The sequence below is a fragment of the Croceimicrobium hydrocarbonivorans genome (genome assembly GCF_014524565.1).
In the GTDB taxonomy this organism is placed as follows: Bacteria; Bacteroidota; Bacteroidia; order Flavobacteriales; family Schleiferiaceae; genus Croceimicrobium; species Croceimicrobium hydrocarbonivorans.
This window is the reverse complement of record NZ_CP060139.1, coordinates 3,697,065-3,754,735: the sequence shown is the minus strand read 5'-3', so window position 1 is coordinate 3,754,735 and position 57,671 is coordinate 3,697,065. Positions and strand designations below refer to the sequence as shown.

General features: G+C 43.0%; 43 protein-coding genes and 1 other RNA gene (2 of these 44 cut by a window edge). 20 read left to right on the top strand and 24 right to left on the bottom strand.

What is annotated here, in order from left to right; translation table 11 throughout:
- The 9 genes from H4K34_RS16835 to H4K34_RS16795 form a co-directional block, all read right to left on the bottom strand.
- Positions 1–1,514 carry the 5' portion of a peptidylprolyl isomerase gene (locus H4K34_RS16835; protein WP_210758550.1) on the bottom strand. Its footprint begins 466 nt before the window's first position, so only the first 1,514 of its 1,980 coding nucleotides appear in the window; it begins with the start codon at positions 1,512–1,514; its stop codon lies off the left edge, out of view.
- A 9-nt stretch (positions 1,515–1,523) separates the two neighbouring features.
- Entirely contained in the window at positions 1,524–2,999 is a 1,476-nt protein-coding gene (gene guaB / locus H4K34_RS16830; protein WP_210758549.1) for an IMP dehydrogenase, read from the bottom strand.
- 150 nt (positions 3,000–3,149) lie between these two features.
- The gene (locus H4K34_RS16825) at positions 3,150–6,554 is read right to left on the bottom strand and encodes a T9SS type B sorting domain-containing protein (RefSeq protein WP_210758548.1); all 3,405 of its coding nucleotides are present in this window, start codon (positions 6,552–6,554) and stop codon (positions 3,150–3,152) included.
- A gap of 170 nt (positions 6,555–6,724) precedes the next feature.
- The gene (locus H4K34_RS16820; protein WP_210758547.1) at positions 6,725–10,129 is read right to left on the bottom strand and encodes a T9SS type B sorting domain-containing protein; all 3,405 of its coding nucleotides are present in this window, start codon (positions 10,127–10,129) and stop codon (positions 6,725–6,727) included.
- Between the two features lie 166 nt (positions 10,130–10,295).
- Complete coding sequence (locus H4K34_RS16815) at positions 10,296–13,697, bottom strand: T9SS type B sorting domain-containing protein (protein WP_210758546.1); 3,402 nt, start codon at positions 13,695–13,697, stop codon at positions 10,296–10,298.
- A 98-nt stretch (positions 13,698–13,795) separates the two neighbouring features.
- A complete protein-coding gene (locus tag H4K34_RS16810; RefSeq protein WP_210758545.1) occupies positions 13,796–14,740 on the bottom strand; it encodes an NAD(P)H-dependent flavin oxidoreductase in 945 nt (314 codons plus the stop codon).
- On the bottom strand, positions 14,737–16,308 hold the full coding sequence (locus H4K34_RS16805) for a S8/S53 family peptidase (protein ID WP_210758544.1): 1,572 nt from the start codon (positions 16,306–16,308) through the stop codon (positions 14,737–14,739). Before H4K34_RS16805 ends, H4K34_RS16810 begins: the two co-directional genes overlap by 4 nt.
- A gap of 3 nt (positions 16,309–16,311) precedes the next feature.
- Positions 16,312–17,496, bottom strand: coding sequence for a tRNA 2-thiouridine(34) synthase MnmA (gene mnmA / locus H4K34_RS16800; protein ID WP_210758543.1), 1,185 nt, complete (start codon positions 17,494–17,496; stop codon positions 16,312–16,314).
- Entirely contained in the window at positions 17,497–18,210 is a 714-nt protein-coding gene (locus H4K34_RS16795) for a toxin-antitoxin system YwqK family antitoxin (protein ID WP_210758542.1), read from the bottom strand. It lies immediately after the preceding gene.
- An 84-nt stretch (positions 18,211–18,294) separates the two neighbouring features.
- Between H4K34_RS16795 and H4K34_RS16790 the strand changes: the two genes are divergently transcribed.
- Positions 18,295–19,755 (top strand): ArnT family glycosyltransferase, encoded by a 1,461-nt coding sequence (locus H4K34_RS16790; protein ID WP_210758541.1) that lies wholly within the window; start codon positions 18,295–18,297, stop codon positions 19,753–19,755.
- Here H4K34_RS16790 and H4K34_RS16785 read toward each other — a convergent pair.
- From H4K34_RS16785 to H4K34_RS16775, 3 genes are read right to left on the bottom strand one after another with little or no spacing between them, the layout of a single operon-like run.
- Entirely contained in the window at positions 19,746–20,741 is a 996-nt protein-coding gene (locus H4K34_RS16785; protein WP_210758540.1) for a glycosyltransferase, read from the bottom strand. The two genes, H4K34_RS16790 and H4K34_RS16785, sit on opposite strands and share 10 nt — an antisense overlap.
- On the bottom strand, positions 20,731–21,690 hold the full coding sequence (locus H4K34_RS16780; RefSeq protein WP_210758539.1) for a glycosyltransferase family 2 protein: 960 nt from the start codon (positions 21,688–21,690) through the stop codon (positions 20,731–20,733). The genes H4K34_RS16785 and H4K34_RS16780 overlap by 11 nt, the downstream gene beginning before the upstream one ends.
- 2 nt (positions 21,691–21,692) lie before the next feature.
- Complete coding sequence (locus H4K34_RS16775; protein WP_210758538.1) at positions 21,693–22,238, bottom strand: DUF4199 domain-containing protein; 546 nt, start codon at positions 22,236–22,238, stop codon at positions 21,693–21,695.
- Positions 22,239–22,335: 97 nt separating this feature from the next.
- Here H4K34_RS16775 and ffs point away from each other — a divergent pair.
- The 5 genes from ffs (at position 22,336) to H4K34_RS16750 (ending at position 27,655) form a co-directional block, all read left to right on the top strand.
- Positions 22,336–22,435, top strand: an RNA gene (gene ffs / locus H4K34_RS16770) — signal recognition particle sRNA small type.
- Between the two features lie 63 nt (positions 22,436–22,498).
- Positions 22,499–24,901 carry an ATP-binding protein gene (locus tag H4K34_RS16765; protein WP_210758537.1) on the top strand — a complete coding sequence of 801 codons (2,403 nt, stop codon included), beginning with the start codon at positions 22,499–22,501 and terminating at the stop codon, positions 24,899–24,901.
- 28 nt (positions 24,902–24,929) lie between these two features.
- Positions 24,930–25,586 (top strand): fructose-6-phosphate aldolase, encoded by a 657-nt coding sequence (gene fsa / locus H4K34_RS16760; RefSeq protein WP_210758536.1) that lies wholly within the window; start codon positions 24,930–24,932, stop codon positions 25,584–25,586.
- Positions 25,587–25,591: 5 nt separating this feature from the next.
- A complete protein-coding gene (locus H4K34_RS16755) occupies positions 25,592–26,215 on the top strand; it encodes an L-threonylcarbamoyladenylate synthase (RefSeq protein ID WP_210758535.1) in 624 nt (207 codons plus the stop codon).
- Complete coding sequence (locus H4K34_RS16750) at positions 26,216–27,655, top strand: hypothetical protein (protein ID WP_210758534.1); 1,440 nt, start codon at positions 26,216–26,218, stop codon at positions 27,653–27,655.
- On the opposite strand, the gene H4K34_RS16745 is transcribed toward H4K34_RS16750, so the two are convergent.
- From H4K34_RS16745 to H4K34_RS16715, 7 genes are all read right to left on the bottom strand, one after another.
- Positions 27,645–29,129: an NAD(P)H-hydrate dehydratase gene (locus H4K34_RS16745; RefSeq protein WP_210758533.1), complete on the bottom strand. Its 1,485-nt coding sequence runs from the start codon at positions 29,127–29,129 to the stop codon at positions 27,645–27,647. The two genes, H4K34_RS16750 and H4K34_RS16745, sit on opposite strands and share 11 nt — an antisense overlap.
- Positions 29,092–29,685: a dephospho-CoA kinase gene (gene coaE / locus H4K34_RS16740; RefSeq protein WP_210758532.1), complete on the bottom strand. Its 594-nt coding sequence runs from the start codon at positions 29,683–29,685 to the stop codon at positions 29,092–29,094. Before coaE ends, H4K34_RS16745 begins: the two co-directional genes overlap by 38 nt.
- On the bottom strand, positions 29,682–30,680 hold the full coding sequence (locus H4K34_RS16735) for a YbbR-like domain-containing protein (RefSeq protein ID WP_210758531.1): 999 nt from the start codon (positions 30,678–30,680) through the stop codon (positions 29,682–29,684). The genes coaE and H4K34_RS16735 overlap by 4 nt, the downstream gene beginning before the upstream one ends.
- A 69-nt stretch (positions 30,681–30,749) precedes the next feature.
- The gene (gene yajC, locus H4K34_RS16730) at positions 30,750–31,109 is read right to left on the bottom strand and encodes a preprotein translocase subunit YajC (RefSeq protein ID WP_246452146.1); all 360 of its coding nucleotides are present in this window, start codon (positions 31,107–31,109) and stop codon (positions 30,750–30,752) included.
- 1 nt (position 31,110) lies between these two features.
- Complete coding sequence (locus tag H4K34_RS16725; RefSeq protein ID WP_210758530.1) at positions 31,111–31,647, bottom strand: DUF1573 domain-containing protein; 537 nt, start codon at positions 31,645–31,647, stop codon at positions 31,111–31,113.
- Between the two features lie 48 nt (positions 31,648–31,695).
- Positions 31,696–32,637, bottom strand: a complete 942-nt coding sequence (nusB, locus tag H4K34_RS16720; RefSeq protein ID WP_210758529.1) for a transcription antitermination factor NusB — start codon at positions 32,635–32,637, stop codon at positions 31,696–31,698.
- Between the two features lie 3 nt (positions 32,638–32,640).
- Positions 32,641–33,735: a Glu/Leu/Phe/Val family dehydrogenase gene (locus H4K34_RS16715; protein ID WP_210758528.1), complete on the bottom strand. Its 1,095-nt coding sequence runs from the start codon at positions 33,733–33,735 to the stop codon at positions 32,641–32,643.
- Positions 33,736–33,842: 107 nt separating this feature from the next.
- Between H4K34_RS16715 and H4K34_RS16710 the strand changes: the two genes are divergently transcribed.
- Positions 33,843–35,615 (top strand): ABC transporter ATP-binding protein, encoded by a 1,773-nt coding sequence (locus H4K34_RS16710; protein WP_210758527.1) that lies wholly within the window; start codon positions 33,843–33,845, stop codon positions 35,613–35,615.
- Between the two features lie 152 nt (positions 35,616–35,767).
- The gene (locus H4K34_RS16705; RefSeq protein WP_210758526.1) at positions 35,768–36,163 is read left to right on the top strand and encodes a PUR family DNA/RNA-binding protein; all 396 of its coding nucleotides are present in this window, start codon (positions 35,768–35,770) and stop codon (positions 36,161–36,163) included.
- A gap of 50 nt (positions 36,164–36,213) precedes the next feature.
- On the opposite strand, the gene H4K34_RS16700 is transcribed toward H4K34_RS16705, so the two are convergent.
- Positions 36,214–36,735 (bottom strand): NADPH-dependent FMN reductase, encoded by a 522-nt coding sequence (locus tag H4K34_RS16700; RefSeq protein WP_210758525.1) that lies wholly within the window; start codon positions 36,733–36,735, stop codon positions 36,214–36,216.
- A 156-nt stretch (positions 36,736–36,891) separates the two neighbouring features.
- Here H4K34_RS16700 and H4K34_RS16695 point away from each other — a divergent pair, with 156 nt between their 5' ends.
- From H4K34_RS16695 to H4K34_RS16650, 10 genes are all read left to right on the top strand, one after another.
- The gene (locus tag H4K34_RS16695; RefSeq protein WP_210758524.1) at positions 36,892–37,674 is read left to right on the top strand and encodes a ParA family protein; all 783 of its coding nucleotides are present in this window, start codon (positions 36,892–36,894) and stop codon (positions 37,672–37,674) included.
- A 23-nt stretch (positions 37,675–37,697) separates the two neighbouring features.
- Positions 37,698–38,597 (top strand): ParB/RepB/Spo0J family partition protein, encoded by a 900-nt coding sequence (locus tag H4K34_RS16690; protein WP_210758523.1) that lies wholly within the window; start codon positions 37,698–37,700, stop codon positions 38,595–38,597.
- Between the two features lie 37 nt (positions 38,598–38,634).
- Positions 38,635–39,165, top strand: coding sequence for a DUF5683 domain-containing protein (locus tag H4K34_RS16685; protein WP_210758522.1), 531 nt, complete (start codon positions 38,635–38,637; stop codon positions 39,163–39,165).
- Positions 39,162–39,878, top strand: a complete 717-nt coding sequence (gene dapB, locus H4K34_RS16680) for a 4-hydroxy-tetrahydrodipicolinate reductase (protein WP_210758521.1) — start codon at positions 39,162–39,164, stop codon at positions 39,876–39,878. Before H4K34_RS16685 ends, dapB begins: the two co-directional genes overlap by 4 nt.
- The gene (gene lepB / locus H4K34_RS16675; RefSeq protein ID WP_210758520.1) at positions 39,875–41,530 is read left to right on the top strand and encodes a signal peptidase I; all 1,656 of its coding nucleotides are present in this window, start codon (positions 39,875–39,877) and stop codon (positions 41,528–41,530) included. Before dapB ends, lepB begins: the two co-directional genes overlap by 4 nt.
- Complete coding sequence (locus H4K34_RS16670) at positions 41,527–42,132, top strand: WbqC family protein (protein ID WP_210758519.1); 606 nt, start codon at positions 41,527–41,529, stop codon at positions 42,130–42,132. Before lepB ends, H4K34_RS16670 begins: the two co-directional genes overlap by 4 nt.
- 15 nt (positions 42,133–42,147) lie before the next feature.
- Positions 42,148–43,239: an SH3 domain-containing protein gene (locus tag H4K34_RS16665; RefSeq protein ID WP_210758518.1), complete on the top strand. Its 1,092-nt coding sequence runs from the start codon at positions 42,148–42,150 to the stop codon at positions 43,237–43,239.
- Positions 43,239–44,864: an acyl-CoA carboxylase subunit beta gene (locus H4K34_RS16660; protein WP_210758517.1), complete on the top strand. Its 1,626-nt coding sequence runs from the start codon at positions 43,239–43,241 to the stop codon at positions 44,862–44,864. The genes H4K34_RS16665 and H4K34_RS16660 overlap by 1 nt, the downstream gene beginning before the upstream one ends.
- A 79-nt stretch (positions 44,865–44,943) precedes the next feature.
- Positions 44,944–47,634, top strand: a complete 2,691-nt coding sequence (locus tag H4K34_RS16655; protein WP_210758516.1) for a response regulator — start codon at positions 44,944–44,946, stop codon at positions 47,632–47,634.
- Positions 47,635–47,843: 209 nt separating this feature from the next.
- Positions 47,844–49,028: a T9SS type A sorting domain-containing protein gene (locus H4K34_RS16650; protein ID WP_210758515.1), complete on the top strand. Its 1,185-nt coding sequence runs from the start codon at positions 47,844–47,846 to the stop codon at positions 49,026–49,028.
- Positions 49,029–49,219: 191 nt separating this feature from the next.
- On the opposite strand, the gene H4K34_RS16645 is transcribed toward H4K34_RS16650, so the two are convergent.
- The 4 genes from H4K34_RS16645 to H4K34_RS16630 all read right to left on the bottom strand — a co-directional run bounded on the left by H4K34_RS16645 (position 49,220) and on the right by H4K34_RS16630 (position 53,272).
- On the bottom strand, positions 49,220–49,903 hold the full coding sequence (locus H4K34_RS16645; RefSeq protein ID WP_210758514.1) for an outer membrane beta-barrel protein: 684 nt from the start codon (positions 49,901–49,903) through the stop codon (positions 49,220–49,222).
- Positions 49,904–50,664: 761 nt separating this feature from the next.
- Positions 50,665–51,540, bottom strand: a complete 876-nt coding sequence (locus H4K34_RS16640; protein ID WP_210758513.1) for a hypothetical protein — start codon at positions 51,538–51,540, stop codon at positions 50,665–50,667.
- Between the two features lie 11 nt (positions 51,541–51,551).
- Positions 51,552–52,349: a HipA family kinase gene (locus H4K34_RS16635; protein ID WP_210758512.1), complete on the bottom strand. Its 798-nt coding sequence runs from the start codon at positions 52,347–52,349 to the stop codon at positions 51,552–51,554.
- Positions 52,350–52,891: 542 nt separating this feature from the next.
- Positions 52,892–53,272 (bottom strand): hypothetical protein, encoded by a 381-nt coding sequence (locus H4K34_RS16630; protein WP_210758511.1) that lies wholly within the window; start codon positions 53,270–53,272, stop codon positions 52,892–52,894.
- 314 nt (positions 53,273–53,586) lie between these two features.
- Between H4K34_RS16630 and H4K34_RS16625 the strand changes: the two genes are divergently transcribed.
- Complete coding sequence (locus tag H4K34_RS16625) at positions 53,587–54,465, top strand: HNH endonuclease (protein ID WP_210758510.1); 879 nt, start codon at positions 53,587–53,589, stop codon at positions 54,463–54,465.
- Between the two features lie 218 nt (positions 54,466–54,683).
- A protein-coding gene (cas9, locus tag H4K34_RS16620; protein WP_210758509.1) for a type II CRISPR RNA-guided endonuclease Cas9 crosses the window boundary here: on the top strand, positions 54,684–57,671 show its 5' portion. The gene runs 1,104 nt beyond the window's last position; 2,988 of the gene's 4,092 nt are visible here — the first part of the coding sequence; it begins with the start codon at positions 54,684–54,686; the stop codon falls past the right edge of the window.

Here is a 57,671-nt window from a genome sequence, read left to right as displayed (position 1 = left end):
TCTAAACCTGTAGTATCGGTCATGGCACGACGCCATACTTTTTCCTCGGTTAAGTCAAAAAGCAAAATACCCTCATAGTATTCACGCTCCAGCATTCTGAAGTCGGCATACTTCTCTGAAAGACGGCTCTTTTCGTAGTTCAATAATTCTTCTTCCTGATAATCTTTGATGAGCTTATAAACCTGTGAACGCAGATTTCCACCGCGACCATAACGACTTTGACGCTCCTTCACCAAGTTCAGGATATCTTTTACGGAGTATTTGAAATTGGCAAACTCAAATACAGTTTGATCTGCATGATTAAGCTTACTTGGTACTTGATAGCCACGCTCCATAAATGACTCGTCTACCTGCTGATACACCCAATTAAAGGCCTTAGGATACTCCTTGAACTTATAATCCTGCTTAATGCGCTTCATTACCGAAACCTGACTCTGTTGGGCACGGGCATCACGCTCTACTTTATTGCGGATTTGTCCTTCAGCTTCTTCAAAATCAGGCACACCAATATGGTCTACCAGCATAATTATATGCCAACCTACCGGAGTTTTAATAGGCTCTGAATAAGCACCACTATCTTGTAAAGCAAAGGCTGCATCCTCAAATTCAGGATACATTTTATTGATTCCGAAGGCTTCTAAGATTCCATCTTGTGGAACGGAAGTTTTATCTTCAGAGTATTGTTTTACCAGAGTTACGAAGTCCTCTCCTGCTTGAAGCTTGGCGTAGATCTCATCAATCTTTTTCTTCACATCTTCTTTCTGCTGTGAAGTGCTTTTATCATTATCGATCAACATCAAGTGAGCTACGCGAACTTTACCACGAGCATCACGCTTATCCGTTGTTTTAACGATATGGTATCCAAACTGACTGCGTACCGGATCCGAAATTTTTCCGATGCGAGTGTTGTAGGCAGCATTCTCGAATGGATAAACCATATCAAAAACGGTGAAATAGCCTAAATCACCACCCTTACGAGCGCTATAGGTATCATCGGAATTGGTTTGAGCTACTTCTTCGAACAAAGCACCATCCTCGATCTTCTTCTTTAAGCTCATAATCTTGTTATAAGCAGCCAAAGTATCTTCGGGAGTAGGGTTCTTAGGCAAGCCCACCATAATATGCGATGCACGCACATCGAACTTCATCCGGCTATAAGCCTCACGAATCAGTTCCTTGGTAACATCTTTATCCGATAAATAAGGCTTGGTTAATTGCTCACGATAATTGCGGAATTCGCGTAAAAAAGCCGGCATGGTATCCTTCCCCATTTCTTTGGCCTCATGCACCTTCAATTTAAAATTGAGGTATAAATCCAAATACTCGGAAGGAGATTTAGGATCGATTTCCTGACCAATGTCGCGATTCTTATTGTACACCGCCATATACTCTTCGGCGGTTACGGTATCATTTTCTACCGTGAAAAGAACTTTTTTGTTCAGCTCTGACTGAGCTTTAAGACCGCCGCAAAGCAGCGCAAGACTTAGGATTACTAAGGACTTGTTTTTCATCATAAACAGAGTTTATTTTCGGCTATAGTTTGGTGATTCGCGGGTAATGTGCACATCATGTGGATGGCTTTCATGTACGCCTGCGGCCGTAATTCGCACGAAGGTGCCATTTTTTTGTAAAGTAGCAATGTCTGCAGCGCCACAATATCCCATTCCGGCACGCAAACCACCAATAAATTGGTACATCACTTCACCTACTTCACCTTTATAAGCAACTCGGCCAACAATACCTTCCGGAACTAATTTCTTGATATCGTCTTCCACATCCTGGAAATAACGATCCTTGGAACCTTGTTGCATGGCCTCGATAGATCCCATTCCGCGATAAGTCTTATATCGACGACCTTCGTAGATAATAGTTTCACCCGGAGCTTCTTTAGTTCCTGCCAACAGTGATCCCAACATTACGGTATCGGCACCAGCGGCGATGGCCTTTACGATATCTCCAGTAAAGCGAATACCACCATCAGCGATAAGGGGAACATCTGTTCCTTCAAGGCCTTTACGAGCCTCCATTACCGCGGTAAGTTGAGGCACCCCTACTCCTGCTACCACACGAGTAGTACAGATAGAACCAGGGCCAATTCCAACTTTAATAGCATCGGCACCGGCATCCGCCAAATAACGCGCTGCTGAAGCCGTAGCCACATTACCTACTACCACATCCAGTTTAGGGAATTTAGCTTTAACCGCTTCTAAGGCTTTTACTACCCCGGCACTGTGGCCATGGGCTGTATCAATTATAATGGCATCCACATTAGACTCTACTAAAGCCGTTACGCGATCCAAAACATCCGGGGTAACTCCTACTGCTGCTGCAACCCGCAAACGACCATAATCGTCTTTATTGGCATTAGGCTTAATATGAGATTTGGTAATATCACGATAAGTAATCAAACCAATCAGATGATTATCCTTATCTACTACCGGTAATTTTTCAATTTTATGCTTTTGCAGAATTACTTCTGCTTCTGCGAGGCTGGTATTCTCAAAGGTGGTTACCAAACCCTCTTTAGTCATGATTTCTGCCAAGGGGCGTAGATCATTCTTTTCGAAACGCAAATCGCGGTTGGTAATAATACCAATCAGTTTCTTCTGATCATTAACAATAGGAATACCTCCAATGCGGTAATCGGCCATCATTTTCTTGGCATCGCTAACCAGTGCATTTTCATGTAAGGTTACCGGATCGAGGATCATTCCACTTTCGGCACGCTTTACATTGCGTACTTCCACCGCTTGTTGCTCGATGGTCATGTTTTTATGCAATACTCCGATACCTCCATCTTGCGCAACTGCGATTGCCATAGTGGCTTCGGTTACGGTGTCCATCGCCGCAGAGATAATGGGCGTTTTAAGACTGATATTACGCGTGAATTTGCTGGAAAGATCAACTTCGCGTGGTAACACTTGAGAATAGGCCGGTACGAGAAGTACATCATCATAGGTTAAACCTTCACCCATGATTTTATCACTGAAAGTTGACATAGAGCGGTGCAATTAGAATTAAATTGCGCGCAAATTTAGCAATTAAAAGCAGACCTAGCGCTAGCAAAATGAGCTTATTGTTTAAGCTTATCTTAAAATAAAAAAGCCCCTCCCTTTCGGGAGAGGCTACTTGAAATCGCCTTAACCTTTCTAGCGGATAAGGGTAAAAGACTGACGTTCCTCAACTTCCTGATCACCTATGGTTTGGAACTTTAAATAGCTCACATAAACCCCTTGAGGAACCTGGTTGCCTTCATAGGTTCCATCCCAGCGATCATCAGGATCATTGGTTTCAAAAACTTTCTTTCCCCAACGATTCATAATGTAGAAGTGATAGTTATCCACATCATTTAGGCGCATCGATGGACCATAAGTTTGATTTTCGGCAATACTACTACCCGGACGGAAAGCTGTTGCCATATATATTTTGGCATTTTGCTGTGCACAGGCCTGGTTGGAAAATGCACTCATCGGGTTACCTTGATTATCTACTATCCCCTGAGGGTTTCCACCTTCAATGGCTTTAATATAATAGCAATAGGCTCCTGCTTCAATTGGATTGGCTTCTACCAAATCAGCAATCTCATAGTCAATCCAAGTGGTGTCTTCACGGCCATCAACCGTAATGTTCTCACCCACTTTCTTCCAATTAAAGCCATCTGCGGGTCTGCGGTAGATCTCATAGCGTTCCACATAACCATCCCAGCCGATATAGGTATTCCAGCTTAGGCGATTCGTTACATCCTCCGCAGCACTTACATTCAATCTAAGGTTAGTGGAGATATTACTAATGGTATCGTAACCACCACAGCTATCTATAGCTGTTAAACGGTAGTAATAATTGAACTGATTGGGCTCAACTCCAAAATCCTGAAAGGACAGAATATAAGGTGGTGCTTGTGGCTTAGCCATGGTAGCAATGGTTTGATAAGGACCATAGAACTGAGGTGCTCTTTGTACCTGGAAGCTGCGAACATCCGCATCTCCATCAACATAAACGCTCACATCTAAGGCATTGCGGCTGAAGTCATTCGTTACTTTAGAGATATACAATTGCTCTGACTGCTGAGGTACAGCCGCTTCTACACAAACCGAATTTGAGGTGGAGCTCAGATCTGCAATTGTATCTCTGGCTTCAATCACATAACAATAGATATAATCCTTCTTCAATTCATTTTGTTGGAAGCTGGTATCCGTTGGACTGGCAGTGAAATAGATTGTAGGTGGCAATTGGGTACCATCATCCTCGGTAATTTGCACCCATACGCGGTATTCATGTACTCCATTAGGGAACTCTTTGTAGGCATTCCAGCTAATACGAGAATAACCCTCACATTTATTCAGATAATTGCGTGCATATACCGTATTGAAAGTGCTCACCGCCAAATCATCGCTGGCATTTTCACAGCTATCTACCGATAGGATTTTAAATTGCTCAAAGCGGGTATCCGCCATAGAGGCATCCCAAACATAGGGCATTGGCTCATCGGCAGGAATGGTATCTACGATTACCCAACCATTTAATGGATCATTAAAGATTAAGTAGAATTCAACAATATCTTTAATGGAATCCGAATCAAATTCAACTGCTGCCTTATTATCCTCATTCACAAAGACCCGAACCAAATCCACATCTTCCACATTGGTTAAATCCTGGAATCGACCGGTATCCTGGCTAGAGCCGGAATAGCAATCTACAACGGTATCGGGAACTCTAATTTGATAGTTCACCAGCATATCACATACACTAACGGTATCAATGTAATCGAGACTGGTTGTCGAATCTACTTTAATCCAATCCCCACTGCCGGCGGGTGCTTCTTTCCAAATTTGATAGATATTTCCGCGTAAGGGGTTTAGACCCGAGCCATTATGTGCGGTCCAATTCAATTGGGCATACTCCGGGCTATTCGGTGGAATAGGAGTAAGCGTTAATTGCATTGGACTGATGATATCGCTAGGTTTCGAGATAAAATCACATGGACCGGTACTCATCTCCATAAAGAAGTAACTGCTATTTCCCTGGGAGGGAACAGTGGTAGTAAGAGTATCAAAATGGGGAATGCTATCTATCACCGTATAGGGTCCGCCAGGTGATGATGCACCATAGATACGATAGTAATTAAACTCGAGTACACTATCCAATTCCGGTTGCTTCCAACTAAGTTTTATGGAACCATCCACTTGCACATCGGAGCAACTTAAATCCGGCGGCGTGGGATCACCCGCGATTACATCAACAATGATCGTCGCCAAACCAACTTTAGGAGCAGCACAACCATCATCCTCCATTCGTACGGTGAAGTAATAGGTATTCGAAGCGGTACCGCAGCCTCCAAAGTTTAAGTGCACACAATCAGGTACCCAGAAAAACTCCACCGTATTTTGAATAACGCTGCAATAGGTTCCGGAGCTATTAAATGAGGTTAAGGTTGCACAGGGTGCTGCACCATTACAGCCCGTTTGGGAAGCATAATTATTACTGTTCAATTGCAGTCCTCCTGCTTTCATACAAATCTGCTGGAAAGAACCATTGGCAAACTGATCTAAATCTCGGGCTACTACCCTAAACTGAACCGTATCTTTGGGGTAAGTTCGAATTCGATAAATATTACCACTGCGACTTACATTGGGATAAACCGATGTATCAATTTCAGCAGAAGGGGTACTTGGGTTTACAGGACAATCTTCATCCTTTAAATAATAAACAGGCACATCCCGATATACCTCTCCAATCAGCTGATTACAACGGTATTCGCGTATTACCACACAAGAGGCATACCAGCCATCACTAGGATTATTTGCTAAAGTGGTTATCTCTCCAGAAAAACGATCTAAAGTATTAGGTCCATTGTTAGGATCCTCACTTCCATCAGGGAAAGGTGCCGTAGGACTGTAGCCATTATTAAATGCTATATTTTGATTTGCTCCCAATTTAGGCATGGCCCAATCAAATACCAGGCTATCAATATCTTTATCCGCAGGAAGGTGGTTAAACTCGAACAAGAAGTTAGGGCAAGTTACCGCATTGGCATCCTGAGCAAATACCGGACTGTTATCGTAACAAGTACTGGTATTCAAAGTCCCTAAATTGGGATCGGTATAAGGGAACATTTTTGAGCGCAGGTAATAACCGGTATTTCCCCCGGCATTTTCTAAAAATGGACGAGCAAAGCCTGTCCAGCTGAATTCCCAACCTGTAGCAGGCGGTATTCCATTTAAAGATACCTGACCACTACGAAAAACATACTTTTCTATTGAACCTGGATCTCCATCGGCACAATTTAAATCCAGTGCAGTATTCGGACATTGAGGAGATACATCACCGGATAAACTGGCTACATAATTACAGACAATATTTACAGGTCCAACGATGGTTTTTGGGTTAGTTAAAATAGTAGAACCTGTACAATCACGATACAAAGTTAAAGTGAATATATACTGACCATTAGGGGTGCATTCCCAATATATTTCTCCCCCTAAATAATGAGACGCGGAAAGCGGACTTATTATAAAAGTCAGAAATAAAATTAGGCTAATCTTCAGGTGTTTCATAGGGAATAATTTTCCTTAAAAGTATTAGGCCTATGTTGATTATCATAAGCCCAATGAGTGTAACACCCATTTGAAGTTGTTAAAGATCAAAGCATTTTACAGCTCCGTTAAAAAAGAAAAAGCCCGCACAAAGGCGAGCCATTTCAGTATTTATTCGCACTAAATAAATATTATCTAACTAAGGATAAATTCCCTCGTTCTTCTTGTTCGGATCCACCAGGAGTTTGGAACTTAATATAGTAGATATACACACCTTGAGGTGCATCATTACCTTCATAACTTCCATCCCATCTTTCCTCAGGGTTATTGGTCTCAAATACCTTCTTACCCCAACGGTTCATGATATAGAAGTGGTAGTTCTCTACCTCATTCAAGCGCATGGAGGGTCCATAAGTTTGGTTCTCTCCTATCGAGCTTCCTGGGCGGAAGGCCGTAGCTAAGTATACCTTCGCTTCTTGCTGAGCACAGGACTGATTGGAGATGGCTGTCATCGGGTTACCCTGATTGTCAACAATACCTTGTGGGTTCCCTCCTTCTACAGCTTTCACATAATAGCAGTACTCACCAGCAGTAGGATCAGCCTTCACTAAATCGGCAATATCATAATCGATCCAAGTGGTATCCTGACGACCATTAATGGTTACGTTCTCACCTACCTTCTCCCAGTTAAAGCCATCTGCAGGACGACGGTAAATCTCATATCGATCTACATAGCCTCCCCAGCCGAAGTAGGCGTTCCAGCGTAAACGATTGGTTACATCCTCTGCTGCTCTTACCTCCAACTTCATGTTAGAGCTGATATTACTAATGGTATCATAGCCACCACAGCTATCCGTTGCCGTTACACGGTAGAAGTAATTAAACTTACTGGGCTCTACGCCAAAGTCTTGGAAAGAGATGATATAAGGAGGAGCTGTTGGCTTACCTACTGTTGCTATCGTACGATAAGGTCCATAGTACTCGGGCGCTCTTTGGATCTGGAAGCTGCGGACATCCGCCTGACCATCAATGTAAATACTAATGTCTAAGGAGTTACGACTTGGATCATTGGTCACCTTAGCGATGTACAGCTGCTCCGATTGCTGTGGCACTGCCGCTTCTACACATACTGTGTTCGAAGTAGAGCTTAAGTTCGCGATCGTATCTCGAGCTTCTATCACATAGCAATACTCATAATCCTTCCTAATCACATTCTGACGGAAGCTCGTATCCGTTGGACTGGCTGTAAATAAGATAGTCGGAGGAATCACTGTGCCATCGGGCTCGGTAATTTGTACCCATACGCGGTACTCATGCACCCCATTAGGGAACTCTTTATAGGCATTCCAGCTAATGCGGGAATAACCCTCACATTTGTTCAGATAGTTACGCAGGTAAATTGTATTGTAAGGACTTACCGCTAAATCATCACTCTGGTTCCCACAGCTATCTACCGATACGATCTTAAACTGCTCCGAATGGCTACCCGCATCCGAGTCTGCCCATTCGTAAGGCATGGCTGTTCCCGCATCGATCGTATCTACAATCACCCAGCCATTTTGCGGATCATTATAGAATAAGTAGAACTCTACGATATCTTCAAACTGGGTAGACTCAAACTCTACCATCGCTTTGTTGTTCTGATTTACCAGTACGCGACCCAGGCTAACATTTGACACATTCGTGCGATCCTGGAAGCGGCCCGTATCTTGACTAGAGCCAGAATAACAACCCACTACTGTATCTGGTACGCGTACTTGATAGGACACCAACATATCACAAACACTTACGGTATCCGTAAAGCTGGTATTGGCAGTCTCTCCTATCTTTTGCCAGTTGCCACTACCCTCCGGGGCTTCTACCCATACTTCGTAGATATTACCGCGGATCGGATTTAAGCCCGTACCATTTAAAGGCGTCCAACTTAGTTGAGCGATCTCTGGGCTGTTGGGTGGTATCGCCGTCATGGTCATCGTCATCGTTGATACTACCTGACTCGGTAATGAGATAAAGTCACATGGACCCGTACTCATCTCCATATAGAAGTAGCTCACATTCCCTTGAGACGCAACGACGGTGCTCAAGGTATCATAATGAGGAATACTGTCTACAACTGTCCAGGGGCCTCCAGGAGAGGAGGATCCATAAATACGATAATAGTTGAACTCTAAAACACTATCCAGTTCTGGCTGACTCCAACCCAAGCGGATCGAGCCATCTTGCTGAACATCCGTACAACTTAGTCCCGGAGGGGTCGGATCACCCGCAATTACTTCTACAATGATCGTAGCCAGACCTACCTTAGGAGCAGCACAACCATCATCCTCCATTCGTACGGTAAAGAAATAGGTATTCGATGCCGTTCCACAACCACCAAAGTTCAAGTGCACACAATCAGGTACCCAGAAGAACTCAACGGTGTTCTGGATTACACTACAATAGGTTCCGGTAGAGTTGAAAGAGGTTAAAGTCGCACAAGGTGCCGCACCATTACAGCCCGTTTGGGAAGCATAATTATTACTGTTCAATTGCAGTCCACCCGCTTTCATACAAATCTGCTGGAAAGAACCATTGGCAAACTGATCTAAATCTCGGGCTACTACCCTAAACTGAACCGTATCCTGAGGATAGGTACGAATGCGATACACATTACCGCTACGCTGCACGTTCTGATAAATCGACGTATCGATCTCCGCAGAAGGAGTACTCGGGTTGGTTGGGCAATCCACGGCATCCAGATAATAAATAGGTACATCTCGATATACCTCACCAATCAGTTGATTACAACGGTATTCCTTAATTACCACACAGGAAGCATACCAGCCTTCATTAGGGTTATTAGCCAAGGCAGTGATCTCTCCAGAAGAAGGGTCCAAGGTATTAGGTCCATTATTAGGGTCTTCACTTCCGTCAGGGAAGGGTGCCGTGTATTGATAGCCAGTCCCAAAAGTAATATTTTGATTTGCCGCATCCCAAGGATGTCCCCAGTCAAAAACCAAGCTATCAATATCCTTATCCGCAGGAAGGTGATTAAACTCAAATAAGAAGTTAGGACAAGTTACTGCATTGGCATCCTGAGCAAATACTGGGCTATTGTCATAACAGGTACTCGTATTTAAAGGTTGGCTCGAACCCGGAGGAGTATAAGGATACATTTTAGAACGTAGATAATAACCAGAGGCATTGGTATTCTCCAAAGAAGGACGACAACAGGAAGTCCAAGCAAACTCCCAGCCCCCTGCAGGTGGGATACCATTTAAACTTACCGGTGCACTACGGTATACCCCTTTCTCAATCGCACCATCATCACCGGAAGAACATTGTAAGTCCAAAGCAGTGTTCGGGCAATCGGGAGACACATCACCAGAAAGTGCGGGTATATAATTACAAATAATATTAGCAGGGCCTGATAGAGACTGCGGAGTAGTAGGAATGTTAGCTCCCGTACAGTCTCTGTATAGAGTTAGCGTAAATATGTATTGTCCACTGGGCGTACATTCCCAGTAAATTTCCCCTCCTAAAAGGTGCGATGCTTGCAAGTTACCCGCAAACAAAATTGCTAGTACAGAAAAGAGGATAGATTTGATCCAGTTCATGCCCATGAAAAATTTCCTCGAAAATAGTTTTCAAATAATTAATATGGAAGGGTGGATTAGTAAAGGTGCCCTTCTAAACATTTAAAGCGCATAAATTGACTAATTCCTTAAAAGCAAGAAAGGCTCCTGAATTAGGAGCCTTTCTTGTTTCAAATATTTTGGATCACTATCGAACCAGGGTTAGATTCCCTCGTTCTTCTTGTTCGGATCCACCAGGAGTTTGGAACTTAATATAGTAGATATACACACCTTGAGGTGCATCATTACCTTCATAACTTCCATCCCATCTTTCCTCAGGATTATTGGTCTCAAATACCTTCTTTCCCCAACGGTTCATGATATAGAAGTGGTAGTTCTCTACCTCATTCAAGCGCATGGATGGTCCATAGGTTTGGTTCTCTCCTATCGAGCTTCCTGGGCGGAAAGCCGTGGCTAAGTATACCTTCGCTTCTTGCTGAGCACAGGACTGATTGGAGATCGCTGTCATCGGGTTACCCTGATTATCAACAATACCTTGTGGGTTCCCTCCTTCTACAGCTTTCACATAATAACAGTATTCACCGGCAGTAGGATCAGCCTTCACTAAATCGGCAATATCATAATCGATCCAAGTGGTATCCTGACGACCATTAATGGTTACGTTCTCACCTACCTTTTCCCAGTTAAAGCCATCTGCAGGACGACGGTAAATCTCATATCGATCTACATAGCCTCCCCAGCCGAAGTAGGCGTTCCAGCGTAAACGATTGGTTACATCCTCTGCTGCTCTTACCTCCAACTTCATGTTTGAGCTGATATTACTAATGGTATCATAGCCTCCACAGCTATCGGTTGCCGTTACACGGTAGAAGTAATTAAACTTACTGGGCTCTACGCCAAAGTCTTGGAAAGAGATGATATAAGGAGGAGCCGTTGGCTTACCTACTGTTGCTATCGTACGATAAGGTCCATAGTACTCGGGCGCTCTTTGGATCTGGAAGCTGCGGACATCCGCCTGACCATCAATGTAAATACTAATGTCTAAGGAGTTACGACTTGGATCATTGGTCACCTTAGCGATGTACAACTGCTCCGATTGCTGTGGCACTGCCGCTTCTACACATACTGTGTTCGAAGTAGAGCTTAAGTTCGCGATCGTATCTCGAGCTTCTATCACATAGCAATACTCATAATCCTTCCTAATCACATTCTGACGGAAGCTCGTATCCGTTGGACTGGCAGTAAATAAGATAGTCGGAGGAATCACTGTGCCATCGGGCTCGGTAATTTGTACCCATACGCGGTACTCATGCACCCCATTAGGGAACTCTTTATAGGCATTCCAGCTGATGCGGGAATAACCCTCACATTTGTTCAGATAGTTACGCAGGTAAATTGTATTGTAAGGACTTACCGCTAAATCATCACTCTGGTTCCCACAACTGTCTACCGATACGATCTTAAACTGCTCTGAATGGCTACCCGCATCCGAGTCTGCCCATTCGTAAGGCATAGCTGTTCCCGCATCGATCGTATCTACTATCACCCAGCCATTTTGCGGATCATTATAGAATAAATAGAACTCTACGATATCTTCAAACTGGGTAGACTCAAACTCTACCATCGCTTTGTTGTTCTGATTTACCAATACGCGACCCAGGCTAACATTTGACACATTCGTGCGATCCTGGAAGCGGCCCGTATCTTGACTAGAGCCGGAATAACAACCCACTACTGTATCTGGTACACGCACTTGATAGGACACCAACATATCACAAACACTTACGGTATCCGTAAAGCTGGTATTGGTAGTCTCTCCTATCTTTTGCCAGTTGCCACTACCCTCCGGGGCTTCTACCCATACTTCGTAGATATTACCGCGGATCGGGTTTAAGCCCGTACCATTTAAGGGTGTCCAACTCAGTTGAGCGATCTCTGGGCTGTTGGGTGGTATCGCCGTCATGGTCATCGTCATCGTTGATACTACCTGACTCGGTAATGAGATAAAGTCACATGGACCCGTACTCATCTCCATATAGAAGTAGCTCACATTCCCTTGAGACGCAACGACGGTGCTCAAGGTATCATAATGAGGAATACTGTCTACTACTGTCCAGGGGCCTCCAGGAGAGGAGGATCCATAAATACGATAATAGTTGAACTCTAAAACACTATCCAGTTCTGGCTGACTCCAACCCAAGCGGATCGAGCCATCTTGCTGAACATCCGTACAACTTAGTCCCGGAGGGGTCGGATCACCCGCAATTACTTCTACGATAATCGTCGCAAGACCTACTTTCGGTGCGGCACAACCATCATCCTCCATTCGTACGGTAAAGAAATAGGTATTCGATGCCGTTCCACAACCACCAAAGTTCAAGTGCACACAATCAGGTACCCAAAAGAACTCAACCGTGTTCTGGATTACACTACAATAGGTTCCGGTAGAGTTGAAAGAGGTTAAGGTTGCACAAGGTGCTGCTCCATTACAGCCAGAGTTACTGGCGTAGTTATCACTGTTCAATTGCAGTCCGCCCGCTTTCATACAAATCTGCTGGAAAGAACCATTGGCAAACTGATCTAAATCTCGGGCTACTACTCTAAACTGAACCGTATCCTGAGGATAGGTACGAATGCGATACACATTACCGCTACGCTGCACGTTCTGATAAATCGACGTATCGATCTCCGCAGAAGGAGTACTCGGGTTGGTTGGGCAATCCACGGCATCCAGATAATACAAAGGCACATCTCGATATACCTCACCAATCAACTGATTACAACGGTATTCCTTAATTACCACACAGGAAGCATACCAACCATCATTGGGGTTATTAGCCAAGGCAGTGATCTCTCCAGAAGAAGGGTCCAAGGTATTAGGTCCATTATTAGGGTCTTCAGTTCCATCAGGGAATGGGGCAACATGAGAATATCCAGTACTGAAAATAATATTACTGTTAGCCGCATCCCAAGGATGCCCCCAATCAAACACCAAGCTATCAATATCCTTATCCGCAGGAAGGTGGTTAAACTCAAATAAGAAGTTAGGACAGGTTACCGCATTGGCATCCTGTGCAAATACTGGGCTATTGTCATAACAGGTACTCGTGTTTAAGGGTTGGCTGGAACCCGGAGGAGTATAAGGATACATTTTAGAACGTAGATAATAACCTGAAGCATTGGTATTCTCCAAAGTAGGGCGACAACAGGAGGTCCAAGCAAACTCCCATCCACCTGCAGGTGGGATACCATTTAAACTTACGGGTGAACTGCGGTACACCCCTTTTTCAATCGCACCATCATCACCGGAAGAACATTGTAAGTCCAAAGCAGTGTTCGGGCAATCCGGCGACACATCACCAGAAAGTGCAGGGATATAAGTACAAGAAATAGTAGCTGGCCCCGTTAAGGTTTGAGTACCAGTAGGAATTGCAATACCAGTACAGTCTCTATACAGAGTTAGCGTAAATATGTATTGTCCACTGGGCGTACATTCCCAGTAAATCTCTCCACCTAATAAATGCGAAGCTTGACTGGTAAATGATGCGGTTGCCAATAAGGCTATAAACCACAATTTAAACTTAGACATCCGAAAATATTTGTTTCAAATATATTCTATAACGGATGGCTTGGCAAGAATAACTTATTAAATGCCTGATTTACCTTAGTCTCTGCTATTTAGGAGTTTCAGATTTCGCGAAGTGCTTGTTTATGATTTTCGAAATCTTGCCAGAGTTCTTCTACGATTTCTCGTGCTGGTTTTAGATTCTTAATCATACCACTTACCTGGCCAATCTCAAGCTCTCCCTCAATTAAATCACCTTCGAACATTCCTCTTTTTGCTCGGGCTCTTCCCAAGATTTGTTGAAGTTCATCTTTAGTTGTTCCCTTGATATAGGCCTGTTGCACCTGTTGAAAAAATTCATTTTTAATCAAACGAACGGGAGCAAGTTCCTTTAAGGTAAGCATAGTGTCCCCTTCCTCGGCATCAATTACAGCTTGCTTGAAAGCCTGATGGGCAGAACTTTCTTCACTGGCCACAAAACGTGAACCTATTTGAACTGCCTCTGCTCCTAAAGCAAAAGCAGCTAATATTTGCTGTCCACTTGCTATGCCACCGGCAGCAATCATAGGAATTTGCAAGGCTTGACTTACCATAGGCCACAAAACAAGACTGGTCGTTTCATCGCGACCATTATGTCCTCCTGCTTCAAAGCCTTCGGCAACAACGGCATCCACACCCGCTGCTTCAGCTTTTAAGGCAAATTTCAGTGAGCTCACTACATGCACCACCTTAATGCCCTTCTCCTTTAAATGAGCGGTCCAAGTTTTAGGATTACCCGCAGAAGTAAATACTATCGGTACTTGCTCCTCTATAATGATAGCCATTAATTCCTCAATCTGAGGATAAAGCATAGGCACATTCACCGCGAAGGGCTTTCCTCCTACTGCTGCTTTACATTTTTGAATATGCGTTCTCAGAATATTCGGATACATGGATCCCGCTCCTATAATGCCCAAGGCACCGGAATTGGATACCGCACTGGCTAATTCCCAACCGCTGCACCAAATCATTCCAGCTTGAATGATAGGGATTTCAATGCCGAATAATTCCTTTATTCTATTCTTCATTTCTTCACAAGCTTAAGCTGATGTGACATGGAATCAGAATGGATATTCAAGAAATAGATTCCAGGACTTAATTGCGCAAGATCCAGCATTTCCAATTGATTCTGCCAATTTCGCTCCACCGCCATTAACTGTTGGCCGGCTTGATTGTAAATAGCTATTTGAATTTTCTGACCACGATTAAAATCACCCTGGATATATACCTTATCATTAACAGGATTAGGGTATACCTCGGCTTTTAAAGCCATCGGGTCCTCTTCCAGACCAATGTTTAAAGCAAATTCAAAATCTGGAATACCATATCCCAGTGTATTATTCGGAGTCGAAAATAAATGGCCACTGCGGCGAATTTTCCAAGCTATTTCCTCCCCATGCACATTGGGCTTCGCTTGCACTAAACAGGCCGCCATACCCGCAATACAGGGGGATGAAAAACTAGTTCCAAATCCACTGGAAACCTGACCCACAATATTTATCAATGTGGTTCCTGCTCCCATAGCCGATACATCGGGCTTTACGCGCCAATCATAAGAAGGACCGCGGCTGCTAAAGTTGGCATAATTCCCCATGCCATCAGTAGCTCCTACTGCCAAAACACTATCCCCATCGGCAGGGGCTCCAATTCGTTGCCAGGAACCTGCACCTTCGTTACCTGCACTGGCAACTACTACAATTCCTTTAGATGCGGCCCAATCCGCAGCACGAGTAACCACCGTTGTGTTACCATCCATATCACTGTAATCGAAATTATCGGTAGTATCATCAAAGGTGGTATAACCTAAGGAGGTATTAATAACATGCGCACCAACGCTATCTGCAAATTCAGCGGCCATCAGCCAATGATCCATTTCTACCGGAGTTTCTGAACTTACGTTCTCTGAGGTCAGCAACCAATAGTTGGCGTGGGGAGCAGTTCCAACAAATACACCGGTGTCCAAGGCTGCCATTACTGATAAAACAGAGGCTCCATGACCACCCTGACCAGAATAAACATTGGTATCACCATTAATAAAACTCCAGGAGCCCATTAAACGACCGCTTTGCCTCAAACTATCTAAAACTGCTGCCTGCAGGGCCCCCGTAAAACCGGCATCAATAACGGCAATCGTAACTCCTCTTCCTGTATATCCGGCCTGATGAAGAGCATCTCCATTTAAAAGCTCCACCTGAGTGGTTCCTAAACCATAGTCGAACTGGGCTTGTGTGCCTGCCAAATAACTTTGATGTTTCTTGGGGTATTCTAAGCGTTTTACAAAGGGCAAGGCTTCTAAATCTTGAGCACTTAAGCCTTCTACAAAAGCATAATTAAGCCAACGAGAATGAGCTTTAAGCTCTCCTCCCATTCTTTGAATCTGCTTAAGGTATTCTGGAGCCACTGGCAAGTCGCTGTGATCAATTGCAATGCCTTGCATACTCCTACGCAGCAAAGCTGCTTCGCTCAATAGCAATTCGGGATGCTCCAATAAATGCTCACTGGATCCTTTATCGGTAAAAAACACTCTGTAGGACTGAGCCTCGGCTATTGGGCTTAGGCTTACTATCGCCAGTAGCAGGAATAAATTTCGAATCATTCTTTAAAATTGTATTACACCGGAACCCACTAATTCTTCACCTTGATACCAGGCTACAAATTGTCCGGGAGTTACCGCCTTTTGGGCTTCTTCAAATAAAACATACAGTCCCTTATCCGTGGCATGCAAGGTCACGGGAAAAAGTGATTGACGGTAGCGAATTCTTGCCATGTAGCTAGACTGTTCCCCTGATTTTAAGCTTAAATCTTCCCTTAACCAGTGTACATCATCGGCCGCTACAAATAAGGCTTCTTTGCGCAGACCAGGATGCGACTCACCTTGACCCGCGTAAATTAAATTATGCTCAGTATCGGTACCTATTACAAATAAGGGCTCCGGAGTTCCTCCTATCGCCAATCCTTTGCGTTGACCAATAGTAAAATAATGAGCTCCGCTATGTTCGCCTTTAACCGACCCCAAATCAGCACTAAAGGCAAAAGGTGCCGCTTTTTCCGACCATTCATTCTGTTCGGGTAAGCGGCTAAAATCTTTAGGGATTTCGGTTCCCGCAGCAATCTCAATTACCTGGCCTTTTTTAGGGGCTAGCTGTTGCTGAAGAAATTCCGGTAGGCGTACCTTACCAATGAAACAAAGTCCTTGTGAATCCTTTTTATCGGCCGTTACCAAATCCAGTTCTGTGGCAATTCTGCGCACTTCACTTTTCTGTAAATGACCAATTGGGAATAATGCTTTGCTTAATTGTTCCTGGTTAAGCTGACAAAGGAAATAGCTCTGATCTTTGTTGTTATCCAGTCCGGATAAAAGTCGATAGACCGTTTTCCCATCTACTTCAATTTCATCACGCCGGCAATAATGACCGGTTGCAACATAATCAGCGCCTAAGCTTAGCGCTTTCTCTAGGAATACATCAAACTTGATTTCCCGGTTGCACAATACATCCGGATTAGGAGTACGGCCCTGCTCATATTCGGAGAACATATAATCAACTATGCGCTCCTTATATTCTTCACTTAAATCAATAACCTGAAAAGGAATACCCAATTTTTCTGCCACCAACATGGCATCATTACTATCTTCTATCCAGGGGCATTCATCATGAATGGTAACCGTTTCGTCATGCCAATTACGCATAAACAGGGCGATTACCTCATGCCCTTCTTCTTGCAGTAAATGAGCCGCTACGCTGCTATCTACTCCACCACTTAATCCTACTACTACTCGAGCCATTTAATTTGCTCCTCCTTCTTTATTTTTCTCTTTAGGACCTTCCACTTTTCGGCCATTTTTCCAGACCTCCTTGTAATCCAACTTTAAATCTTCGGTAAAGAAATACCAGGTTCCAACCATTAATCCTCCCTTATAATGCCCTCGCGATCGGGGCTTACCATTAGAGTAGAAATAAGTAACCTCACCTTCAAGATTATCATCTACATATTGGCCCTGCGACATCATATGACCACTTTCATAATATTGCACCCAAGGACCTGATTTCTTGCCATTCTTATAATCAACGCTTTCCGCTGGCTTACCGTTGGTGTGATATTTTATCGCTGGACCATTCTGCACTCCATTCTTAAAAGTGATTCGTGCAATCACATCTCCTTCTTGATTGAAATAAGTCCAAACACTGTCTTTCTGTTTGTTGGCATATAATCCCTGAGCCGCCAAGATCTTTCCTTCACCATATTGAAAACTCATGCAATTACCGCTCTTCCCTCTAAAGACGTTGAGAGTTTGCAATTGTCCATTTTCAAAATAGTATTTGAAGGTATCTACAGGCGTACCATGATCAAAACTACCTACATATCTAATCTTCCCATTATCGTGAAGTTTTTGCCAAAGTCCATGTCTACGCCCTTGAGCGTCAGTAGGACTAAGATTCTCTTGCCCTGGCATAATCAGGGGGAAAAGGATAAGGCAGAGCAGTGCTATTTTCTTCATAGGACAAAAATACTAGCTTTAATTGGGATGCTTCAAAGCATAAACGATGCTTATCGATAAATTTGCGCTGTCTAAATTTAATTCATGGGGAAACAGATTCGCAAGCCTTATGTTCTTTGGCTCATGTTTGCTGTGGGTGCTGTATTTTTTAGCATCGTCATTTTCAGAGCCTTATGGGTTCCTATCACACACGATGAAGCCTATACCTATTTACATTATGTACGCCAACCTTGGGCCGGAATCATTCTTTACAAACCTCCCCACATTCCAAATAATCATATTTTAAACACCCTGTTGGCCAAGTTGAGTGTTCAAATTTTTGGTTTAAGTGATTTTAGTCTGCGCTTGCCCAATGTTATTGCAGCTATAATTTACTTCCGATATGCTGCTTTACTAGCCCGTAAATTTCGATTCCCCGGAATTCAAATTTTAGCCTTCCTCCTCCTTTGCTTTCAACTCTATTTTATCGATTTCTTCGCCATGGCGCGGGGCTATGGTATGGGAATGGCTTTAAGCTTGGCTTCTATCTATCATTTATACTGTTACCGGGATTTAAATAATGGTCATCATATCTGGCGTACCCTTCTCTTTGCCGCCTTCGCCGTATATGCCAACTTTACCTTCCTATATTCCTATGTTGCACTGGTGGGATTGATTCTTATCCTTTACTGGTCTGAAGGAAAAAATCAAACCAAGAGCCTGGGAGTTTTATGGCGCCCAGTAGGAATAGTTACAGCCGTTCTGGCTCTATTGATAGTAATTCCATTGCGTAATATTTCGGGTGATTTATTTGGCAGCGATTCCAATTTCTGGGAAAGCAGCATGCATAGCTTAGCCTGGATATTTACCTATAAACAGCATTTCGATATCGGCCTTTGGATCAGTGGTTTTACCGCTATAACGCTTATTGCTGGTGCAGCATTCTTTGCCTGGGATCATTTCCGTAAGGAAAGTCAAATTGGCTGGTATTTCTATTCCGAACTCCTCATCTGGTTGTTGTTTACCGCCGGAGCTCAAATTGCCCAGCATTTTATTTTGGGTACCGAATACCTCATTGGACGTACCGTAATGGTTTACGCTCCTTTGCTTCTCACCTATTTTATCTTCCTTTTTCAGCGCTTAAATCGATATCGCCATGGTGAGCATTATCAATTGGCTTTAAGCCTGATTTTGGTAATTGGCGCTGCCCTGAATTTCCGGTACCTCAATTTTAAGGAAGCGGTGGAATGGACCTATGATGCCTCGCACAAAGAAGCTATTGCTGATTTAGAAGAAAGCAAAGCCATAGATGTTGAATCCTTCCAATTAGGAATCAATTGGCTTTTTGAACCGGCCTTGAACTTCTATCGTGAAAGTGAGGAATTAAGCTGGCTCGCACCTTTAAGCCGAGAGGGATATCAGGATAAGGAATACGATGCCTATTACCTTTGGAAGGAAAAAGATGCAGATTTCATCCAAAAACTAGAACAGGAAAACTCCGGATATAGCCTAATTGCAACCTATGATAATGGAGCGGTTCTCTTTATCCGAGAGGATTATTTGTAGAAATTCTTTTCGAAAGCCGCGAATTCACCTCTACCTAAAATCAATCGACGGTATACGGCTTTCATAAAGCCTAAGCCATAAGAAAAGAGCTGGATAAAGGAAGCCAGCATAGCCAGGATAGCTACGAAGATGCTCTTATTTTGACGAAGGGCATCCAAAAATATCAAGAGGAAATAGAAGCCTAAAAAGCTTAGCGGGAATAAAGTCCAGGGCATTAGCAAAAGACTAAAAATCACAAAAAGGCTAAAGCTGGCTGGAAAGAAATGTAAGAGCTTCAGGCTTTCTGGATGGCGCTTATATAGGTTAATACGAGCGATCCCCGAATTATGCACCTGCTTATAAAACTGCCTGAAAGTGCTGCGTCGCTTATGGTAAACATAGGCATCCGGAATTAAGGCAGTGCTAAAGCCTTCCTTCATCATGCGGATGCTCATATCAATATCCTCACCGAAGCGCATCGGCGCGAAGCCTCCGGTTCTTTCAAAAACTTCTTTGGTATAGCCCATATTGAAACTGCGAGGATGAAATTTCTCTACGCTATGTTTGCCACCACGAATGCCACCAGTGGTAAAGAGGGCGGTCATAGAATAGTTTATCGCCTTCTGAATAGGACTAAAACTGGCATCTGCCCGATCGGGCCCACCAAAAGCATCTACGGGCTTTGCCGCTAGAAAGCTTTTTACCGATTGGATATAATCTGCGGGAATAATACAATCCGAATCCAGGAAAATAAAGTAGTTCCCTTGGGCCCTTTCAGCCCCATAATTTCGAGACTGACCCGGTCCACTGTTTGGCTTAAAATAATAAGCCAATTTCAATCGATCTTTGAATGAATCGACAATAGCATCGCTCTTCAGGCTGGAGCCATCTTCAACAATAATCACCTCAAATGCCGAATCACTCTGCAAGCAAAGGCTTTCAAGTAATTCGCGGATTTCATCCGGACGATTGTAGAGAGGAATAATTAAGCTTAGCTCAAGATTCAAAATTGATACGCTCTTCGATAGTGTATTCTACCGGTTTATTGCTGTTGCGAATTACCAATTCCGCTAAAAAGCCCGCCAAAAATAATTGTACGCCAATTACCATGGTGGCTAAAGCCAAATAGAAAAATGGATTTTCGGTTACCAAACGGGCCTTTTCCCCCATTTGCAAGGCCACTAATTTCTCTACCCCAATGAATAAGGCCGCTAAAAAACCAAAGATCATCATTAAGGTTCCGTAGAGCCCAAAAAAGTGCATAGGGCGCTTAGAGAATTTGGAAACAAAGGCCAGGGTTAATAGATCCAGAGGACCATTTATAAAGCGGCTCAAGCCAAATTTGGTTGTACCATATTTACGCGCTTGATGCTGAACCACCTTCTCACCTATCTTGGTAAAGCCGGCATTCTTAGCTAAAACGGGAATATAGCGATGCATCTCACCTTGAACATTCACCGCTTTTACTACCTCATTGCGATAGGCTTTTAAGCCGCAATTGAAATCATGTAAGTGAATCTTACTGATACGTCGCGTAGCCCAGTTATAGAATTTGGTAGGAATGGTTTTGGAAATTGGATCATAGCGTTTCTTCTTCCAACCACTAACCAGGTCAAAACCTTCTTCCCGGATCATTTTCATTAAGCCTGGAATTTCATCCGGACTATCCTGAAGATCGGCATCCATGGTAATTACCACATCGCCACTGGCGGCGGCAAAGCCTACATTAAGGCCGGCTGACTTACCATGATTACGACGGAAAGAAATTAAACGAACGCGCTTGTCTTTAGCAGCAAGCTCATGAATAACTTCCAAACTTTTATCGGTAGAGCCATCATTGACAAAGATGATCTCAAAATCCAGCTTTTCGGACTCTCCTACTCGGCAAATCCAGCTGTATAATTCTTTAAGTGATTCATCCTCATTAAACAGAGGAATGACAAGAGATAAATCCATTATTATCCTTCTGAAGCAATATCTAATTCCTCTGATTTCTTTTTAACGATCGCCGCCACGATTAGTCCAAATAGGGACACCCCAATAAAGCGGTACAAAAGTGACTTAGTGATAGATGTCAGGGAAAATTGGTCTTGTTTAAGTGCCTCTTCAACAGCTATATCAATCTGTTCTTGCGGAGTATTAAATTTCTCAAGCAGTGAAATGGTTGCTTCAATAGAGCGTTCCTTTACCAATTCAGTTATCTCAGGATCTATAAAATTGAACAGCACATAAGTTAAAAGGCTCGTAGGAATTACGGCAATTAAAAAAACTAAAATTACTGATGTAAAAGCATCTTTAAAACTAAGAATACCGCCATTATCCTTCCTTACTTTCAAAGAGGCAAGGACCTCCATAATTGCTGTTGCTAGCATCAAAAGTAAGCCTCCAAAAAAACTTGTTAATAGATCAAGTGAAACGGTATACCCAATTATTATATATAGGAGGTTGATAATGAGCATATAAATGCCAAAATCTCGAGCGCCTCGAAAATTAGCTCTATTCATGACTATTTTAGGTTTTAAGTCGAAAAGCAAATATAATTGAATAATGCGCCCTCAAGGCTTTTTCCTTCGCCGGATTTAGCTTAATTTTGTCGCCATAAGGCAAGTCCCATACAACCAGCTCCCGATGAACTCCCCCAGGGCGGGAACGCAGCAAGGGTAATTGGTCGTAGCGGTGTGATATGGATCGCTTGCCTTATTTTCTTCCCTTCTTTTTGTTTTCCATTTTTCTGTACTTTAGAGGAACCCCCAATCAAAACAACTTGAAGGCTCTTAGCATTCTCTTTTTTAGTACCCTTTCCTTTTCTCTACTGAGTTCCGGTTCTACTTTCTATCAGCAAGCTAGCTTGATTGAATTGCGCCAGGAATGCGATAGTCTCAAATGTCCCGAACGCTATACTTATGCCTATCGACTTTTAGCCGAGGACCTTCAACTCCCATTAAAAGACCGCTTTAAATACTTGGAGATCTCAGAGAAAATCTCTTTGGAATTAACAGATTTCCATGAGATTCTCTCCATCTACGCCCAAGCCGGACGTATGTATCGAGATCAAGGTCAATTTGCGGCATCCATGGAAGCCTTTAGCAAAGGCATCCACTACTTAGGCTATAAGAACAATACGGATTGGCTCCACAATGAAGGGTGGTTTTTAGTAGGCTATGGGAATTTACTTTTTCAAGTAAAGCTCTTTGAAGATGCTCAGGACATCTTTCGAAACTGCGCTCTCGTGATGGAGAAAAATCGCGATGACTACGGAGAAGCAGTGGCTTATAATAATATTGGACTCTGTTATTCTCAGCTCGGAAGGCCCGACTCTGCCCTATTCTATTTCAATAAAGCCTACGAATTGCGCTTAGGTCTCAATGATAAATTCCTCCTTACGCACTCTCTTCTGTATATCTCTCAGATGTATCGCGAATTAGGAAATGGCGCTCGCGCAGACTCCGCGCTGGAAAAAGCCGCTTTTTACAATGACTTGTCCACAGAGTTTGAATTTATTGGCGACATCCATTGTCAATGGGCAGAAATCGCATTTGACCATGACGATCTTATCAGTGCATCCTATCATTTAAGTAAAGCCAAAGAAATGAGCAGTCCTTTCAAGGACTTCAACTGGCTAAATCTTAAAATAAGGCTCTTTACCGAATTGCGCCTGGAAGACAGTCTGCTCGTTTATATAGATTCTGCCATATCTACTGCACAAAAATTTGGTAATCTAGATCGCGAACTCAGCCTACTTTATCAAAAAGAAAACCTCTATCGTAAAAAAGGCCAAATCAAAAAAGCCGACAGCATTTTAGTACGCATTGCGGCCTTAAGTCAAAAGCTCCTCATTATAAAGGATACGGTTCAAAAGGATTTGATGGAAGTTCAAGGGGAATTTATCGTCAATCGAAGCCGACTTCAAAACCTAGAAGCCTCCAACAAGGAGAAGGAGCGGATAATTGCTTCGCAGAACACCACCATCATTCTGGTTACCATAATGGCCTTAATCCTGCTAAGTGCCTTTATCCTCTATTACCGTATCAATAATCGGGTACGAAAGCTGAGTAAAAACCTTCGAATTATTAATGAGCGTTCGCGACTAGCTGCCGAACAAATGACTTCCGGCATTATTGCTTTGGACGCTAATGGAGATTTGATTTTCAGCAATCAAGCGGCTCGAGATCACTTTCGATATTTCGGGAATTTCGATTTGGAAGAAAGTAAAAATTTCCTCTCCCAAATCAATCAGGAGGCCATGCTGGAGGATTGGCAATTGCGAATACAGGAAGTTCAGCAAAAGAAGAGTTTCCAAAATATGAGCTCTCGTTTAAAAGACGAGCGCAAGTTTTACCATTTAGTCTCCCTGCGAGAAATGATCAGCGAAGGTCAAATGGTAGGCACGGTAGCGGTGATTACCGATGTAACCAATAGTCAGGAACGAAGCCTTGAACTCAGTCGGAAAACACAGGCATTGGAAATTGCTAATTCGGCCAAAGAAAAAATGCTCTCCTTACTTGCCCATGACCTTAAAGAAGGGGTAGTAAGCAGTTTAGAGTTAGCCAAGCTTTCGCTGGATGGAGATCCAAAAGAACATAATAGCAATTTGCAGTTGATTTATGAAAGCTTAGCTCGCACCAAAACTTTACTCTTTAAAACCTTAGACTGGGTTAAGCATCAAAGTAATGGCCTGGAACTGCAACGAAACAAATTTTTCATCGCTCGATTAGTAAATGATGTCATCAAGGAAAAGGAGGATATCATAAAACAGAAATCGGTAGAATGTCTCAATCAGGTGGATCAGGATTTGCAAGCCGTAGCCGATCCTAATGCCTTGCGGGTAATTCTGCGAAACTTGATTGGCAATGCCATCAAATTTGTAGAACCAAAGGTTGGTAGAGTGCAAATTCAAAGCCGTAGAATTAATTCAGCGAAAATTGAAATTGCGATTGTAGACAATGGCCGGGGAATGACACCGGTTCAGATTGCCAATTTACTGGGCGGTGAAAAACTAAATAGCACCAAAGGAACCATTGGCGAAGAGGGCACCGGTATGGGTTTACACTTCTGTCAGGATCTACTTTTTAAAATGGGCAGTACCTTACAGGTAGAGAGTAGCTTAAATTTAGGAACGGTCTTTTACTTTAGTCTGGATTGTCCGCAAGGAGCTGCTAAACAATAGTTACTTTTGCCAAAATTTTACATTAAGCATGAAGTTTTTCATCGACACTGCAAACCTGGAGCAAATTAAAGAAGCACAGGAACTGGGCGTTTTAGACGGGGTTACTACTAACCCATCCCTTATGGCCAAGGAAGGTATCACTGGAGCAGAGAATATCACTGCTCACTACAAAGCAATTTGCGATATCGTAGATGGCGATGTTAGTGCCGAGGTAATTAGCACCGACTTCGAAGGTATGGTACGTGAAGGCGAAGCTTTGGCAGCCCTTCATCCACAAATCGTGGTGAAAATCCCTATGATTCGTGATGGCGTTAAAGCGCTTAAATACTTCTCTGATCAAGGAATTAAAACCAATTGCACTTTAGTATTCAGCGCTGGTCAAGCTTTATTAGCGGCCAAAGCAGGTGCTACTTATGTATCTCCATTTATCGGTCGTTTAGATGATATCTCTACCGATGGATTACAATTGATCGAAGAAATTCGCTTGATTTATGATAACTACGATTTCGAAACTGAAATCTTAGCCGCCTCTGTACGTCATACCATGCACGTATTAGAATGCGCGAAAATTGGCGCTGATGTGATCACCGGACCATTGTCTAGCATCACTGGATTATTAAATCACCCTTTAACCGATATTGGCTTAGAGAAATTCTTAGCTGATTACCGTAAAGGAAACGGATAAGAAAAATGGCTGAGATCGTTCGGATCTATCCAGAAAACCCTAACCCCCGCGAAATAGCCCGTGTAGTCGAGGTATTAGATCGCGGGGGTGTTATTGTTTATCCTACCGATACTGTTTACTCTTTCGGTTGCGATATCAGTAAGCCGAAGGCCATAGAAAGGGTAGCGCGTTTAAAAGGCTTAAAGCCTGAAAAAGCAGAGTTCGCCCTGGTTTTCCCCGATCTCAGCATTTTAAGTTCCTATACCAAATCGGTAGACACTCCTACCTATAAAATCCTTAATCGCTGCTTGCCCGGCCCCTATACCTTTATTCTTAAGGCCGGAAGTTCCATCCCGAAGATTTTCCAAAAGAAAAAGAAAACGGTAGGAATTCGGATTCCTGATAATAGCATTCCCAGGGAAATAGTAAAGGAATTAGGTCGCCCGATTATCGCGTCTTCCGTTCACGATGAAGATGAAATAATCGACTATACTACTGATCCTGAATTAATCGCGGAGAAATTCGATAAGCAGGTAGATTTGGTGGTAGATGGCGGCATGGGCGATCTCTTCGCCTCTACTGTAGTTGACCTCACAGAAGGATATCCGGAAATAATTCGCGAAGGCAAAGGTTCCCTCGACTTGCTGTAAATGCCCAAAATATATTATTGGATACACGGCCTCATCTTTGGAATATTAGCCATTCTGGCTATCCAGAGTCCGGCGGTTGGTGGTGAGGGCGATACCCTTATGCATTTCTTTTGGGCGCAGCATGTGTGGACAGATCCCGCTGCCTTATTTAACTCTTGGGCCAAACCTTTTTTCACCCTATTCGCTAGCCCCTTCTCCTATTTTGGCTTTACCGGCATAAAAATCTTTAATATACTCTGCGGGGTAGCCACCTCACTTTTCGCAAGTCTTTATGCCGCTCGCAAAGGCTGGCAGGCCTTATGGCTTATTCCCATCTTAGCTTTCTTAAGTCCGGCATTCAGCTCCTACCTCAATAGCGGCTTAACCGAACCCTTTGCCGCCTTGTGTCTCATACTCTGTCTCTATTTTTTGGAATTGGCTAAGACGAATAAGACGTACTTAATTGCTGCCTATAGCCTAGTTTCCTTTCTCCCTTTCTGCAGAGGCGAAGCACAGGTTCTGATTCCGGTCTTTTTAGTGTATGGCTTGCTTAATAAGCAGTATCGCTATCTGCCATTAATCTTAGTTGGATCCTTAATTTATGGTTTCTTAGGCTCCTTCTACCATCAAGGCGATTGGCTGTGGTTCTACCAAAAAGCCTATGTAGCCGGGGCCAGTGTGTATGGCAAAGGCGATTGGACGCATTATTTTGAACGCATGGGAATAATGATGGGCGCCCTCTATTTCCTGCTTATACTAGCCGGTTCCATCATCAGCATTTACTGGCTTTTTAAAAAGAAAGACTGGTGGCGCCAAGACTTTCTCTTGCTTTTTGGCAGTGCTTGGGGATTCTTTGCCGCGCACACCATGGTTTGGGCCTTAGGTTTATATGCTTCCGCCGGTTTAGAGCGAGTACTTATCATGGTCTTCCCTCTCTTTTGGTTAATGGCCCTTCTACCCTTCCAACTATTTTGGTCTAAAATAAAAGCAAGGCAAGGCTATGCTATTTTAGGACTCATTGCGATCCTTGGTGTCCTTACTATGGTCACAGATAGTCGGGCCAAGCCTTATCGTAAGACTGCCTGGGATTTAGGGCCCTATCAAACCTATATTCTTAATGAAGTATATCCATTTTTAAAGGAGCGCTATCCCGATTTAGAATCACGCCATTTGGTAAATGATTTGCCTTACCTAGCCATGCTGAGCGGCCATAATCCTCTTAATATTAAGGAACAGTCGAATTGGCAAAGAGTACAAAAGGAAATTTGGCAGCAGATGCATCGTTCCAGTCTTTTTATTTGGGATAGTCACAATGTGCCTTTCTACACCGGACTCAATGAAGAGAAAATCGGAGAGATAGAATGGTTAAGCAAAATTCAATCTTGGGAAATGGGCGGTCGAAAGTATATCCTGCTAGAGGCCAATGAGCGCTACCCTTTTCCGGATGCCCCTAAAAACTAGCGTAAGCCTTTCCTATTTGTTTTAAGATATCTGAGCTCAGTACCGCATGAGCTGAGCCCAATTCCCTTTCGGCTAATTGCGCTGCTCTGCCTTGCAAGGCCAGGCCTAAACTTACTGAGTCTTTGATAGTATAGCCCTGTGCCAATAAGCCGCAAATCAGGCCGGCCAATAGATCTCCGCTTCCTCCTTTAGCTAAAGCTGATGTGCCAAAATCATAAAATGTACAATGACCATCAGATTCTATAAAAACCGAGATACTTCCCTTTAATAGCAGATTAAGTTGATGTTTGCGACAGTATTCAATCCCTAGATCCAATTGATCTGGACCAAGCTGATTCAAGCCTAATAAGCGTTTAAACTCGCCAGGATGCGGTGTCAGAATCCAATTTTCATTAGCCCATTCCAAATAGGATGGATTTTTAGCAATCAGGTTTAAGGCATCCGCATCCAAAACCATGGGGCCCTGCCAGTTTTGCAAAAGTTCAGCCAAGAGGCTATTCACCCCTTCATCCTGACCTAAACCTGGGCCGCAAAGAATGGCTTTGTAGGCCTCTAAATTTGGAGCGTGAGAACTACGTTCTTGAAGCATCAATTCCGGCAAACGGCTGTTGCAAGCCCTAAAAGTTTCTTTGGCGGTATTTAAACTTAATAAGCCTGCCCCGCTGCGCGCGCAAGCTTCCGCCGCAATTAAAGCAGCGCCCATTGTATTGGGACTACCCGCCAATAAATAGGCATGACCGTAATCGCCTTTATACGAATGCTTTTTTCGGGGCTTGATAATAGACTGAATATCAGCAAGGCTCATCCAGGAATAGGAACTTTCAGCGGATTGAAGGTAATCGGGATGCAAGCCGATATCCAAGACTTCGAGCTGTCCGGCCAAAGCCGCAGTATAGGGATGCACCAATGCCAATTTGGGATATTGGAAAGTAAGCGTGTAATCCGCCTTAAAAACCCGCAATAAATCTGTTTGGGCAATCGCATCCCCCATTAAGCCACTGGGCAAGTCGATAGACACTTTAGTGCCACTACGTTCATTTATTTGGTAGATCCACTCGGCATAGCGACCTTCTAAAACTCGACTAAGTCCGGATCCAAAAAGAGCATCTACCCAAACAATATCGGCTGGGAAATGCTCTTGTTTTAATTGATCTTGGAGTAGCTCTTGAAGTATATCCTTTCCCAGTCGATCTAAATTCGCCTCAAAATCAGGGGAACCCTTATGATCTACTAGAAATACCCTTAGATCCCAATAGCCATTGGCCCTTAATAAACGGGCCAGCGCCAATCCATCACCGCCATTATTTCCTTTACCGCAAAGCAAAACAATGGGTCGTGCTGGATCTATATTTTGGAGAAACCAGACTAGCAAGGCCTGCGCGGCTCTTTCCATTAAATCCAGGGAAGCGATAGGCTCATGCTCAATCGTATAGCGATCAGCGGCCTGTGTTTGCGATATGGATAAGATCTTCATGAATTTGCAAAACTTGAGGAATCAACATTTCCTGATGATCATTATGAATAATATAGTCGGCCAAGGCTTCTTTCTTCTCCTGCGGCCATTGCTTAGCCATGCGTGCCTTTACTTGCTCTGGGCTTTCGCCTGATCGTTTAATCACCCTTTGCAAGCGCAATTCCTCCGGAGCAGAAACTACAATGATCTTCGCGCAATCTTTATGGGTACCACTCTCAAACAAAATAGCTGCCTCGCGAATAATATAGGGCGCCTCTTGCTTTTGATACCAAGTTTGAAAAGCTCTGCCAACCGCCGGATGAATAAGGGCATTTACCTTCTTTAATAAATCTTCATCCTTAAAGATACGCGATGCCATATAAGCACGATCTACCCTTCCCTCCTTAATAAGTTCGGGCCCCAGCCATTCTACTAATTGTGCTTGTAAGTCTGCATCGGTATCCAGGAGCCTTTTCGATTCTTCATCCGCCACAAATACCGGCACTTTCAATTGCTGGAAAATCTGGGCCACCGTAGTTTTCCCACTACCAATACCACCGGTCAGACCAACAATCATGGCTTGCTAATTAAGTATTCTACGCGCTTAGGCTGCAATTGTAGGGCTCGGATTTGAGAGGGAGGATTCTCCGTGCTCAAGGATAAAAATCGGGTTTCGGGATTTCGTACTATTTCCTCAAAATCTGCATAGACTTCAAATTCCTCTGGTCTTATGTCTTTATAGTCCCTCAAAGCGCAGCGAAAGGTTAGCTCTACCTGCGAAGGGAACAGCTCCATTTGCACGGTATCCGGCAAATGAATAGCCGTAATAGGAATTTGCACCTTACCTTCCGTTAAAGCGGAGAAATACAATTGCAGCTCTACCGACTCTTGATTTAAATGCAGATGGGGATAATTTGGCGCTATTAATTTCAATTCAAAATCAAGACTGTCCTGAGCTTCAGCAATACTCACTTGCTCCGTTTCGATATATTCCAATTGATTTAAAACATTGGCCGGTGCTTCCACCCAAACGGAATCCTGCGCTAATCTAGGTGCGCCATACAAGACATAAGCATTGGTATCAAAGAGGGCCTTATAACGCACCTTAATGGGTACCGCCTTTGTTAGTAATTGACTGATTTTGAAAAAGACCGTATCGGGATGAATCTCCAGAATACGAGTAGTTTCATCACTCAATTGAGCTTCCAGATAATTACGTGAAGAGCCACTGGTCCAATAGTTTTGACCTTTGCGATTGCTCTCCAAATTCTGCAAATCCACATCTAAATCCCGATAATTAAACCAGGCGTACTTAATCAGATTATAACCACTACCCTGTACTTTGATTTTCAGAGATTTTGGTGGTTTTTCAGTAAAGACCATTCCCTTGGGTAAGTCACTGTAATCGATGGCAAAATCGATGGTGCTTACATAGCCGGTTTTCGAAAGCTTAATCAAAAACCAGAGGATTAGAGAGAGGCCGATGAAAAGCAAACGTATCCTGGTATTCCCATCTAAGAGCCAGGGTGGAATGCGCAGCTTAAAGCCTTTGTTTTCGCTTTGTTGTTTCACTGGGTTGAAGATACAATATTGCATAAAAAAGCCCCGGCAATGCCGAGGCCTTTATAAGCTTGAGACGTTTTATTTTTCGTCTTCTTTTTCTTCTTTCTTGGCTTTCTTATCCTTCTTTTCATCAGGTAAATAAGAAGCACTTTGCTCTTTACTTACAGCAGCACGATCAATCTTCAAACGGCTGTTTTCACTCTCAATGATCAGGATATTATCCTGAACCTCAAGAATTTTACCATGAATGCCGGAAGTTGTTACTACGCGCATTCCCTTCTGAAGGCCTTCTTGCTGAAATTTACGCTCCTCTTTCTGACGTTTCATCTGAGGACGGAAAAAGAAAACGTACATCACCAGAATCACCAGAGCGAACATAATCAACTGATTGTTCATCATTCCGGGAGCTGCTTCTTGTAAAAAAATATAATTCATCATTTTATCCTTGTTGCTCTTCCGCTTGCTTAGGCTTAGGATTTACCATAGCATTGATGCGAAGAATCTTTTTGTTAGGAACGGTGTTCGCGTTAAGCGTAACGGTTTTAGCCTGGTTTCCAGGACGACCGTTAGAATTGAATTCAACGTGAATAATTCCGGTTTCACCTGGAGCGATTGGCTCACGAGGCCATTGTGGAACGGTACATCCGCAGCTTCCACTGGCATTTGAGATAATTAAAGGAGCCTCACCGGTATTGGTAAATTCGAAATCGTATTTCGCCAAAGTACCTTCTTCGATAGTTCCGAAGTCGTGGTTCTCCTTTTCAAATTTGAATTCAGGAAGCTTAGCATTGGGATCAACATTAACGCTGATTTCCTGATTAGAGTTCTGATTTGCGGCATTTACAGAATTGCTGCTATTGGCAGGGCTACTTGCACTGTCGTCAGCACCATTGCGAATCTTGCTGGCGGCATTATCACAAGAGCTGCTAATCATAGCTAATCCGATCATACCGGAAAATAGGAGTCTTCTGGTCATTTTGTTGTTTTTACTGTTAGCAATATTAAAGATTCATCAAGAACTATGCTACAAGAGACCTCTGCCAATTTTGCGAATTTCTCCTGCATCTGTCATTTCCTGTTGAAGCTTATCTAAAATTCCATTGACGAATTGACCGCTTCTGCGAGTGCTATATTGCTTAGCCAATTCGATGTACTCATTCAGGGTTACCTTAACGGGAATCTGATTGAAGGTTACCAATTCAGCTAAAGCCATTTTCATGAGAACCTGATCAATAGCTGCAAGACGGTCTCCTTCCCAATGTTCGGCTTTGGCTAAAATCTTGGATTCGAATTTATCCCCTTCATTCACGCTAATGCGGAAAAGCTTAAGGGCAAAGTCTAAATCCTCTTGATTCTTTATCAAAGGAATCAAAGCTGATTCTTGTTCGCGTTTAGAGTCGAAGCTGGTAATGGTTTTCACCACCATGGCTTGGGCTGCATCTAAATCATCAGACCAAAACATATTGCGCTCCTCATACACTTCATGCAAATCTTCATTCTCTGCCAGGTAAGTGCCGTAGAGGTATTTCACCAATTTACGGTCTTCCTTTAGATCATTGTGATCTGCCTCCATATAGAGCTGGTAGCGCTCATCTTCCAGAAATTCGCGGAAAATCTTACGAATCAATTCCTTTTCGTCGCCGAACTTAATATGCAGATCTTCTACCTCCTGCTTAAAACGTGGATTGCGTTCTAACCAACTTAAAAAGCGGTTTTCAACAAAGCGCAAATTCGGATTGAGGTCTTCCTGACTGGGTAATCGTTTTTGACGATTAACCTCAATGCGCTCCTTGGCAAAGCGATGGATTAAAACCAAAGCAGCCAAATCATAGAGATACAATCGATAAATCTCGTCAATAGACTGACGCAATTGCTTTTCTGCTTTAATCAATCCCCTTTGAGGATCGTAAGCATAGGCATATAGCGCCTGGAAAACCTTAATTCGCAGGTGGCGTCGTGTGAGCATATTTTAATTTCGCTGGGCTTTCGCTTGTTCAATTCGTTCCTGAGCAATCTTCAATGCAGCCTGGTGAGGAGTAATGTTCTCCAATTCGGCAGTACGGAAGATTTGCAAAGTAGTATGGTAAATGTTTTCGGTACGACGTAAGGCCTCTGCGCGATCGTATTTTACGATTTCAGAGTATACATTAATCAATCCACCGGCATTAATCAAGAAGTCAGGAGCGTAAAGAATACCCTTTTGCTTCAAGGTTTCGCCATCGCGCCATTCGTCAGCCAACTGGTTGTTAGCAGCACCGGCAATTACCTGAGCACTTAATTTTTGAATACTTTCTGGATTTAGAGTTGCACCTAAAGCACAAGGAGCATAGATATCGTATTCAGCTGCGAACACATCTCCTTCATGGATTTGTGCGCCGTATTGATTGGCAACTTCTTCCATGCGATCGCGATGAATATCGTTAATCAATACTGTGGCACCCGCTTCAGTTAAGTGTTTTACCAAAGTTTCGCCTACATGGCCAATACCTTGCACCATCACGCGCTTACCACCTAAATCGCTGGAACCGAATTTATATTCAGCGGCAGCTTTCATGCCCATAAACACACCGTAAGCCGTAACTGGAGAAGGATCACCAGAACCACCCATTTCTACTGGAATACCAGTTACATGGTCGGTTTTGCTCTTAACCATTTCCATATCGTGCGTATTAATACCCACATCTTCGGCGGTGATATAGCGACCGGAAAGTGAATTTACATATTCACCAAACTTCTGCATAAGAGCATCGGTCTTATCTTTTCGGCTGTCGCCGATAATTACTGCTTTACCTCCTCCCAGGTTCAATCCACTGATGGAAGCCTTAAAGGTCATACCACGGGAAAGACGTAAAACATCGCGGATGGCTTCCGACTCGTGATTGTAATTCCACATACGAGTACCGCCTAATGCCGGTCCCAGAGTGGTGTCGTGAATACCAATAATGGCCTTTAAGCCAGTCTCACGGTCATTACAAAAAACCACCTGTTCGTGGTCCTTGAAGGCGCTTGCAGAGAAAACTGCGCCGTCTACCGTGGATGAGTCAGTAAGTTTAAGATCGTTCATTTTTAAATGCTATGAGAGATAGAGTAAGACAAGCCACCTAATTTTTACCTTTGCCGACCTGTCTATTTCGGTCGCGAAATTAGGCTAATTTTTTGAGTCAACAATTGATGAAGTCCCTCCTCAGTCTTAACAAATACTTTTACAAATACCGCTGGAAGCTTCTGGCTGGTTTACTGTTCGTTGCCATCTCAGTGATCTTCGGCATCTTGCCCGCAGAGCTGGTTCGCGAGAGTTTTAATATTGTAGAAGACGCCATTGCCGCTTACCGCGAAAATCCTGATTTCGATTACAGTGATCTGCGAAATCAACTGATTCTCTACGGTGTAATTATCATCGGCTCCAGCCTACTCAAAGGCCTCTTTATGTTCTTCATGCGCCAAACCATTATAGTGGTAAGTCGGCATATTGAATACGACATGAAGAATGAAATTTACGATCAATACCAAAAGCTTTCACTGGCTTTTTACAAACGTAATCGTACCGGTGACCTGATGAACCGCATCAGTGAAGATGTGAGTCGGGTAAGAATGTATGTGGGTCCCGCCATTATGTATACCATGAACGTGGGCATGACCTTATTGCTGATTATCCCTATTATGATCTATTGGAGTCCCCGACTCTCTTTATATGTACTCGCTCCCCTGCCTTTACTTGCTACTTCCATTTATTATGTAAGTCGCAAGATTAATGTGAAGAGCGAGCAGGTGCAGCGTCAGCTTAGTGCCATTAGCTCCTTTGTTCAGGAAACTTTTTCGGGCATCCGCGTTTTAAAGGCCTATGTTCGAGAAGAAAAATCCTTGCAAGAATTTAATGAAGAGGCCAATCACTATTTCGATCGCAACAAGGAATTATTCCGCATAAACGCGCTCTTCTTCCCTCTGATGATCCTTTTAATTGGATTGTCCACCATTTTAACGGTTTACATTGGCGGACAAGAAACCATTGCCGGGAAGATTGAAACCGGGGTGATTGCCCAGTTTATCATTTATGTGAATATGCTTACCTGGCCGGTAGCCTCCATTGGTTGGGTAACCTCTTTAGTGCAAAGAGCAGCGGCCAGTCAGGAGCGTATTAATGAGTTCCTAAGGGTAGAGCCTGAAATCAAAAATCCGAGTGAAGAAGAACTGGCCTTTAAAGGCGGAATCCACTTTAAGGAGGTGAGCTTCACCTATCCCGATACGGGTATTAAAGCAATCGATAAACTGAGCTTTAAGCTGGAACCCGGAAAATCATTGGCCATTGTAGGCCGAACCGGGAGCGGAAAAAGTACCGTGGCCAATTTAATTGGTCGACTATACGATGTAGATGAGGGAGAACTACTCATCGACGGGCAGGATATCCGTAAGGTGAATCTGGATGTATTGCGCCAAAATATTGGTTATGTACCGCAAGAAGCCTTCTTATTCTCCAATAGTATTGGTGCGAATATCGCCTTTGGGCGTGATGGGGCCTCGGAAGAAGAGATTATTGCAGCCGCCAAAAATGCTCATGTTCACGATAATATAATGGACTTCCCCGATGGCTACCAAACCAAAGTTGGTGAGCGTGGAGTTACGCTTAGCGGAGGCCAAAAACAAAGGGTGAGCATTGCCCGAGCCATTATTAAAGCTCCACCCCTGCTTATTTTCGATGATTGTCTTTCGGCTGTAGATACCGAAACAGAAGAAGCCATTCTTAGCAATCTCAAGAAACTAATCGATCAAAGCACCAGCTTGATTATCAGTCATCGCGTAAGCTCCGTTAAAAATGCGGATCATATTCTGGTTCTGGAAAACGGCCGCGTAATCGAAGAAGGAAACCACGATACCTTAATGCAAGAAGGTGGCTACTATCAAGAGATGTACGAGCAGCAGTTGCTGGAGTTGGAAAAAGGTAGTTAGTAGCTGGGTTTTGGAGTCTGGTTTGTTGATTAGGTTGCTAAGAGACGATAGATATTAGACGGTAGACAATAGACTTAACTGGATCCAATTTGCAATTCGATCCATGGACGAATCCATATTTTTTTAGCTTTGCCCGTATAAACCCAATTGCGATGAGTGATCAAGGACAAAACGTGCAGGAGGAAATCCATTCCAAGGTTTTAAGAGCAGGGCGAAGAACTTATTTCTTCGATGTACGGGCGACTAAAGCTGACGATTACTACTTAACCATCACGGAGAGCAAGAAACACACCGCCGAGAATGGCAATGTGTACTACAAGAAGCACAAGATTTACCTGTACAAAGAAGACTTTGAGCAATTCAGTGAAATGTTGAATGCCGCTACCGATTACATCATCGATAAAAGAGGTGAAGAGGTAATTTCCGATCGACATGAGCCCGACTTCCACAGCAGAGCTGAGGACTACAATCACGAAGAAGGCGCATTGGAAACGACTCTAGAAAATAATACTGCAGGCTATACCGATGTTTCTTTCGAAGACATCTAAAAGCTTAAGATATTCCACAAAAAAGCTCCTCATAAGGGAGCTTTTTTCATTTAGTATTCTAAGAATTCATCTACCTGCCTTTGCAATACGCGCAGGGTTTCTTCATCTTCCAATTCACCTTGATCATTTAAAAGACCATTAACCTTGGAGATAGGCACTTTATTAGAGAAAACCTCCATCCGCAGATAATGCAAAACATGGGTCAAATGATCCATCCCCCTGATGTTTCCAGCTCGGCCAGAAGCCACTCCTACTAGAGCAACCTTTTTCCCTTTCCACAATCGTGGATCCATGCCATCCATAAAGGCTTTTAAAACGCCAGGGTAACTGCCATTGTACTCCGGGCTAATGATAACCAGTTTATCGGCAGGGATGATTTTAGTTTTGATAATCTCCTCAGTAACAGGACTTCTATTACCGAAGCTATCGCCAAAAACGAAATCACGTGGCAATTCTTCTAGTTCAAATAAGTTAATCTCCTGCCCGGCGGCGCGGAGCATTTGACAATACTTATCTACAATTTTTCGAGTTATATTCTTGGGTCTGTGGGTTCCACAAATTACGGTTATCATCTTGTTCAATAATCTTTGTAAATCCGATCGAAATCGAAAGGTTAAGCAATTAGATTTGTATTTTAGGCATCCGAAAAAAATCGGGCGCGATACGGCGGTTCCGTCGTGCAAAATTAGGAACAAGCGAAGCTCTAAAAAGATCAAAATATTCTATCAATGGGTAAAATTGTTGCCATTGCCAACCAAAAAGGCGGCGTAGGTAAGACTACCACTTCTGTAAATATGTCGGCCAGCCTCGGCGTGCTGGAGAAGAAAGTTTTAGTAATCGATGCGGACCCTCAGGCCAATACCACTTCGGCTTTAGGCTTTAATCCCGACGAGGTTAAAGTAGGTACCTATCAGGTGCTGGAGCATGAGATTGATGCCGCTGAGGCCATTGTAAGTACCAAGAATCCGAATCTCGATTTAATTCCTGCTCAAATTGATTTGGTGGCGGTAGAAATCGAATTGGTCGACAAAGATCAGCGGGAGCAAATGCTGCGTCGTTCTCTGGAATCAGTAAAAGACAAATACGACTATATCTTTATTGATTGCGCTCCTTCTTTAGGATTGATCACCTTGAATGCCCTTACGGCTGCGGATAGCGTGATTATCCCTATCCAATGTGAGTACTTCGCATTGGAAGGTTTGGGTAAATTATTGAATACGATTAAAAGTGTACAAAACCTGCACAATCCTGATCTGGATATTGAAGGATTACTGCTAACCATGTACGATTCGCGCTTACGATTGAGCAATCAGGTAGTTGAAGAAGTGAAAACCCATTTCAGTAAAATGGTTTTCAATACCATAATTCAACGTAATGTGCGTTTAAGTGAGGCGCCAAGTTATGGAGAAACCATCATCATGTATGATGCTTCCAGTAATGGCGCGGAGAATTACTTAAATTTGGCCCGCGAATTTTTAGAGAAAAACGAAGAGATCGAGGCAGAAGCCTAAGCATCCTTTTGAAAAAGTACTGAATGGCTACACCTAAACGTAAGGCTATGGGCAAGGGCCTCGCCGCCCTCTTAAATGACACCGGTAATGTTAGCACCGGTAAAGATCAAAATGCAGATAAAGTATTAGGCAGCATTGCCGAAATCCCATTGGAGCAGATCGTGGCCAATCCCGATCAGCCCCGTACCCTATTTGACCCTGAGGCGCTGGAAGAACTAGCCGTATCTATCAAGGAACTCGGCATCATTCAGCCCATAACTGTTCGCAAGGTTGAGGGGGATAATTTCCAAATTATCTCTGGTGAACGTCGTTACAGGGCCTCTAAAATCGCAGGTCTGGACAGTATTCCTGCCTATATCCGTTTGGCGGATGATCAGTCCACTTTGGAAATGGCACTGGTGGAGAACATTCAAAGGGAAGAACTCGATCCCATTGAGATTGCTTTGAGCTATCAGAGATTGATTGAGGAATGTGATCTTACTCAGGAAGCCATGAGCGAGCGCGTAGGTAAAAAGCGTTCGACCATTACCAACTATTTACGCCTCCTTAAATTACAGCCTTTGATTCAGGCGGGACTGCGCGACAAAATGATTAGCATGGGTCATGCCCGAGCCTTAATCAATGTAGAGCAGGAAGAGGAGCAAGTAGAGCTTTACCATGATGCCATCAAGAAAGATTTGAGTGTGCGTCAAATTGAGGAAGCCGTGCGCAAGCTGAAAACTTCCAAAACGGAAAGTACAAGCAAAGCCAGTACTAGCTCCAGCCCATTACCCGAAAACTATGCGCAAGCCCAGGAAAATCTCTCTGAAAAACTTCAGATGAAAGTGGACCTAAGCCGTAGCAAGCGTGGTCGTGGGAAAATCAGCATTAGCTTCCGCAATGATGCCGAATTGGATCGCATTCTGGAGCAACTCCAAAACTAAGGTCATTTCCAAGTACATCCTTCATATCATAATTTGTTTGGCAAGCTTTCAGCTTAGTGGCCAAAACAATGATAGTCTTAGCTATGAAGATAGCCGCAAGGAGCCTTTAGACAGCTCCCAGCTGCATTCAGTTAGCAGGGCAACCTGGCTTTCTACCCTATTACCCGGAGCCGGACAAGCCTATAATGGCAAGTATTGGAAAATGCCCATCATTTATGGTGGAATTGGCGCCTGTGCTTATTTCGCTATTGATAATCACCGTTTGTACCGCCAGTATCTGGATGCTTTTCTAATTCGGGCAGATAGTTCGGGTGTTGATCAATATCAAGGGATTTACTCGGATCGACAATTGGTAGAATTGCAAAATATTTACCGCGATTGGCGTGATCTATCCCTAATTATTGGCGCTGCTATTTGGGCCTTAAATGTGGTAGATGCCCATGTAGATGCCCACCTCTTTTATTACAATGTAAACGAAGACCTGAGCTTTAACCTCGAACCGCGAATTATCCCCATGGGCAATTTCTCGGCCGTAGGCATTGGTCTCAAAATAAATCTCGATCCATGAAAGTAGCCTTAGTAGGATACGGAAAGATGGGCAAAACCCTGGAAAAGATTTTAGTGGATCGCGGTCATGAAGTAGTGGCCCGTTTTGGTTCGGAAGGCACACAAGTTTCCGAATTGAAAAAGGCCGATGTGGCCATTGAGTTCTCCGTTCCGGAAGCAGCCTATGGCAACCTTAAAACTTGCTTGGAATCTGGAGTACCCATAGTAACCGGTACCACGGGCTGGCTCGATCGATATGATGAAATTGTATCCCTTTGCCAGGAGAAGAATGGTGGATTAATTTATGCCTCTAACTTTAGTTTAGGCGTGAATCTCTTTTTTGCGCTCAATCGTTATTTGGCCGATTTGATGGCTCCTTATTCCGATTACAATGCGGAGATGACCGAAATTCATCATATCCATAAATTGGATGCTCCCTCCGGAACCGCCATTAGTTTGGCTGAAGACTTAATTAAAGGTCTTCCTCAAAAAGATAAATGGGCTTTAAAAGAAAATGCTCAATCAGATTCTGATCTGAGTATCGAAGCCATCCGTGAAAACGAAGTACCTGGCACCCATAGCATTCGCTATAGCAGTGCCATCGACGATATTGAAATTACCCATACTGCGCATAACCGCCAAGGCTTTGCATTAGGTGCTGTAATTGCTGCTGAATACCTAAATGGCAAACAAGGCGTTTACAGCATGCGCGATGTATTAAATTTACCATCATGAGTATAGGCCTTACGCTGATTTTTCTTACCCTCCTGCAAGTATATTATGGAGTTTTAGCCCTTCGCTTTATCACCGGCGCCGGCTATAAAAGTTGGCAAGCCCTGCTGCCCTATTACAATATTTACATCATGACCAAGGTGATTCACCGTCCTTGGTGGTGGACCATCCTGGCCATTTTACCAGTTGTAGGTAATGTAATGATGGTGGTGATCTTCTTTGAGCTGATGCACATGTATCGCATCGCCAATATCATCAATACCGTATTGGGGGTTATTACCCTCGGTCTCTATTTCGGATATCTGGGTTATACCAGCAAATTGAAGTATCAGGATCGTGATATTCAAATCATCCGTAAATACATCAGTGAAGGCTTTGCATCCATCGTATTTGCTGTGGTGGCCGCTACTTTAATTCGCGCTTATACCTTCGAAGCCTTTACCATCCCTACTCCATCGATGGAGAAATCGCTGATGGTGGGTGACTTCCTCTTCGTGAGCAAATTGCAGTATGGCAGTCGTTTGCCCATGACTCCCTTCTCGCTTCCGCTGATGCACAATAAGATTCCTTTTACCGAAGTGAAATCCTTTAGTGATGCGGTGACTTTTCCTTATTTACGCTTACCCAAGATTAGCGATGTAAAGCGCAATGATCCGGTGGTATTCAATTATCCCATGGAAGACTATTATCCGGTTGATAAGCGCGAACATTATGTAAAGCGCTGCTTGGGTTTACCCGGGGATCAGTTGAATATTAAAGACGGTGAGGTTTACATTAATGGAGAAACCCAGGAAATGCCGGATCGCACCATTAAGCAGTTCCAGTACTTTGTGCGGACCCAGGGTTATTTAAATGAAAATAAGCTTAAGGAGGACTTCGACATCAATACCACTGGAGATGCTAACGATGTTATCGATTTACGTGAATTACACGCGAACATTGTGCGCAACTATGGAAATCGAGTTGGCCAGATTGAGATCCCTCAAGGCATGCAAGATTATGTAGTGACCATTAGTGATGCGGCTATTGAGACTTTTAAGCAGATTTCAAATATCGACACCCTCTTTGTACTTAATCACAAGTATTTAGATAAGTCCATTCCTTCCAGTTTGCAGTTTTATTATGCTGCTTATCACGACAATGGTTCTCAGATCTTCCCTCCCGGAAACCCTTACCATTGGACCCGCGATAATTTCGGCCCTATTCAAATTCCATCGGCCGGATCACAAGTGGAGCTCACCATCAATAATTACCATCTCTACAAGCGTATAATTGAGGTTTATGAGGGGCATGACTTTAAAGTAGTTTCGCCCAAACAAGGGATGAGTCATAAGTTTATTATTGACGGTGAAGAACAAACGCATTACACCTTTGCCCAGGACTACTACTGGATGATGGGTGATAACCGTCATAATTCGCTGGATAGTCGTTATTGGGGTTTTGTACCCGCCGACCATATCGTAGGAAAGCCGGTTTTCATTTGGATGAGCTACGACAAATACGCTAGTGGCATGGATAAGATTCGTACCGACCGTGTATTTACCACCGTTAGTGGCGAAGGCGAACGTCGCTCTTATTTCTGGTACTTTATTGGAGCAGTGGCGGCTTTCTATGGTTTCCGTTACTGGCGGAATAAGAAAAAGCAAGCCGCTTGATTCAAGGATTGTTCAGCTTAACTTACTGGGGGCCTGTCTCCTATTATGCGCAGCTCATCCGCTGTGATCAAGTTATTCTGGAACAATACGATCGCTTTCAAAAGCAGACCTATCGCAACCGTTGCTATATCGACGGACCTAATGGCGAGCTCATGCTCAATTTGGCCATCGATAAAAACAGTCGGGGCTTGATGCGAGATACCCAAATCAGTGAGCGCGATCACTGGCCACAGCAACATTGGCAAGCCTTAAACACCTCCTATGGGGGCAGTCCTTTCTTCGATGCTCTGGCACCTGAGATTGAAGCCCTCTTTGCCCAAGCGCCTCAAAATTTAGCGGAGCTTAATCTGGCTACAACTCAACTCATCTTAAAATGGTTGCGCTTTGATGGTATTGTACAGCTCAGTGAAAGTTGGTTGGAACCTAATCCTGTGGAAAACGACTTCCGCGAAAGCTTCTCCCCTAAACTGCGCTCGGAACAGCAAAATCCGGCATACCCGCAGGTATTTGATCATAAAACCGCTTTCAAATCGGAGCTCTCGGTTTTGGATTTAATCTTCAATGAAGGTCCGGCAGCTTACGACTATTTAAGGCAGCTATAATTTGTATTTTCGCGCATGCTCCAAAGGTTCCCCATCATTGCGGTGCTGCTCTGCTTCCTTATGGCGAGCCCCGCTCTTCTCGCACAAGAATGCCCAAAAACCTGGGCCAAGGTTACAGCCCCTAGTGGTTTAATTCTTCGTAAAGCGCCCGGTAAAGGATTTATCCGCACCATTCCGCAAAATGACACCGTACATTATTGTGCCGACAGCAGCTATGGCGAATTGCAATATGAAGGCATCAAAGGCTTTTGGCGCCAGGTAAATTATAAAGGTCAGCAGGGCTACTCCTTCGATGGATTTCTGGAAACCATTGATCTCAGCTTTGAAACTGACAGCCTTATTGAGGCTTCTAAAAAATTGCTAGCGGGTGATAGCTTGGGGGACACCATAATAGCAGCCCAAGAAGAAGTACTAAAAACCCCACATATTTATTTACCCAATCCTGAATTCCAATTCTTAACCGAGACCTATAATTACTGCGGTCCGGTGCAGGATATAAATTTAAAACTCTATTGGTATGGGGTTTTTCTGGATGATGAAATTAATCCCACTGGGACCATGGCCATTAAACCTTTAAACCTGAATGTGGTTTTAAGTAAGAATCAGAATAGCCAAACCATGGAATTTGATGTACTTACGGATCAGGATGAACGAAGCTTATTCCTTTTTGGCGTACCCGGCTCCTACCCTTATCAGGAAGTGCAATTAGCCGATGTTTTAAAAACGATTAGCATCCGCGGTAAGCGCTTATTCCCAGGGCAAGAATGGACTTTAGATCCCCAAAACGGATTGAAACTCAGTGCAACCGGTTCCATCACTAAAGCTGGACCTTGCCCCAAAGCCGAAAACTATAAGCTGGTAGCTAGTATGGGCTTTGGTGCCGAAACCAAAACACAAGACCTCAAAGAAGTGCTGGGCGACTATGGTAGCTGCAGCATCCCCGAATTATACTGGTATGGCGACCTTAGTGGTGATGGCCTACCCGAAATCATTTTTGTAAGTGTGCGTGAAGAGCAAAATGTCTTCAGCTTATTGCAAAGTGATGCTTTCTCACCTCAACTTTTCTCTCTCAAAGCGGTAATTACCGTTGAAAATTGCGCGAACTAATGAACTTGGAATTTAACAAGAACGAAGACCATCTGAAACTTCTGGTTTCGGAAGTAAAAACCAAACTCCATAAAATCCACAAAGGCGGCGGCGATAAAAAGATTGCCAAACAACATGAGCAAGGAAAACTTACAGCTCGGGAGCGTATTGCCTATTTATTAGATTCGAAGAAACCTCAAATTGAGATTGGTGCCTTTGCCGGTTACGATATGTATGCCGAGCATGGAGGCTGTCCTGGTGGCGGAGTTGTAGTTGTGTTGGGTTATATCAAGGGCCGCATGACCTTAGTAGTAGCCAATGATGCCACGGTTAAGGCTGGCGCCTGGTTCCCTATTACCGGCAAGAAAAACTTAAGGGCCCAGGAATTGGCCATGGAAAACCATATTCCTATCATTTATCTGGTAGACAGTGCGGGAGTATATCTGCCAATGCAGGATGAAATTTTTCCGGATAAAGAACACTTCGGACGCATCTTTAGAAATAATGCCATTCTATCCTCTAAAGGGATTAGTCAAATTGCCGCCATCATGGGTTCCTGCGTTGCCGGTGGTGCCTATTTGCCTATTATGAGCGATGAGGCTTTGATCGTGGATAAAACCGGATCTATATTTTTAGCAGGCTCCTATTTAGTGAAAGCAGCCATTGGTGAAGATATTGATAATGAAAGCCTGGGTGGAGCTACAACGCACAGCGAAATTTCAGGAGTTACTGATTATAAGGCTAAAGACGATAAGGATGCCTTAACTAGCATCCAGAATATTGTCGATAAAATGGGCGATACCAATAAAGCTGGTTTTAATCGCGCCAAAGCCCAAAAGCCGGCTAAGGATCCTAAAGAAATTTACGGCTTAATTCCACGGGATGGCAAGCCCTATAAGACTTTAGACATTATTGAGCGCCTGGTAGACAATTCAGAATTTGAAGAATATAAAGCGGGATACGGTCGTACAATCATTACCGGCTATGCCCGTATCGATGGCTGGGCGGTAGGTATAGTGGCGAACAACCGCGAATTACTGCGCGCCAAAAAGGGCGAGACTCAATTTGGAGGAGTAATTTATTCCGATTCAGCCGATAAGGCTTCTCGCTTTATTGCCAATTGCAATCAGAAGAAAATCCCATTGGTATTCTTGCAAGATGTTACCGGCTTTATGGTAGGATCGCGCAGTGAGCACGGCGGTATTATTAAAGATGGCGCCAAAATGGTGAACACCATGAGTAATTCGGTGGTACCCAAGTTTACGGTAATCATTGGCAATAGCTTTGGTGCCGGTAATTATGCCATGTGTGGTAAGGCATACGATCCCCGACTTATTGTAGCTTGGCCTAACAGTAAGCTGGCGGTAATGGGCGGAGCTCAAGCCGCGAAGGTGCTCTTGCAAATCGAAAAAGCCAGCTTAAAATCCAGAGGTGAGGAAATCAGTAAGGAGCAGGAAGAAGCGATGCTCAAGAAAATTCAGGATCGCTACGAAGAGCAAATGAAGCCGGAATATGCCGCTGCTCGTTTGTGGACCGATGCTATTATTGATCCCTTAGACACCCGTACTTGGATTAGCATGGGAATTGAAATGGCCAATCATGCTCCTATTGAAAGAGCTTACAACCCGGGCATAATTCAAGCTTAAAGCTGAAAGACAATAAATGGGGCTTTTCCCTGCGGCTTTCAGCATAGAATTGTGCTAAATTCGCTGGGAAAACTCTACCATGCCTTTGCCCCCCATTAAGCTCTTTAGGCTTTTACTATTTGCATTCCTCTTGCCTTTTGGCTTATGGAGTCAGGGTCATCATGGTATTCAGAGCTTTAGCATCTCAGATCCTGAAATCTACAATGCCGACTTTAGGGATTCACTAGTCGTAATTGAGGATTTAGAATCTATTCCCTTAAATGCGGATCAATATAGCTTCATCAATAAAGAACTGGGAGATCATAACCAGGGGCAATTCCTTTATTTTCGATTGGATAATCGCAGTGGAGCAGATCTTAGTTTGTTTCTTCGCTTTTGCCGACTCGCGAATCGCATTGTGCTTTTCCATTTTAAGGAAAAGGGAATTCAGGTTGATAGTTTAGGTCAAGCTAAAAATGCGTTACCCAGCGCGCATCATTATTTGCCATTACAGTTAGGGTCTGATGAAGGCCAGGCCTTATTGGTTTATCAGGAATTTGAGCCCTCAAATACCAATCCCCATTACACAGAATTATTCCTCTTCGAGGCCTCGGCTTTAAGAGCAGAATACTATCAAAAAACTCGCATTCAAAACCTTTATGCTGGTATGATACTCTTGATCGGTCTCTTTGCTTTTGTAGCGGCCTATCTAATCAAATATCGAGCGCTGGTTTATTTTGGCTTGCATATGCTTTTTTGGATTCCTTATTTCCAGATTCGCAGCAATTTAAATCCCTTTTGGCTAAGCTGGTTCAAGGATATTGATCCCTTTAAACCCAGTTTAATTGTACTTTCCTTCCTTACTCTTTTTGGAGGGCTTTTTGTGGAGGAATACCTACAACTGAGGAAGAGGAGTAAAAAAGCCTTTTGGTTTTTCAGTATTAGCCACCTTATTACCTTGGGCCTCTTACTTATCTCCATCTTTGGTCCTCTGCTCTATTGGATCAATTATGCTCTGGCCTATGTACTGGTGGTGCATCTGTTTATGGTGATCTACTACAGTATCCAAAAAGTGGAAGCGGCTCAGCGATTATTAATTTCTTTCGTGATTTTACTGGTCGGCGCTTTATTAATGACTATCACCGAATTGGGCTGGGTTCCCAATTCCTACTTTAGTCCTTATTTCTTTCAGATCGGAACATTGATCTTCTCTTTAATCCTCTTTTTCTCACTGGCGGCCGAGGTGACTAAAATCCAGCAAGAGCGAAGAGAAGCCCAACAATTGATCCATATTAAGAGTCGCTTTTTCGAAGACATCTCCCACGAATTGCGCAGTCCCCTTACATTGGTGGCTGATCCGGTTAAGCGAGTTTGGCAAGATCTGCCAGAAGGCGATCAGAAAGAGGCCCTGGGTATCGCTAAAAATGCTACAGAAGGCTTACAAAATCTGGTGAACCAAATCTTAGATTTAAGCCGACAAGAGTTTAACCCTCCTCAGCTGATCTTAAAGAAGCAGGACTTAAACGCCTTCCTCAATTATCAATTAAGTCAATTTAGCTCTTTGGCTCAGGAGCGTGGTATTCGACTGAAATATCATGGTACCGAGAATCCCCTCTTCTTTCCCTTTGATGGGGAGAAAATGCAGCAGATTATTGCCAATTTGCTGAGCAATGCTATAAAGTTCAGTGGCAGCGATGCGCTTGTGAGCTTAAAACTGCAAAGCTTGGAGAATCAGAAAGTACGGATACAAGTGGAAGATCAAGGTGCGGGAATAAGCGCCAAGGCCCTTCCCTATGTATTCGATCGATTTTACCAGGATCCAGATGCTCCTCGCAATCCGATGGCCGGCACCGGTATTGGCTTAGCTCTCTGCAAAGCGCTGGTTGAGCAACATGGAGGTGACATAAAAGTGGAAAGTCAAATTAAGCAGGGTAGCCTCTTTAGCATTGAAATCCCTTATCCTGAAAACTTTAAAGACCATACCGAATTAGAGTTTATAGAAGAAGATGGATCAGAGCCAGATTCTGGAGAAATCAATCCAAGCCATAAGGCTACAGTACTAGTAGTAGAAGACCATCCAGACTTGAGGAAATACCTTAAATCTTGCCTGGTCTCTGATTTTGAAGTCCTGGTTGCCGAAAACGGAAACAGTGGTTGGGAGATAGCCCAGGCGCAAATGCCGGATTTGATCATCAGCGATTTAATGATGCCCGAATTGGATGGCAAGGGACTAACCTTGAAATTAAAGAACCATCCCCAAACCAGTCATATCCCTATTATCCTGCTAACTGCCAAAAGCGAACAGCAGGCCGTTAATGAAGGATTAGCCGCTGGCGCTGATGACTATCTGGCCAAGCCTTTTGATTCGGAAGAACTACTGTTGAGAGTCAAGAATATCTTAAAGCAAAGAGCGCTCTGGTTGCAAAAGCAAGCACAGGAAAACTTACAGCAAGTACAGGAGAATACTGTTAATAAGGTAGATAAAGCCTTTTTGCAAAAACTGGAAACTTGCCTGGATAAGGAGTTCAGCAACCCAAGCTTTGGCGTGGAGAATTTGGCCGATGAAGTGGCCATGAGTAAAACCCATCTCAATCGAAAGCTTAAGGCCCTCTTAGGCATATCTGCCAATAAGCTTATCCAGAATTTCCGTTTGGATAAGGCCAAGGAAATGCTGCAGCAAAAGGAAGGCAATGTTTCGGAGATAGCCTTTGCCTGTGGCTTTAATAGTGCTGCCTATTTTGTGAAATGCTTTAAGGATAAATTCGAAGAAACTCCAGGACAGTACTTATAGTCGATTACCGATCGAATTGCAAATTCGATCTAGTGCAGTACCGGATTGAATTCGATACTGGATTGAATTTGTAATTCAAGCCTGAATCCTCATTATCAACACCTAAGAACATATAGGTTTCAAATTTTATAAAGCCTGGTTCGATTTTAATATCCAGAATCCGGGACTATTCGCTCCTTTGCGGCAGTAAATCTTTCAAAACAATACCTATGAAAAAACTACTATTTTCCGCTTTAGCCGCGATGACCCTAGTGAGCAACTTAAACGCTCAAATCATCGACTTTTCGAATTTTTCGGTTCCGGCAGCCGGCTCGGATATTTACCACCGAGCTAATGTTTCTTCGGTGAGTCCAGCTACTCCGGGTAGCGGTCAAACCTGGGACTATTCTACCTTGATCCCAACGTCATTCGACTCCTTAGTTTATTTTGATGCCAAGGATAGTACCACCGGCTATCCTGATGTTTACAATTTCGTTTACGATGATCTGAACAGCCCTAGTGGAGCCAGTATTGATGGCTATGAATTCTATAATATTAATGCCAGTGGCTTTTATGTAGCTGCCTTTTATGTAGAAGACTATTGGGAGAGTTTAGGGGTTTTTACTGGAAATGCCGGCGATGAATTGGTGATCAATAAACAGCGTATTCCTTTTCAAGACACCGTTTATCTATTAAAATTCCCAGTAAACTCACAAAGTAGCTGGTCTCGCTCTAATAATCGTGTCGTTAATTTCGATTTAACCATTGCCGGTTTTGGATTAAACCAAGCTCCTGGATACATCAAAAACACCGATCAAGAAACTCGTACTGTGGTAGGTGAAGGTCAGGTTATTATTCCTGATGAATTTGGAAATGCCATGCCTCCGGTAGATGCATATATGATCGACGTAATGCATACCACCACCGATAGCTTTTTCTTAGGTGGACAGCCTGCACCTCCAGCCTTAATGAATGCCTTTGGACTTACTCAGGGAAATTCACAAACTACCCACTTTGTAGTGTTTTATGCTAAAACAGGATCGGGCTACCCCGTTCTTAGCTACAATTTAGATGGACTTAATAATATTACTGGCTTCTTTTACCGTCCTTACGTAGTGCGTAATTCCTTGGGAATTGGATTAGAAGAGAATCAAGCTTCTAATATCCAGGTTTACCCTAACCCTATTCAAAGTGGTGAGACCTTAAGCATTGCGCTTGAGAACGAAAATGAATTAGGGCAAATCGAAATTCTGAGCCTCAATGGTCAAGTATTGAGTCAAATCAATCGCAGCGAAATTGCTAACAGCGGCAAGCAAATAAATATCCTCCCCCCTGCACATCCTGGTTTATACCTGGTGCAAATCAAAAACCAAAAAGGAGAAGTACTGAAGATGCAAAAGATTCAGGTTCTCTAAAGATTAATTTGTTCGCATAGCAATCCTAAGGCCACGGTCCATCATTACGATGATCGTGGCTTTAGTATTTTAAACTGGATCGAATTGCAAATTCGATCCAGTTGCAAATTCGATCCAGTTGCAAATTCGATTCAGGGTCAATACTGGCTTGAATTTGTAATAATGGCTTGAATTTGTAATTCAAGCCCGAGCTATTCTTCATTAATCACCCAACGAAATCCAAATTGCAAGGATCGTATATAGGCCTCGCTACTAATGCCTTCATAGATAATTTGCTGCAATCCATGGTAATAGCTAGCCTGAACTTGCAAACGATCACTAAGGGAGTAGAGCAAAGCGACTTGTGGACCAAAATCAAGATACTTATAGGCAAGATTATTCGGACTAAGCCTGTAGAACTGATCCTCTCCTGCCGGATGGGCTTCACCATTGTCTCGTCTCCAGGCGTATTCTGTTCGCACATAATAGGCCAATAATAAAGAGGTGTTCCAGGCTAGCTGAAGCTGAAACTTATCCAAATTATAGGAATAGTAAATAGGCAAGCTTAGGTAGCCCAATAGGCGATGTTCGGTTCTTAAATCCTGGTAATCCCGATTATTGGCTGGAATTTTATAATAAGGGCCAATGGTCTTTTCCTTACTGCCTATTTGCTGGAGGTTTAAGCTAAATCCAAGATTGGATTTTTCGCTAAGACTCCTTTCGGCAAAAACTCCCAGGGAATAGGCGGCACCCAAAAAGCGCTCTTGTTCCTGCAAATCGGCATCATAGTCTGTCCAAATATGACTTAAACCCAATTGCGCTATAGGGCCATAGCGGTATTGTGCTTGCAAATTGAAACCGAGGATAAATAAGGCGAGGCAGAAGAAGGTTTTCATGTTTTAAAACTGGTTTGAACTTACAACTAATTCAAATTAGGTTTTGAGCTACGAATATAAGGGGAGAATTGGATAGGTTGTTGCTTCACCGCCCGCTTCGCTATTGCCTCACCGCCCGCTTCGCTAGAGGCACAAAGGACGCGGAGGTGCACGGAGGGACCTTAGAGTTCCTTTGCGAAACTTTGCTCCTTCGCTTCTTTGCGGTTAGATTCACCGCCCGCTTCGCTATTGCCTCACCGCCCGCTCCTTCGTCGCTAGAGGCACAAAGAGCGCAGAGGTACACAGAGGTATTTTGTGGTATGCTTCACCGCCCGCTTCGCTAGAGATGCAGAGAGCACAGAGTTACGCAGAGTGACCTACTGGCAGACAGAGAGATACTTTTCGAACCTTCCCGCCTACCGGCAGGCAGGTGCTTCTTTGCTTCTTCCTACCTATCGGCAGGCAGGTGCGGTTAAACCCGCTGCACCAAATTTTGAAAGACCAATCCTACTTCCTTGGCTCCAATCAAATCTACCGTCTATGGTCTATCTACTATCGTCTCAAACAAACTACCAACGACTAACTACCAACTACCTAATTCACCGCCCGCTTCGCTATTGCATCACCGCCCGCTCCTTTGTCGCTCGAGGCACAAAGAGCGCGGAGGTGCACAGAGGTCTAAGGAGATGCTTTGCGAATCTTTGCTTCTTCGCGTCTTTGCGGTTAAACCCACGGCACCAAAATTTGAAAGACCAATCCTACTTCCTTGGCTTCAATCCAATTTATCGTCCCGGTTCTAAGGAGTTCACAAAAGCTGAGAACTTGCTAAACTCCTCCCTTTCCAGATGAGGAGCAAGTACATCCAAATAGTCAATTTCGCGCAGTTCGAATCCTTTGCTGTGATCTGCTCTGGCACGATCCAATAAACTCCGGGCCTCTTTTCCTGATGGTTCACTAAAGAAGGCATAATAATTACCCCCTTTCATTTTATGCAGTTTAGAAAAATCATTCAAACCGCGACTAATGGAAGCAAACTCTATTAAGTGACGCTCTATGGTATGAGCTTCGGTATTGAAGTCGATGGAAAAGCCTGCTAGCAGGGCTCCGTTTTTACCTATAAAATCTACCTTATGCTCTAGGTAAATGCTATTGATAAATTTAGGACTTAGGGTATACTCTTTATCTATACGATCAAACTCAGGACGTTTCAAACATTCTGAAAAATGACGCTTGAAACTGGGCTTCTTCTCCGCGCTTATGGAATCAGAGCCTTCATCCACATAAGTGCGAAAAAGTTGCAGATAAGAATCTAGATTTAATTCCAAAGCAATCGGATGAGGCTTATCGATTGCCATTAAACCCGCAGAATAGGTGTTTAAATAATTAAAATGACCCGGACTTAAAAAACGATTTTTCCACTCGGACCTAAAGATACCCGAATCCTTTTCCAGATCTCTAATTTCTTTTCTTAAAGACTTTAAATTACGTTCCAGGCTATTTAAGACATCCTTTTCCAAAAAAGGACGCATCCAATGCAATTTTCGTTTCGAAAAATCAAAATGAACAAAGCTTTCAGATACGGCATATAAGCCCACGCAGATTTTCTCCTCGTTGAGGGAATTGGTGCGTATGTAGAGTTTGCTTATAAAAGTGTTCATGGCCTTAGTATTTACAAAAATCCAAAAAATCTACGAAAGGCGCGGGCTATCGAATCCCATCGCTCTTCATTTAGCAGAAATTCGCTAATTCGCTGGTGCAGTTCTGGGCTTAATGCCCATTCTTCAGGAATAGATTGCTTAAGACGGGCCAATTTGGGGGCCAAGGAAGGCAGTCGGTTTTCATAATCCTGCAGTACGGCTTTAAAATAACTTTGATCTATATACTTTAAAATGGAATGCCCGTAATTCGTACGCAGCACAGAATTGCCGATCGAAGTTTCTGGCACTGCCTTAAAGTCATTTTTATAATTAGGACCCTTAAAAATTTGGGCATGGTCAATCGCTATTATTTGATCTCCCGAGCCCCTTTTTAGGAGTAGGTTAAAATTGGCATCAGATCGATCGGTATTGGCCATATGCAGGTCGAAAATGGCAATACGAATTAAATCCAGTGGATTTTGAATACAGTTAAAGTCATGCTTGCTTCGTATCAAGGCGCTATGTTGACTCAGCGCATCATTTTGAAGGACTTCCTGGGAGCCAAAACCTAGCGATCCGACTTTAAGCCAGGGATAATCTCGCTCGCGAAAAGAACCCGCCTCGGCCTTAATTAAAGCTACGGGGGGAATGGGCAGCCCAAAGTGATCCCCTACTATTTTAGCGGTGTATTCATAGATCAGGTCGATGGTATCCGTTCGTGGAGAAGGGAATTTGGTCCAGTACCGCGAAAAGTCCGAGGCCAATAGTAAAATAGGCCAGCTATGGGTAGCTCTTTTTTCAATAAGCTGAAGACTGGACCGTATTTCCATTTTCCAAAAAACCTTAGGCTTGCAATTCGGAAATTAGCCTTTCTCCGGGAATCATCTTTAAAAAGAAGGAAGATTTACGATTTGCTTCACCGCCCGCTGTGCTATTGCCTCACCGCCCGCTCCTTTGTCGCTAGAGGCACAAAGGACGCGGAGGTTTACAGAGAAACTTTGCGAACCTTTGCCCCTTCGCATCTTTGCGGTTAGATTCACCGCCCGCTGCGCTATTGCCTCACCGCCCGCTCCTTCGTCGCTCCCCGCCTACCGGCAGGCAGGGAGGTACAAAGAGCGCAGAGTTACGCAGCGTTACACAGCGTTACTCAAAGGAACTTTGCGATCCTTCCCGCCTACCGGCAGGCAGGTGCTTCTTCGCGTCTTCCTACCTATCGGCAGGCGGGTGCGGTTAAACCCGCTGCACCATAATTTGAAAGACCAATCCTACTTCTTTGGCTCTAATCAAATCTATCGTCTCAAACAAACTACCAACGACTAACTACCAGCTACCAATTCAATCAAATCTATCGTCTATAGTAGTTACTATCGTCTCAAACTCCCCCCTTAAGCAATACCCGATGATGTACCTCCCCGGTATCACAATCATCCCATAATAGAATAAGAAAACGATCTCCCGGTTTGGGGTTTTCGCAAGCCTCAATCCAGTTTTGAAAACTTTGGAATAAACCATTTAGGGTATTTTCCTCCGAATCTTTTACCACCGTTAACATTACCCTTATGGGTGCATTGCAGAGCAACAGCTTTTGAAAATCGTAACGGATACCTTCTAGCTTTCGGTCGCTTACTTCACTTTCCAAACAAAGGACAACCCTTTCCAATTCCCCATGTTCATCTAAGGAATAAGCAACAAAATCATAGAGCCATTCGGCATTTTTAGTACTGGGACAATACTCCAGTCGAAAGGATTCCATGAGCGTACCAAGGGCCTGTACATAGTCCTTTGTAAAATCAGGCTGGATTCCATTATGCTTGAGATCGGAATAATTTGAACAGAAAGCTTGCGTGCATTGAAGTATTTTCTGTTCTAAATCAAGTCTAAAATTTATAAGAACCATAGAGGTCTAAATCTATTCATCAAATAAGGCTAGTTTTTTCCAAGATTTCCTGGGTGTACATTAAAAAACAGGAAAAACCCCCATTTTACAGCTTCTACCTCAATTACCAGCTCATAAAACCCTAAATTCCTGATTTAATTTGCTTTAAACTCAATAAAAAAACCTAATACATGTATAATGCTAAAAACATAGTTTGGATTAAAAATGTCAAACGAAATCAAGGAAATGATTGGGCTTATGAAGAGGTAGATTGCAAGAAACCATTTCTATTAAACTGGCCTAGTGCTAAAGGAGGTAGTGCTCGTACTCCAAATGTTGGTGACATTATTGTTTTGTTTCAAAAGCCTAATAAAATTAATGGCCGTAAGAATTATCTAGTTCACCTAACACATCTGGTTAGTCCTATTTCGGAAAAGGTAATAGAAGATCCAGATAGGCCTGATCATAGATGGTGTAGAGAAGTTCAATTAATTGCAAAAGCAAATCCAATTTACGCCATTTCGAATCCAGGTTACTACAATTTTTTTAAGCCTAATCGGGGACTAACAAATCCAATAATCAATCTTGAAAATGACAGAGGGTGGGATCAAGCACAAACGCAGGAAGATCTCTGGCGACTATTTAGTGATCATCTATGTATAAAGTCCGATGAGGACTTAAGGATTACCCCCGAAGCCTTAGAAGATTTTGGTGTAGTAGAAGGGGACAGAATTATTAAAGAGCATATTCAATTAGAATTAAGTCGACGTGATGCGTCGATAGTTCAAAAACTAAAAGAACAAACACTTAAGAAACATGGGAAATTGCAATGCGAATGTTGCTCTTTTGACTTTTTGGAATTTTATGGACCAATCGGGGCCAATTTTATTGAATGTCATCATAAAAAACACATTGCGGATGGTGAAAGGATCACCAAAGCTGAAGACTTGGCCCTAGTTTGTTCCAATTGCCATAGAATGCTACATCGCAAATTGGAAGATGGAAGCTACAATAGTACAGATTCATTGAAAGAAAAAATTCAATGCCAAAATCCTCTTGATTCAAACTAAAAAAAGCGACCCTAGGGCCGCTTTAGATGTTTTCACAACAGAATAATCTTTATTGTGATTAGCTTCAAATTGACTTCAAACATACAAATTTTGATTTAAAAAATTGAGTCCAAGTCGCAATTGAACACTTTGGGAATTCCAAAAAACAAGCATCAATTACTATTTTTAAATAAGATTAAAGCTCCTTTTACCCTATACCTTAACCTAAATATTATCACATGAAAAAAATTCTTGGACTTGATATTGGCTCTGGCAGCATTGGCTGGGCATTTGTAAATGAAGCTGAAAACAATGATCCAAAAGGATTATCAAAAATTGTAAAGCTTGGAGTTCGAGTTGTGCCTTATGGCGACAATATGGTGAAAAAAGATGCCTTAGGAAATATTTCTACTTCTAAGGAGCCAATTAAGGACTTTGAAAAAGGTATGGCACTTTCTCTTAATGCTAGGCGGACCCAAATGAGAGGTATGCGCCGAAATTTGCAACGCTACAAACTGCGAAGAGAAAATTTAGTAGCGATATTAAAAGAAAATGGCCTTATTACCGATATAACCGCCCTCTTTGAAGCTACTAAGAATTCTACATTCGAAACACTTAGATTGAGAGCAAAGGCAGCTGAAGATCGAATTGAATTAGAGGAATTTGCTCGAGTTCTTCTTATGATCAACAAAAAGAGAGGATACAAAAGCAGTCGGAAAGCTAAGAATGAAGAAGAAGGTGCTGCTATTGATTCAATGGGAATTGCAAAGCAGTTATATGATCACAATTTAAGCCCTGGAGAATATGTGGTCCAACTAATTGAAAACGGAAAAACAACCATTCCTAAGTTTTACCCTTCAGATTTAAGAGCCGAATTTGAAAGCATTTGGAAGTATCAAAGCACTCATTATCCTGAAGTATTGACTGCGAAGGTTCTTAATGACTTAAATAATTTTAGCAGATCTCAAACGACAAAATATTTCCTCAATCAATTACAAACGGACTCGTCCAAGCTTGTAGGTAATCCAAAGGAAAAAAAGGAAGCGAAATATCGTTTACGAGCAAAAGCGATACATGAAAAACTTCCCCTAGAAGATCTGATTCATGTATTCGCTGAAATAAATGGTGATATTTCTAATTCAAGTGGCTATTTAGGTGCAATTAGTGATCGGAGTAAAGAACTCTATTTCAAACGGATAACGGTCGGTCAGTATCTCTATGAGCAAGTGGCAAATAACCCACATGCACAATTAAAAAAACAAGTTTTTTACCGCCAGGATTATTTAGATGAATTTGAGAAAATATGGGAGGTACAAGCAAAAGCACATCCTATATTGACTAAAAAATTAAAGACTGAAATACGAGATACTGTAGTTTTTTATCAGAGAAGACTCAAATCCCAAAAGCACTTAATTACAGATTGCGAGCTAGAGAAATATCATAAAGCAATACCAAAGTCCTCTCCCCTCTTTCAAGAATTTAGAATTTGGCATAACCTTTTGAACATCAGGCTCTCTAAAACTAATGAAGGGGAATACGTATTGAATGAAGAGCAATTGAATATTCTAGGGCATAAACTTAGTTTTAAAGAGCAAATCTCAGGAGCTGAACTGGTAAAAGAACTAAAGCTAGAAAAAGGCTGGAAGTGTAATTTCAGCAAAATAGAAGGGAATAGGACGAATTGTAAAATGTTGTCCGCCTTTTTAAGAATTGTGGAGCACGAAGGATATGAATTAAATCCCGATTCTGAAACTCTTCTTATAGATCTTAAAGCAATTTTCTCCTCCTTAAATTTTGACACTCAGGTTTTAGAATTTGATATTCCTTTTAAGGATGAAGGATTTGACAAACATCCGAATTTCCAACTTTGGCACCTCCTCTATTCTGCAGAAGATGATCGCAAGCTTAAAGATGTTTTAGCCAATAAATACGGTTTTAATGAATCTGCCTCTGCCATTTTAGCCAATATTAGTTTTGAATCCGACTACGGGCGGTACAGCAGTAGAGCGATTCGAAAATTACTTCCCCTTATGCAAGAGGGTAATGATTTATCTGAATCCTTAGCTTTAATTGGTTACCAAAAAATCAAACCAGAAATTATTGAAGAATTAGAGCTCCTTAAGTTAGGTGCCCTTCGAAATCCAGTGGTTGAAAAAGTACTTAATCAAGTAATCAATCTAATTAATGCAATTCTCAAGCATCCTGAAATGGGACGTCCGGATGAAATACGGATAGAATTGGCGCGAGAGTTAAAAAAGAATGCAGAGCAAAGACGTGATATGACCAAAGGAATTGCCGATGCAACGGCAAATAATGATCGTATACGTAAACTCTTAAGTTCTGAGTTTGGAATTCAAAAAGTGTCCAAGAACGATATTATTCGCTATAAACTTTGGGAGGAGTGTGGCTATGTTTCAATATACTCAGGCGAAATTATTCCCAAATCCGAATTGTTCGGTAATAAATATGATATCGACCATATTATCCCCCGCTCTAAACTATTTGACGACTCGTATAGTAATAAAGTACTTTGTGAAAGAGCTTGGAATGAAGAAAAGGGCAATAAAACGGCCAAGGAATTCTTAGAAGTAAAGCTCAGTGCCGATGATTTTGCAAGCTACCTGAAGAGAATTGAAGATTTAAAAGCTAAAAAAGAAGGTATTAGCAAAACTAAATTTTTAAAACTCAGCTGGGACAGCGCTGACATCCCTGAAGACTTCATAAAGAGACAATTACAGGAAAGTCAATATATCGCGCGAAAAGCTAAAGAGATTCTTCAACAAATAAGCCTTAAAGTAAGCACTACCATTGGGCCAATAACTGATCGTTTGAGAACAGATTGGGGCTTAGTAGACGTTATGAAGGAACTCAATTGGAATAAATATCAGTCATTGGGGTTAACGGAAGAAATAGTTGATAAAACTGGCAAAAAACACAGGAAAATTAGGGATTGGAATAAGCGGAATGATCATCGACATCATGCTATGGACGCCCTGACGGTGGCTTTTACCAAACCAAGTTTTATACAATATCTGAATTACCTAAATGCCAGAGATCGTCATGACCAAATTGGCAAGGAGGTTTTCGGTATTCAGTCCAAAGAACTCTTTAAGGATGATGCCAATAAATGGCGGTTTAAGTCACCGATGCCAGGCTTTAGGAATGAAGCTAAAAAGCACCTTGAAGAGATTCTCGTTTCGAGGAAAGCCAATAACAAAGTGGTAACC

Excerpts from the sequence above, each read along its gene's own strand:
- H4K34_RS16640 (WP_210758513.1), bottom strand. The coding sequence starts at position 51,540 with ATGAACACTTTTATAAGCAAACTCTACATACGCACCAATTCCCTCAAC.
- H4K34_RS16745 (WP_210758533.1), bottom strand. The coding sequence starts at position 29,129 with ATGAAGATCTTATCCATATCGCAAACACAGGCCGCTGATCGCTATACG.
- H4K34_RS16655 (WP_210758516.1), top strand. The coding sequence starts at position 44,944 with ATGCCTTTGCCCCCCATTAAGCTCTTTAGGCTTTTACTATTTGCATTC.
- coaE (WP_210758532.1), bottom strand. The coding sequence starts at position 29,685 with ATGATTGTTGGTCTGACCGGTGGTATTGGTAGTGGGAAAACTACGGTG.
- H4K34_RS16750 (WP_210758534.1), top strand. The coding sequence starts at position 26,216 with ATGCCCAAAATATATTATTGGATACACGGCCTCATCTTTGGAATATTA.
- H4K34_RS16710 (WP_210758527.1), top strand. The coding sequence starts at position 33,843 with ATGAAGTCCCTCCTCAGTCTTAACAAATACTTTTACAAATACCGCTGG.
- H4K34_RS16645 (WP_210758514.1), bottom strand. The coding sequence starts at position 49,903 with ATGAAAACCTTCTTCTGCCTCGCCTTATTTATCCTCGGTTTCAATTTG.
- H4K34_RS16705 (WP_210758526.1), top strand. The coding sequence starts at position 35,768 with ATGAGTGATCAAGGACAAAACGTGCAGGAGGAAATCCATTCCAAGGTT.
- H4K34_RS16660 (WP_210758517.1), top strand. The coding sequence starts at position 43,239 with ATGAACTTGGAATTTAACAAGAACGAAGACCATCTGAAACTTCTGGTT.
- nusB (WP_210758529.1), bottom strand. The coding sequence starts at position 32,637 with ATGCTCACACGACGCCACCTGCGAATTAAGGTTTTCCAGGCGCTATAT.
- H4K34_RS16690 (WP_210758523.1), top strand. The coding sequence starts at position 37,698 with ATGGCTACACCTAAACGTAAGGCTATGGGCAAGGGCCTCGCCGCCCTC.
- fsa (WP_210758536.1), top strand. The coding sequence starts at position 24,930 with ATGAAGTTTTTCATCGACACTGCAAACCTGGAGCAAATTAAAGAAGCA.
- H4K34_RS16715 (WP_210758528.1), bottom strand. The coding sequence starts at position 33,735 with ATGAACGATCTTAAACTTACTGACTCATCCACGGTAGACGGCGCAGTT.
- lepB (WP_210758520.1), top strand. The coding sequence starts at position 39,875 with ATGAGTATAGGCCTTACGCTGATTTTTCTTACCCTCCTGCAAGTATAT.
- mnmA (WP_210758543.1), bottom strand. The coding sequence starts at position 17,496 with ATGGCTCGAGTAGTAGTAGGATTAAGTGGTGGAGTAGATAGCAGCGTA.
- H4K34_RS16775 (WP_210758538.1), bottom strand. The coding sequence starts at position 22,238 with ATGAATAGAGCTAATTTTCGAGGCGCTCGAGATTTTGGCATTTATATG.
- H4K34_RS16635 (WP_210758512.1), bottom strand. The coding sequence starts at position 52,349 with ATGGAAATACGGTCCAGTCTTCAGCTTATTGAAAAAAGAGCTACCCAT.
- H4K34_RS16795 (WP_210758542.1), bottom strand. The coding sequence starts at position 18,210 with ATGAAGAAAATAGCACTGCTCTGCCTTATCCTTTTCCCCCTGATTATG.
- H4K34_RS16665 (WP_210758518.1), top strand. The coding sequence starts at position 42,148 with ATGCTCCAAAGGTTCCCCATCATTGCGGTGCTGCTCTGCTTCCTTATG.
- H4K34_RS16820 (WP_210758547.1), bottom strand. The coding sequence starts at position 10,129 with ATGAACTGGATCAAATCTATCCTCTTTTCTGTACTAGCAATTTTGTTT.
- H4K34_RS16755 (WP_210758535.1), top strand. The coding sequence starts at position 25,592 with ATGGCTGAGATCGTTCGGATCTATCCAGAAAACCCTAACCCCCGCGAA.
- H4K34_RS16650 (WP_210758515.1), top strand. The coding sequence starts at position 47,844 with ATGAAAAAACTACTATTTTCCGCTTTAGCCGCGATGACCCTAGTGAGC.
- guaB (WP_210758549.1), bottom strand. The coding sequence starts at position 2,999 with ATGTCAACTTTCAGTGATAAAATCATGGGTGAAGGTTTAACCTATGAT.
- dapB (WP_210758521.1), top strand. The coding sequence starts at position 39,162 with ATGAAAGTAGCCTTAGTAGGATACGGAAAGATGGGCAAAACCCTGGAA.
- H4K34_RS16725 (WP_210758530.1), bottom strand. The coding sequence starts at position 31,647 with ATGACCAGAAGACTCCTATTTTCCGGTATGATCGGATTAGCTATGATT.
- H4K34_RS16630 (WP_210758511.1), bottom strand. The coding sequence starts at position 53,272 with ATGGAATCCTTTCGACTGGAGTATTGTCCCAGTACTAAAAATGCCGAA.
- H4K34_RS16810 (WP_210758545.1), bottom strand. The coding sequence starts at position 14,740 with ATGAAGAATAGAATAAAGGAATTATTCGGCATTGAAATCCCTATCATT.
- H4K34_RS16825 (WP_210758548.1), bottom strand. The coding sequence starts at position 6,554 with ATGAAACACCTGAAGATTAGCCTAATTTTATTTCTGACTTTTATAATA.
- H4K34_RS16815 (WP_210758546.1), bottom strand. The coding sequence starts at position 13,697 with ATGTCTAAGTTTAAATTGTGGTTTATAGCCTTATTGGCAACCGCATCA.
- yajC (WP_246452146.1), bottom strand. The coding sequence starts at position 31,109 with ATGATGAATTATATTTTTTTACAAGAAGCAGCTCCCGGAATGATGAAC.
- H4K34_RS16805 (WP_210758544.1), bottom strand. The coding sequence starts at position 16,308 with ATGATTCGAAATTTATTCCTGCTACTGGCGATAGTAAGCCTAAGCCCA.
- H4K34_RS16780 (WP_210758539.1), bottom strand. The coding sequence starts at position 21,690 with ATGGATTTATCTCTTGTCATTCCTCTGTTTAATGAGGATGAATCACTT.
- H4K34_RS16700 (WP_210758525.1), bottom strand. The coding sequence starts at position 36,735 with ATGATAACCGTAATTTGTGGAACCCACAGACCCAAGAATATAACTCGA.
- H4K34_RS16625 (WP_210758510.1), top strand. The coding sequence starts at position 53,587 with ATGTATAATGCTAAAAACATAGTTTGGATTAAAAATGTCAAACGAAAT.
- H4K34_RS16790 (WP_210758541.1), top strand. The coding sequence starts at position 18,295 with ATGGGGAAACAGATTCGCAAGCCTTATGTTCTTTGGCTCATGTTTGCT.
- H4K34_RS16695 (WP_210758524.1), top strand. The coding sequence starts at position 36,892 with ATGGGTAAAATTGTTGCCATTGCCAACCAAAAAGGCGGCGTAGGTAAG.